Source organism: Vibrio sp. 10N.261.46.A3, from assembly GCF_041472995.1.
GTDB classification, from domain to species: Bacteria; Pseudomonadota; Gammaproteobacteria; order Enterobacterales; family Vibrionaceae; genus Vibrio; species Vibrio coralliirubri.
The window spans coordinates 115,344-173,014 of the sequence record NZ_JBFRRH010000046.1; the positions used below are offsets into that span (position 1 = coordinate 115,344).

40 protein-coding genes (2 of these 40 cut by a window edge) are annotated in these 57,671 nt (G+C 43.4%); 23 read left to right on the top strand and 17 right to left on the bottom strand.

The window, feature by feature from the left end:
• Positions 1-8,552 carry the 3' portion of a tandem-95 repeat protein gene (locus tag AB4484_RS12480; protein ID WP_372078464.1) on the top strand. Its footprint begins 5,194 nt before the window's first position, so only the last 8,552 of its 13,746 coding nucleotides appear in the window; its start codon lies beyond the left edge, outside the window; the stop codon is at positions 8,550-8,552.
• Positions 8,553-8,622: 70 nt separating this feature from the next.
• On the opposite strand, the gene AB4484_RS12485 is transcribed toward AB4484_RS12480, so the two are convergent.
• Positions 8,623-9,816, bottom strand: a complete 1,194-nt coding sequence (locus AB4484_RS12485; RefSeq protein WP_372078466.1) for a class I SAM-dependent methyltransferase — start codon at positions 9,814-9,816, stop codon at positions 8,623-8,625.
• 129 nt (positions 9,817-9,945) lie between these two features.
• On the bottom strand, positions 9,946-11,349 hold the full coding sequence (locus tag AB4484_RS12490; protein WP_017068925.1) for a methyl-accepting chemotaxis protein: 1,404 nt from the start codon (positions 11,347-11,349) through the stop codon (positions 9,946-9,948).
• Positions 11,350-11,437: 88 nt separating this feature from the next.
• On the opposite strand from AB4484_RS12490, the gene yccX reads away from it, so the two are divergent.
• Positions 11,438-11,725 carry an acylphosphatase gene (gene yccX, locus AB4484_RS12495; protein ID WP_050621295.1) on the top strand — a complete coding sequence of 96 codons (288 nt, stop codon included), beginning with the start codon at positions 11,438-11,440 and terminating at the stop codon, positions 11,723-11,725.
• 57 nt (positions 11,726-11,782) lie between these two features.
• On the opposite strand, the gene AB4484_RS12500 is transcribed toward yccX, so the two are convergent.
• The 6 genes from AB4484_RS12500 to AB4484_RS12525 form a co-directional block, all read right to left on the bottom strand.
• Positions 11,783-12,112 carry a TusE/DsrC/DsvC family sulfur relay protein gene (locus AB4484_RS12500; RefSeq protein WP_017057205.1) on the bottom strand — a complete coding sequence of 110 codons (330 nt, stop codon included), beginning with the start codon at positions 12,110-12,112 and terminating at the stop codon, positions 11,783-11,785.
• A 160-nt stretch (positions 12,113-12,272) separates the two neighbouring features.
• On the bottom strand, positions 12,273-12,938 hold the full coding sequence (locus AB4484_RS12505; protein WP_017057206.1) for a Bax inhibitor-1/YccA family protein: 666 nt from the start codon (positions 12,936-12,938) through the stop codon (positions 12,273-12,275).
• Positions 12,939-13,232: 294 nt separating this feature from the next.
• Positions 13,233-13,997, bottom strand: coding sequence for an amino acid ABC transporter ATP-binding protein (locus tag AB4484_RS12510; protein ID WP_017059704.1), 765 nt, complete (start codon positions 13,995-13,997; stop codon positions 13,233-13,235).
• A gap of 22 nt (positions 13,998-14,019) precedes the next feature.
• Positions 14,020-15,117: an amino acid ABC transporter permease gene (locus AB4484_RS12515; RefSeq protein ID WP_372078468.1), complete on the bottom strand. Its 1,098-nt coding sequence runs from the start codon at positions 15,115-15,117 to the stop codon at positions 14,020-14,022.
• 1 nt (position 15,118) lies between these two features.
• On the bottom strand, positions 15,119-16,324 hold the full coding sequence (locus tag AB4484_RS12520; RefSeq protein ID WP_061038970.1) for an amino acid ABC transporter permease: 1,206 nt from the start codon (positions 16,322-16,324) through the stop codon (positions 15,119-15,121).
• Between the two features lie 71 nt (positions 16,325-16,395).
• Entirely contained in the window at positions 16,396-17,424 is a 1,029-nt protein-coding gene (locus AB4484_RS12525; protein ID WP_004733634.1) for an amino acid ABC transporter substrate-binding protein, read from the bottom strand.
• A 480-nt stretch (positions 17,425-17,904) separates the two neighbouring features.
• On the opposite strand from AB4484_RS12525, the gene AB4484_RS12530 reads away from it, so the two are divergent.
• Positions 17,905-18,846 (top strand): bifunctional precorrin-2 dehydrogenase/sirohydrochlorin ferrochelatase, encoded by a 942-nt coding sequence (locus AB4484_RS12530; RefSeq protein ID WP_017059700.1) that lies wholly within the window; start codon positions 17,905-17,907, stop codon positions 18,844-18,846.
• 190 nt (positions 18,847-19,036) lie between these two features.
• Here the strand turns inward: AB4484_RS12530 and AB4484_RS12535 are convergent, their stop codons facing one another.
• Both AB4484_RS12535 and AB4484_RS12540 read right to left on the bottom strand, forming a co-directional pair.
• A complete protein-coding gene (locus AB4484_RS12535) occupies positions 19,037-19,519 on the bottom strand; it encodes a YajQ family cyclic di-GMP-binding protein (RefSeq protein WP_004733632.1) in 483 nt (160 codons plus the stop codon).
• A gap of 12 nt (positions 19,520-19,531) precedes the next feature.
• The gene (locus tag AB4484_RS12540) at positions 19,532-20,590 is read right to left on the bottom strand and encodes a 3-deoxy-7-phosphoheptulonate synthase (protein WP_048615990.1); all 1,059 of its coding nucleotides are present in this window, start codon (positions 20,588-20,590) and stop codon (positions 19,532-19,534) included.
• Between the two features lie 207 nt (positions 20,591-20,797).
• Between AB4484_RS12540 and AB4484_RS12545 the strand changes: the two genes are divergently transcribed.
• A complete protein-coding gene (locus AB4484_RS12545) occupies positions 20,798-21,685 on the top strand; it encodes a putative PEP-binding protein (protein WP_372078471.1) in 888 nt (295 codons plus the stop codon).
• Between the two features lie 176 nt (positions 21,686-21,861).
• Positions 21,862-22,347, top strand: coding sequence for a PaaI family thioesterase (locus AB4484_RS12550; protein ID WP_048612140.1), 486 nt, complete (start codon positions 21,862-21,864; stop codon positions 22,345-22,347).
• A 125-nt stretch (positions 22,348-22,472) separates the two neighbouring features.
• On the opposite strand, the gene AB4484_RS12555 is transcribed toward AB4484_RS12550, so the two are convergent.
• A complete protein-coding gene (locus AB4484_RS12555) occupies positions 22,473-23,828 on the bottom strand; it encodes a hypothetical protein (protein WP_048612139.1) in 1,356 nt (451 codons plus the stop codon).
• Positions 23,829-23,856: 28 nt separating this feature from the next.
• On the opposite strand from AB4484_RS12555, the gene AB4484_RS12560 reads away from it, so the two are divergent.
• Positions 23,857-24,765, top strand: a complete 909-nt coding sequence (locus tag AB4484_RS12560; protein WP_179947250.1) for a S1 RNA-binding domain-containing protein — start codon at positions 23,857-23,859, stop codon at positions 24,763-24,765.
• A 299-nt stretch (positions 24,766-25,064) separates the two neighbouring features.
• Here the strand turns inward: AB4484_RS12560 and rsmF are convergent, their stop codons facing one another.
• From rsmF to AB4484_RS12580, 4 genes are all read right to left on the bottom strand, one after another.
• The gene (gene rsmF / locus AB4484_RS12565; RefSeq protein ID WP_372078474.1) at positions 25,065-26,486 is read right to left on the bottom strand and encodes a 16S rRNA (cytosine(1407)-C(5))-methyltransferase RsmF; all 1,422 of its coding nucleotides are present in this window, start codon (positions 26,484-26,486) and stop codon (positions 25,065-25,067) included.
• Between the two features lie 149 nt (positions 26,487-26,635).
• Positions 26,636-29,293: an MlaD family protein gene (locus tag AB4484_RS12570; RefSeq protein ID WP_372078476.1), complete on the bottom strand. Its 2,658-nt coding sequence runs from the start codon at positions 29,291-29,293 to the stop codon at positions 26,636-26,638.
• The gene (locus AB4484_RS12575) at positions 29,280-30,563 is read right to left on the bottom strand and encodes a PqiA/YebS family transporter subunit (RefSeq protein ID WP_372078478.1); all 1,284 of its coding nucleotides are present in this window, start codon (positions 30,561-30,563) and stop codon (positions 29,280-29,282) included. The genes AB4484_RS12570 and AB4484_RS12575 overlap by 14 nt, the downstream gene beginning before the upstream one ends.
• Positions 30,564-30,617: 54 nt before the next feature.
• Positions 30,618-32,414, bottom strand: coding sequence for an ABC transporter ATP-binding protein (locus tag AB4484_RS12580; protein WP_372078480.1), 1,797 nt, complete (start codon positions 32,412-32,414; stop codon positions 30,618-30,620).
• Between the two features lie 89 nt (positions 32,415-32,503).
• Between AB4484_RS12580 and AB4484_RS12585 the strand changes: the two genes are divergently transcribed.
• The 14 genes from AB4484_RS12585 (at position 32,504) to rmf (ending at position 53,926) form a co-directional block, all read left to right on the top strand.
• Positions 32,504-32,995, top strand: a complete 492-nt coding sequence (locus tag AB4484_RS12585) for a GAF domain-containing protein (RefSeq protein WP_372078482.1) — start codon at positions 32,504-32,506, stop codon at positions 32,993-32,995.
• Between the two features lie 97 nt (positions 32,996-33,092).
• Entirely contained in the window at positions 33,093-33,716 is a 624-nt protein-coding gene (gene proQ / locus AB4484_RS12590) for an RNA chaperone ProQ (protein ID WP_017057223.1), read from the top strand.
• A 17-nt stretch (positions 33,717-33,733) separates the two neighbouring features.
• Positions 33,734-35,728 carry a carboxy terminal-processing peptidase gene (prc, locus tag AB4484_RS12595; RefSeq protein WP_372078484.1) on the top strand — a complete coding sequence of 665 codons (1,995 nt, stop codon included), beginning with the start codon at positions 33,734-33,736 and terminating at the stop codon, positions 35,726-35,728.
• Between the two features lie 274 nt (positions 35,729-36,002).
• Positions 36,003-36,686 carry a hypothetical protein gene (locus AB4484_RS12600; protein WP_019823244.1) on the top strand — a complete coding sequence of 228 codons (684 nt, stop codon included), beginning with the start codon at positions 36,003-36,005 and terminating at the stop codon, positions 36,684-36,686.
• Positions 36,687-36,903: 217 nt separating this feature from the next.
• Complete coding sequence (gene pepN, locus AB4484_RS12605; protein WP_372078486.1) at positions 36,904-39,510, top strand: aminopeptidase N; 2,607 nt, start codon at positions 36,904-36,906, stop codon at positions 39,508-39,510.
• A 190-nt stretch (positions 39,511-39,700) separates the two neighbouring features.
• On the top strand, positions 39,701-39,919 hold the full coding sequence (locus tag AB4484_RS12610; protein WP_004733645.1) for a DUF2835 domain-containing protein: 219 nt from the start codon (positions 39,701-39,703) through the stop codon (positions 39,917-39,919).
• A 228-nt stretch (positions 39,920-40,147) separates the two neighbouring features.
• On the top strand, positions 40,148-44,989 hold the full coding sequence (locus AB4484_RS12615; protein ID WP_372078488.1) for an NAD-glutamate dehydrogenase: 4,842 nt from the start codon (positions 40,148-40,150) through the stop codon (positions 44,987-44,989).
• A gap of 315 nt (positions 44,990-45,304) precedes the next feature.
• Positions 45,305-46,315, top strand: a complete 1,011-nt coding sequence (pyrD, locus tag AB4484_RS12620) for a quinone-dependent dihydroorotate dehydrogenase (protein WP_017063847.1) — start codon at positions 45,305-45,307, stop codon at positions 46,313-46,315.
• A 205-nt stretch (positions 46,316-46,520) separates the two neighbouring features.
• Positions 46,521-47,069: a cell division protein ZapC gene (locus AB4484_RS12625; RefSeq protein WP_017059680.1), complete on the top strand. Its 549-nt coding sequence runs from the start codon at positions 46,521-46,523 to the stop codon at positions 47,067-47,069.
• A gap of 508 nt (positions 47,070-47,577) precedes the next feature.
• Positions 47,578-49,698 carry a bifunctional 23S rRNA (guanine(2069)-N(7))-methyltransferase RlmK/23S rRNA (guanine(2445)-N(2))-methyltransferase RlmL gene (rlmKL, locus tag AB4484_RS12630; RefSeq protein ID WP_372078490.1) on the top strand — a complete coding sequence of 707 codons (2,121 nt, stop codon included), beginning with the start codon at positions 47,578-47,580 and terminating at the stop codon, positions 49,696-49,698.
• A gap of 25 nt (positions 49,699-49,723) precedes the next feature.
• Positions 49,724-49,984: a glutaredoxin family protein gene (locus AB4484_RS12635; RefSeq protein ID WP_082153978.1), complete on the top strand. Its 261-nt coding sequence runs from the start codon at positions 49,724-49,726 to the stop codon at positions 49,982-49,984.
• Positions 49,962-51,878 (top strand): ABC transporter ATP-binding protein, encoded by a 1,917-nt coding sequence (locus AB4484_RS12640; RefSeq protein ID WP_050653519.1) that lies wholly within the window; start codon positions 49,962-49,964, stop codon positions 51,876-51,878. The genes AB4484_RS12635 and AB4484_RS12640 overlap by 23 nt, the downstream gene beginning before the upstream one ends.
• A 9-nt stretch (positions 51,879-51,887) precedes the next feature.
• The gene (locus tag AB4484_RS12645) at positions 51,888-53,591 is read left to right on the top strand and encodes a DUF3466 family protein (protein WP_372078492.1); all 1,704 of its coding nucleotides are present in this window, start codon (positions 51,888-51,890) and stop codon (positions 53,589-53,591) included.
• Positions 53,592-53,752: 161 nt separating this feature from the next.
• The gene (gene rmf / locus AB4484_RS12650; protein WP_017059676.1) at positions 53,753-53,926 is read left to right on the top strand and encodes a ribosome modulation factor; all 174 of its coding nucleotides are present in this window, start codon (positions 53,753-53,755) and stop codon (positions 53,924-53,926) included.
• Positions 53,927-54,180: 254 nt separating this feature from the next.
• Here the strand turns inward: rmf and fabA are convergent, their stop codons facing one another.
• Both fabA and AB4484_RS12660 read right to left on the bottom strand, forming a co-directional pair.
• Positions 54,181-54,696, bottom strand: a complete 516-nt coding sequence (gene fabA, locus AB4484_RS12655; RefSeq protein ID WP_017059675.1) for a bifunctional 3-hydroxydecanoyl-ACP dehydratase/trans-2-decenoyl-ACP isomerase — start codon at positions 54,694-54,696, stop codon at positions 54,181-54,183.
• 70 nt (positions 54,697-54,766) lie between these two features.
• Positions 54,767-56,419 (bottom strand): AAA family ATPase, encoded by a 1,653-nt coding sequence (locus AB4484_RS12660; RefSeq protein WP_372078494.1) that lies wholly within the window; start codon positions 56,417-56,419, stop codon positions 54,767-54,769.
• Between the two features lie 189 nt (positions 56,420-56,608).
• Here AB4484_RS12660 and matP point away from each other — a divergent pair, with 189 nt between their 5' ends.
• The 3 genes from matP to AB4484_RS12675 all read left to right on the top strand — a co-directional run.
• Positions 56,609-57,064: a macrodomain Ter protein MatP gene (gene matP, locus AB4484_RS12665; RefSeq protein WP_017059673.1), complete on the top strand. Its 456-nt coding sequence runs from the start codon at positions 56,609-56,611 to the stop codon at positions 57,062-57,064.
• A gap of 23 nt (positions 57,065-57,087) precedes the next feature.
• Positions 57,088-57,396, top strand: a complete 309-nt coding sequence (locus AB4484_RS12670; RefSeq protein WP_372078496.1) for a DUF3634 family protein — start codon at positions 57,088-57,090, stop codon at positions 57,394-57,396.
• 105 nt (positions 57,397-57,501) lie between these two features.
• A protein-coding gene (locus tag AB4484_RS12675; protein WP_050634060.1) for a hypothetical protein crosses the window boundary here: on the top strand, positions 57,502-57,671 show its 5' portion. It continues 142 nt past the right edge of the window; the window shows 170 of its 312 coding nt (coding positions 1-170); it begins with the start codon at positions 57,502-57,504; its stop codon lies off the right edge, out of view.

The following is a 57,671-nucleotide window of genomic DNA, read 5'->3' on the forward strand; positions in this document are numbered from 1 at the left end:
ATGTAACCCTTACCCAACAAATTCAAGGTGTAGAAAGCGGTACCTTATACCAACTGTCTTTTGATACGGCAATGTACGAACGATTGCCGAGTGCTGAGCTTGAGGTCATTTGGAACGGCGAAGTTGTTGCTACGATCACCCCTGAAAGTAACATAATGCAAACCCAGTTATTGGAATTATTAGGTGGTAGTGGAGATGGTTCAAATACCCTTTCATTTAGAGAAGTTGGCACTGAAGGCGACAAGAGTGGGACTTATTTAGACAATATCAAATTTCAAGAAGTGATTAAAAACCTTCAGACACAAGAAGATGTAACTCTCGATATCCCTAGTAGCGAGTTACTTTCGAATGATTCTGACGTTGATGGTGATACGTTAATTATTTTAGATAGTTTAGTGATTGATCCAACATACGGTCAGGTTGAGCTAATTGAGCTACAAGATGGCTCTCAAACCGTTCGTTACACCCCATCGGATGAATTCAATGGTATCGCTACGTTTACTTACACAGTTTCTGACGGTAAAGGTGGTACTGATACCGCCGTGGTTACGATTAATGTCACTCCAGAAAATGATGCTCCAATATTTGTCAAAGATGGAGTGCCGATTGGCGATACTGATCAAATAAGTGTATCGACTAAAGAGGATAACTCTGTATCTGGTAAGGTTACTGCAACCGATATTGACGACACTGACCTTACTTACACGGTGAGCCAACCTACAAACGGTAGTGTTGAGATCGACCCTGAAACGGGCGAGTGGAAGTACACTCCGAACAACGAGTTTGATGGAGATGATTCATTTGTTGTTACCGTGTCGGACGGTAACGGTGGTACAGATACGGTTGTAGTGAATGTTGATGTATTACCTGTCGCTGAGCTAACTGTTAAGGCAGGCCAACCAGTTACAGAAGCAGAAGAAGCGTTCCTATCTTTTGAAATCAACCTAGATGAGCTTGTCTCTGAGAACGTTGGTCTTGCTCTTACACTAGGGGCGGCAGGGGATTCTGCAACTAAAGGTGTCGATTACGAAGACAAGATCTACGTTAAAGATGGACAAGATTATAAAGCGCTTTCAGAGCAGGAGCTTGCCGATCTAATTATTGCTAGCGGCTCGGGTAGCTTAGAAGTATTCGTCAAGGTTCTTGATGATAAATTGCTTGAGGGTGAAGAGGCTGTAACCCTAAAAGCTAGCTCAACTAGCGAGTTTGTTGAAAATGACAAACAGGACTCAGATACAGCTAAGATTGTCGATGAGATAGACACAAACGACAAAGATACCGTTACAGTTGGCCTGACTGGTCCCGATTCAGTTATTGAGGGTGATAAGACAAGTCCATTTACGATTACGCTAAGTGAACAAGTGCCTGAAGATAGTGTGGTTACTCTTCAGTACTCTTACACAAACGCGAGCAATGAAGATATTGTTGAAGTTATAACTGTAAACGTAGACGCAAATACAAATACAGCGACCTTTGAGATTCAAACTGAACAAGACAACGAATACGAAGTCGGACAAGAGTTTAACGTTAGTGTTGTATCCGTAACTCAAGATGGTACCGATGTATTTGAGAAGCTAGACACGTCTAGCGCTGATAAAAATGTAGCTATTGACGATAGCCATGATAACCCGCCAAAAGCTGAAGACTTCGCTATTTCTCTCAATGCAGATGGCTCTTCGCAAGTTATTTTCGATACCGGAATTGGGACTATCGAAGGTGATGGTACAGACCATATTTCTGATGATGAAGATGATAACGATAATGACGCAGGTACAAATCTCGGCGTGATCATCACAGAGCTGCCTGATTCAGGAACTCTTTACTATGTCGATGGTAATAACAAGGTTGAAGTGGTAGTTGGGCAGACGTATGCAGTTCCTAACAACATCGTTTATGAAGATGACCAAGAATCAACAGGCTTCTTCTTAGGTGTTGATGATACATCCACATTAGATAAAGGCCCTCATAGCACTGAAGAGTTCCATAACTGGGGTGATGAAGTAGATGCGTATACTCGCGAACTGAAGTTTGATAATGGTGATGTCGTCACCATTACCTCGGAAGGTCGAAATAACGTTGACGCTAAGCCTTTAGTACAAAACAACAGCCAGCAAGGCCATATGGGCTTCGGTATTGCATCGACTAATCGCGGTATTCACCAAGACGAGGCAATCAACATTGATTTCTCTTCTCGTCCAGCGGACTCAGTAACGGTTGGTCTAAGTGGTTTGGGTGGCTGGTTTGCCCCAAATGCTGATGATAGTGTTCAATCAAGAGCTGAGATTACAGTCACCTTTGATTATGGTAATGGTGTCACAGAAGAAAAAATCTTCCTTTATGATGACACCCACAATAATCAGAATGTCACGATTGTCGCTCCTGAAGGTGCTGAGATTGTTTCGGTGGAAGCAAGCACACAAGGGCCAGGTAACTGGGAGCTGACTTCTCTTGAGGCTAAGGCGTCAGATTCATTCGAATATAAAGCAGTAGACAGTGATGGTAACGAAAGTGAAGTTAAGACAGTTACTATCGATAAGTCTGGTGACCTGAATGCGAATAACGATCCGCAAGGCTTCGAAGTTAAACTGGGTGAGTTCAGTGAAGACAACGACTCTCCATGGTCAGCCGAAGGCGCTGAGCTAAATGCTAGCTTCAATGGCCAAGATAAAGACTTTGCACACAGCGGCATTAAGATTGGTGTTGCCGGCAAAGTAGGTGGATTGGGCGCACAGATTGAATATGATCGTGCAGAGCAGCAATCAGAGAAGTTTGAAATCAACTTAGATAGCCCTGCGACTCAGTTTACATTTTCAGTATCTAACTTGTTTAAAAACGAAGGTAATGACGGTGATTTCACTGATAACCATGAACAAGGCAGTTGGGTAGCGTACCTCAATGGCGTAGCGGTTGCAGGTGATACGTTTATTGCTGAAGACGGTAACAATAGAGGTACTTACGAAATAACACCGCTTGGTCCTGATGGTACTCCAATCGCGTTTGATACTGTGGTATTTGAAGCAACTGAGTATTCCAACCAAGCAACGCATGATAATGATGCGTCAGATTACTTCCTAACTGGTTTTAAAGCCTCTAGTGAAGGCACATATGCAGTGAATCAAGGCGGCATTCTTGAGATTCCAACATCGAAGCTTGCTGGCATTATCGGTTCTGAGCTTCTAAATAACGATATAGACTCAGATGGCGACAATCTACGTATTACCTATGTATACGGTGAAACGGAAGGTAATGCGTATATTAAAGACGGCATCGTATACTTTGATTTAACTGGCGATGATTTTGTCGGTGAAACAACGTTTAAATATCAGGTTACTGATGATAATGGCCAAATCGCGAGTGCTGAAGTTAATGTTATCGTCAACCCTCTACCGACTCCTTCTAGTGTTGCGTCTGTAGACCTGCTAGCAGACTCAGTAGTTGAAGGTGATGAACTTGGCTTTAAAGTCACTTTGGATTCAAGTGCACTTGTTGAATCTGCGTTGGACGTTACTTTTGGTAAGAACACGGATGCTGCGAATGATTCGGGTGACGAAAAAGATCTCGACCTGAGTCAGGTTCGTTTTACTAATGGCGTCACCTATGATCAGCAAAGCGGCAAACTGATTGTCCCAATTGGCGTTAAAGATTTTGCAGTTCTTATCCCTACTCTTATTGATGGTGTTCATGAGCTCGACGAAAACTACAGCTTAATAGTCGATGGTGTATCTGCTACTGGCATCATCGAAAACGTTGATACAATTGAGCTAATGGTTGAGAGTTTTGCCGATGTAGCTGAAGGCTCGAATGCAGTCTTCGCAGTAAGTTTAAATAATCCGTCCTCAGAGAATATCGACGTATCGCTAGCAATTACTCTTGATAGAGAGGCTACTTCAGCGGAAACGGCTGATTTCAAAGATATTGGTGAACTATACACTGCGTACTACTTGGAGCCAGAACAATCTGGGGAGCCTAAACGTGTTGAACTTGATGTAGTAATTAAGGATGGCAAACCTACCGTTACTTTCCCTAATGGTGAAACTGAGATCTTTGTTGAAGTAGCGACAAAAGATGACTCGGTATTTGAAGGTGGTGAAGACTTTAACCTAGTTGTTACTGACGAGTCCGGTTATGTGTCGAATGGTTCTGCTTCAGATGAAACCACTATTATGGATGATGGTACCGATCCAGACGGCCCAGATGGACCACAAGTTGGCAATGATGATCGTCCTGTTGTTGACAGCATCACTGACATTGAAATTGAAGAAGGCCAGTCAGGAACGTTTGTTGTTGAGCTTTCAAATCGCAGCGAATCCACAACCACAATTGAAATGTCTCTAAATGACGGCTCTGCCGTGAGTGTAGATGGACAACCAATTGAGGGCGACTTTAATGGATCTAGCGTAGTAGTTACTTTTGGTCAAGGTGTTGATAAGCAGATTCAAACCGTTGAAGTTATCAATGGCAAGTTTGTAGTTAGTGTTCCTGACGGGCATGAATCGTTTACAGTTGAAGTCGTAACTAACCAAGATACGCATGCAGATAATAATGAGAAGTTCTCTATTTCTGGCAATGCTCCTCACCAGCAAGACGCAGTTACTGGTGTTGCTACAATTGTCGACAACGAAGCGCCAATGGTGGATCTAAATGGTGCTCTATACGACATTGAGTTTGTAAGTGAAGGTGCTGGCTACAGCAATGTCTTTGGTTACTATATCAACGACGAATCAGGCGAGAAGCAGCTTCACGTTTTGGTTTCTAATAGCAATGATCCAAGTCTATCACCGAGTACCTTGTTAGATTCACCGTTGTCTTCGATCGATAACCTTGAGTTTTTCTTAATTCCAAATGGCTTCAATAAGATTGATAGCGATAAACGCTATGACCTTAAAGTGAATGACCAAGGTCAATTAGTTGTCGATGGTGTTGTTAAAGCTGGTATTCCTGTTTATACATCGACTGACGAAGACCATCAGATCTCAACCACGCTTGATAGTGACGGAAATCTAGTATTGAGCTTTGATGACCAAAAAGGCCAAGGCAACGATGATAATGACTTCAACGATTTTGTTGTTAAGGTCAGTAAGATTGATACAGATGGTATTGACTTTAACTCAGCATACGTTGAGGAAGGAGAAGCGGCTATCGCCGATATAGACGCAGATATCTTTGACGATAAAGATACAATCAAATCGATGAGCGTTACTCTAACCAATGCTAAAGATGGCGATAACTTAACCTGGGCTGAAAATAGTGGATTCAGTGTATCTAAAACAGTGATTGGCACTGCAATCGCACTAATAATTACCCATCCATCAGGCAGTGTTTCTGCCGATGAGTTTGAAACGTTCCTGAAATCTATTCGATTTGTAAACAGTAGCGACACGCCTGATGAAGAAACGCGCTTAGTTGAAGTCACTGTGTCTGACGGCGTTAATCAGTCTGAAACGGCTACAACATCAATCTCTGTGACTGGCACTGATGAATTATCCCTCATTAATGTGGCAGGTTTAGAAGACCAGTTTATTGACCTAAACATTAGTGTTGTTGACGCAGCAACATCGGTAAGCACGATAGAGCTGTCAGGTATTCCACAAGGTGCAACTGTATTAGTCGGTGGTGTTGAATCTGCAGTTGATAACAGTGGCACTGTCGTGGTTGATATCGATGATATTGATTCGGTTAAAGTGAAAGCACCAGAGCATAGTGATGTTAACTTTGATATATCAGTAACAGCTAAAGATTCTGATGAAGAGACTGTAGAATCTGGCAGTATTTACGTTGATGTTCATCCTGATGCGGACAGGCCTACACTAATCATCGGCGACTTTGAGAAAGTTGCTGCGATTGATTTTGAAGATGTACAGATAACATCAGGCTCTTGGGATAGTGATATTGAAATAAATAACGTCGAGGGTGTATCGACCATTGGCGAGTGGAGTACTTCTAATCCCGGTCAACATGTTGAAGTGGGTACTGAAGGCACATACCTGTCAGGCTCGTCAATGAACCAAGTTATGGAAATTGAAGGTGAAGTTGACGACAAAGTCCTCTATACCGACATGGATCTTGTCGCTGGCCGCTTCTACAATTTTAAATTCGATATTGCCGCGAGAGACGATGTTGATCCTTCGGACTCCGACATGGAGGTATCGCTCTTTAAGCTAGATGATGCTGGCAATCCAATTGAGAGCAGTAAGGTAACACTTTATGACTTTATTGCTGAGCGACAAGGTAGTGGTTGGCAAGAGGGAACGTTCACGTTGCCCGTTGAGCTTTCAGGTAAATATCGCCTTGTTCTTGAAGCAGACGAAGCCGACTCTACAGGCGCAATAATTGATAATATTCAATTTACTGCGGTCGACAACTATGGATACGAAGATTCATTTATCAAGCTCAGTGAGATTAGCGCTTCGCTGGTAGATGCGACAGATGGTTCTGAGACCTTAACTGTAGAGTTGGATGGTCTTCCTGTTGGTTCAGTGTTGATTGACGGTACAGGGCAGGATGCGAATATGCATATTGTCACTGAAGTGAATAAAAACGATAAAATTGATGTAACTGGTTGGGATCTAGCAGAACTTCAGATCAAGGTATTAGACTCTAGTACCTTTGACATTAAGGTCATCGCAACTGCGACAGAGGCGGACACCAACAAGGATGATGATGTTCACGGAGAGCACGGTGATCTTGGTGGTAAACTGGCTAATGCGTCTGAAGCAACAATTAATATTACAGTCCTTGAACGCCCTGTCGACACTAATGAACGTCCAATTGCTAATGACTTTACTATTTCTTCGGATACAAATGTTGCGAATGTTAACTTTGCGCCTAACGCGATTGATAAAGAAGATGATAGAGACAATAAGAATACGTCAGTACGAATTGAAGAGTTGCCAGAGTATGGCAAGCTTTATCTAATTGATGATGACGGAAAGATTGTTGAAGGCCCGCTTGAGGTTGGAAGTGAAGTTCTTGATAGTGGTAAAGTTGTCTATGTTGCTGACGGTACCAGCACTACGACGTTCAACAGCGACTTTACGGTTGGCAACTTTGCTGAAGAGCATGGTCTTAATCTCGAAAATAAAGATGATGGTGTAGATAAGCTAGAGCTTGATGGTGTAACCCTCTCCGGCGGCACATTTGAAAATGGTCAATTTGCGGGTGACGGAGCAACGATTAAGTACGATCACAACAATAACCAGAAAGGTCTATTTGTTAGTACTACTCATGACAGCGGCACTGGTAAAGAAACTCAGATTGGTGAGTATGTTTCTATCGCCTCAAACGAAGGGGACATTTCTTCAGCTAAAGTGTCTTTTGCTAGTCTTGATGGCTTGTTCAATAATGGACATGCTCAAATTGTCGCTTACCTTTTCCGGGATGGTAAGCAGGTAGATGTAATTGAACCGATTCAGATTGTCACTTCGAGTAAACATGACGGTTACTCGGTCATTAACTCTGACAATACCGTATTTGATGAGATTCGTTTAGTTGGCGTTAATACTTCGAACAAAGGCAAAGGAGCGGGTTTCAACGTTGCTGAAGTTGACGTTGATGTCGTCGGCGTTACTGATCTACAAGATGAGTTTACGTACTCTGCAAAAGATTCTGATAATCAGCTAAGTTTAGAACCTGGTACCGTTACCATTGAGGCTAAAAATACAATCCACTCCCCAACGAGCGGTATTGATAGTGTTACAGTCCAAGGTGGCAATACATTAAACTGGCCAAGCTCAGCTGCAGTAATAAATTCACTAATTACTTATCATCAATCAGAGTATGACGACGTCGGTGGAGCACAAATTGATGTAGGGATTGGGGCTGATTTTGTCAACCTTGGTTCGGGGTCAGATACTATCTTTATGGGAGATAGTATTTCGCCAACTCAAGACCTTAATGTGCTACCAAATGACTTCGATTCTAGAATAGAACAGTTTTCTAAGTTAGAAGTTTCAGAGTTCACCTATGGTGACGAAAACAATGGAATGAAGGGTTTTGAGGACACACCTCCAGGCCTTGATGTAGCAAATGGTGGTGGAGGTAACGACAGGATCTATGGTGAAGAAGGTCAAGACATTATCTTCGGTGGAACCGGCAATGACGTTCTACATGGTGGCACTGGTAACGACGCTGTCCGTGGCGGCTCTGGCAATGACACGATAATTGGTGGTCATGGTAACGATATCCTTGTTGGAGATGATGGTGCCGACCTGTTCCAATGGGTTGACCAACCGTTCCAAGACGATGTTGATACAATTACAGACTTTGATCTAGGTGAAGACCATCTTGATATCTCTCAATTATTGCCAATGGAAAACTCAATGTCTGATCTTCTTGAACATATCACTATTGAGAAGGTCGATAACGGCGGTGGTGATAAAGATTTGGTTATCACTATCTCTGAAGACGCAACTAATAGCGGTCAAACACAAACTATCATTCTTGATAACACGGGGAACCAGTTTGATTCAGTGAACGCTCAAGGTGATGGTCGTGTAATAAGTAGTGACCTGAGTAATTTGGTGAATCAGTTATTCGTCAACTTACCAGACTAAAAAAAGGGCCGAAAGGCCCTTTTTTAATGTGTCTGTTTTGTTATATAAAATATAGTCTAAAACTTTAGGCTTAAAGAACCTTGCAAGCAAAACCTTTCAGGTAAAAACCTTCTGGGTAGGCAGTATCTGTTAGGTGGTCGGCTGCTTGCTCGAAGCGTTCTACGAACTTAACAGTGCGGCCTGCATCTAATGCTGCATCAGCAATGATTTTTTGGAACAAATCAGTACCCATTAAGCCAGAGCAAGAGTAGGTGAGTAGAGTGCCACCTGGTTTCAGGATTTGCATCGCAAGCATGTTAACGTCTTTGTAGCCGTTAGCACCTGAAGTTAGGTTATTCTTGCTTGAAACAAACTTTGGTGGGTCCATGATCACTACGTCAAACTTAGTGCCTTGGTCTCGATATTCACGAAGCAGTTTGAAAACGTCAGCGTTTAGGAATACCGCGCGCTTTTTCGAGATATCAAACTCATTCAGTTCAGCGTTCAACTTCGCCGTATCAAGAGCAAGTTGAGATACGTCAGCGTTGATAACACGCTTCGCGTCGCCTTTAAGCGCGTAAAGGCCAAAACCACCTGTGTATGAGAAGCAGTTAAGGACATCTCTGCCTTTAACGTACTTCATAGATTCTTTGCGGCTATCACGTTGGTCCATGTAAAAGCCCGTTTTGTGGCCTTCCATAATGTTAACGCTGATCTTAACGCCGTTTTCTTCAATCACAATTGACTTAGGTGGCTCTTCACCGTGAAGAACGCCGACAACTTGTTCTAGGCCTTCTTTTTTACGAACCCCTACATCTGAACGCTCGTAGATGTTGCAATCAGGGAAGCATTCAATTAACGCTTCAACTAATACACTTTTGTTAAACTCAGCGCCAGCACTTAGCAGTTGGCAAACAAGGAAGTCTTGGTATTTGTCGATTGTGATACCTGGCAAGCCATCAGACTCTGCGGCCGTTAGGCGGTAGCCCGTTAGACCATCACGTTCGATAATGTCTTCTCGTAAAGACTGTGCGTCTTGAATTCGTTTTACGAAGAACGCCTTGTTGATCTCTTCTTTTTCAAATGTCCAAACACGATCTCGAATTTGAGATTCTGGTGAGTAAGCCGCTTTTGCAAGCCACTGACCATTTTGAGCATATACGTCTACAGTTTCACCTTGTTTTGGTTCGCCTTCGACCTTATCGATACCGCGTGAAAATACCCAAGGGTGTTTGCGGCGTAGTGATTTATCTCGGCCTTTAGCTAGATGAATTGAAGGAGTCATAATTTACTCTGTTTGTTGAATTTGAAGGAGGGGTATTGTCGGGGAAGTACAGGTGAAAAGCAAATAAGAAAGGGCTGCAGAAGCAGCCCTAGTAATGATTAATCAACACATTGTAGTTGGAGAGCAGTATTAAGCTTTAAGACCTGTCAGCAAACCTTCCATCGTATCGCTTTGTTTACGAAGTTGGTCAACATTGGAATTACTCTTACTGATCATCTCGCAGATGCTGTCTGATTGATGACGAATCTCTTCAACACTCTGTGCAATGTTGTCAGCGACTACGCCTTGTTCTTCAGCCGCGGTAGCAATTTGAGTGCTGCTATCAGAAATAGATTGGTTCTTTTCCGCTAATGAACCGATCTCAACGTTCACTTCTGACATCAGTGTTTGGCCTTCATTAGCATTGTTCACCGTGACTTCCATCAGCTTGGTCAGTGATTGACTATTACGTTGTAACGACTCAATCATACTTTGGATTTCAACCGTTGCTTGTTGAGTACGACCGGCAAGGGCACGAACTTCATCGGCAACAACAGCAAATCCACGACCTTGCTCGCCAGCACGTGCTGCTTCGATAGCGGCGTTCAACGCCAACAGGTTAGTCTGTTCAGAAATACCGTTGATGGTTGTGACTACTTCATCGATCTGCGCCGCGTTGGCATCCAGTTCTTCTACTGCTTGTGAAGCGGACTGGATCTCTTGAGATAGGCTAGAGATAGACTCCAGTGTATTTGAAACCTTGACTTGACCGCTCTGAGCAACGCCGCGAGCGTCCATCGTTTGTGAACTAGACTCATGAGCAAGGGTAGCGACTTCACGAATGGTAGCCGCCATTTGTTCCGTCGCACTTGCCAAACTATTCAGGTGTTCTTGTTGGTTACCTGAGATGTCTGAACTTTGTTGTGTTGACTGGTTCAAGTCCGAGCTGATCTGCTGCATGAGAGCGACAGACTCTTGGATTGATAGAACCATGTTTTGTTCACGTTCAGCGACTTTATCGATTGTAATCGCGATTTCACTGAACTCGTCACGAACCAAGAAGTAGTTCATGCGGCAAGTTAAGTCGCCATTCGCTAGGGTGTTCAGAGCTTTGTTCATAGAGAACATCGCGCCGCCGATGAAGGTCATAATGTAGTAAACACCTAGTGCGATAAGCGTTAGGGTTACAGCGATGATAGAAACCTGAGTTGTCGATAGAGCAGACCAAAGGTTTTGGTCATGGTTGGCAACTAGGCTGAACGCACCATTCATTACTGAAACAGAACCAGCACCGTAGCCTAAAGAGATGGTTTCAGAACTGCTGACAAGCTGAGCTACTTGATCTTTAGTGAGTTGACCAGCTTCGATAAGCCCTTTCATCAAGAGCATTTCTTCTTGATAAAGGTGAGCAAGCAAAGAGTCCGCGGCGCTATCTAAAACGAGAGTTAATATAACCAGGGCGAGAAGAGGTAATAAGAAGAGTAGATAGAACTTTTCTTGGATTTTTAGGTGAATGAGATATTTGTCAATCCAACGAAATGGGATTTCTTTCATAATCGTTATACTCGAAGTAAGTCCACCAATAAGCGGTGAATGAATAGAAGCTCGACTATATCATTCATATAATTTATGAGGCAACGTTATGGAAAGTTCACAATATATTTTTGTCGTGTCAGGCGTAGTTCAATGTGTTGGGTTTCGTTACCACACTAGCAGGCAGGCGCAAGCTATGGGGCTCTCAGGTTATGCGAAGAACTTAAATGATGGTCGAGTTGAAGTATTAGCTGTCGGAGAGAGTCAACAAATAGAGAAGTTACATGCTTGGCTCAATATTGGCCCTTCGAGCGCAACAGTAGAAAATGTTGTTATGCATCAAGTGAAAGAGAGTGAGCGCCAGGACGTACGCGTAGGGGCGTTTAAAATACTGTAGTATGGCACTACAGTATTTATATTGAACGTAACTTAATGACCTAAAGCGGGTTAGGTTTTACAAGCACTTTGCTGGTTTAGGTAAACCGGCGAGCTTGGTTGCTTGTTTTGCTGGGCCTTTTTTGAATAACTTGAAAAGGTACTTACTATTGCCTTTCTCTGGGCCGTGGGCTTTTTCCATTGCTTTAACGAGCATGCGAACCGCTGGTGAGGTGTTGAACTCTTCGTAAAAGCTCCTTACAAAATGTACGACTTCTAAGTGTGCATCTGTAAGTTCAATCGCCTCGTCTTGAGCAAGAATTTCAATCATGCCTTCTTCCCATTGCGTGTAATCCAATAGGTAGCCTTGAGCGTCGGTTTCGATTTGCTTGCCGTTATATTCAAACATGTTTAATCCAGAATCCAATTAACTATGCGGATAGGGTACATGACCAAGTTTGTCTTTCTCAACAGAAATTGTAGTTATCCAATGAAATATCGCACTTATAGATACAAAAAAGCCCAAGAGATAGGCTCTTGGGCTAGATATTCTTCAATTATGGGAACGATTAGTCGTCGCTGCCCATGATGCCTAGGATGCTTAGTAGGCTGATGAAGATGTTGTAGATCGATACGTACAAGCTGATCGTTGCAGAGATGTAGTTTGTTTCACCGCCACGAATGATGTTTTGCGTTGTAAGCAAGATAACACCAGTCGAGAACAGGATGAACATACCGCTCATTGCCAATGATAGTAGAGGCATTTGTAGGAAGATGTTTGCAACCATACCTACAAGTAGTACTACGAAACCAGCTAATAGCATGCCGTTAAGGAACGACAGATCACGCTTAGTTGTTAGTGCGTAAGCTGATGCGCCCATAAACGCCAGTGCTGTACCGCCAAGTGCAGTTAGGATGACATCACCCATACCCGCGCCAACGTACATGTTTAAGATTGGACCGATGGTGTAGCCTAAGAAACCCGTAAATAGGAATGTGAAGACTAGACCCATGCTGTTGTCACGGTTCTTTTCTGTTAGGAAAAGTAGGCCGTAGAAGCCAACTAGCATGATAATAAGACCCGGGCGAGGAAGGTTCATCGCCATGGATACGCCTGCTACAACAGCAGACCAAAGTAGTGTCATAGACAGTAATGCGTAGGTGTTACGCAACACTTTATTGGTTTGCAGAGCACTTTCTTGAGATGCTGTGCGTGAAAACATAGGGCTGTTCATAATCTTCCTCGTAAGGTGACTTCAATAGTTATTAGTACATTTATGGGGGTGAAAGTTCGAAAAATCAAGTCTCTCATTCCTCTTGTATACGTAAAATAATAATCAAAATAGTCGGTTAAGTGTTTCTGAAGGTGTAACAAAGTATTTCTTTAGACTGTAATTGAGTATAGCTAAGATACGATGGTCAACCTTTGGGCGTTCTATTCAGTTACTTAAAACTTTAAAAACTATCTATAAATTTGAAAAATAAAGAGGCGACCTAAGCCGCCTCTGTAGTTTATGCATCATAACACATTAGTGGTGTAAGATTTGGCTTAAGAAGTTCTGCGTTCTGTCTGATTGTGGGTTTTCAAAGAAATCGACAGGGTTGTTCTCTTCTATGATTTCACCAGCATCCATGAAGATAACGCGATCCGCGACCTCTTTAGCAAAGCCCATCTCGTGTGTTACACAAAGCATCGTCATGCCTTCTTCTGCAAGTTCAACCATTACGTCTAACACCTCACGAACCATTTCTGGATCGAGCGCCGACGTGGGTTCATCAAACAGCATCACTTGAGGGTTCATACACAAAGAGCGAGCGATAGCTACACGCTGTTGTTGACCACCTGAGAGCTGGCCTGGGAACTTGTCCGCTTGCTCAGGGATTTTTACGCGCTCTAGGTACTTCATTGCAATCGCTTCGGCTTCTTCTTTTGGCATCTTTTTGACCCAGATAGGGGCCAGAGTACAGTTCTCTAATACCGTCAGATGTGGAAACAGATTGAAGTGCTGGAAACACATGCCGACATCTCGGCGAACAGCTTCGATGTTCTTTAGATCTTCCGTTAATTCATTACCTGAAACGAAGATATGACCTTTTTGGTGCTCTTCTAATCGGTTGATGCAGCGGATCATCGTTGATTTACCAGAGCCTGAAGGGCCACAGATAACGATTTTCTCGCCTTTTTTAACTTCTAGATTGATGTTCTTAAGTACGTGGAATTCACCGTACCATTTGTTCATGTCTTTCAACTCGATCATAAGACCTTGAGAGTTGTTTTCTGTCTGCTGCGTCATAATACGTCCTTGATCTTGTTAATTATCGTTTGTGACCGGTGTGAAGTCTGTTTTCTAGCCATATCGAATATCTCGACATGCCAAAACAAAACACCCAGAACACTAACGCGACAAATACATAACTTTCTGTTGAATACCCAAGCCATTCAGGGTCGGTATTTGCGGCTTGGCCAATCCCTAGTACATCAAACATACCAATAATCAAAACGAGACTGGTATCTTTAAACAAACCAATGAAGGTGTTCACAATTGAAGGAATCGTGATCTTAAGAGCTTGAGGTAGAATGATAAGCCCAGTCTTTTTCCAGTAGCTTAACCCCAGAGCATCAGCCGCTTCGTATTGGCCTTTTGGTATTGCTTGTAAACCACCACGAATTACTTCGGCCATGTAGGCTGCACTGAATAGTACTACCCCAACAAGTGCTCGAATCAGCTTATCGGTTTCTGTCCCTTCTGATAAAAAGAGTGGCAGCATTACTGAAGCCATGAATAGAACTGTAATGAGCGGTACGCCACGCCAAATTTCGATGTATACGGTACACATACTGCGAATGATCGGCATCTCTGAGCGACGCCCAAGAGCAAGTGCAACACCAATAGGGAGTGACACTACAATACCAACAAGTGCGATGACCAGTGTAACCAATAGGCCGCCCCATTTATGGGTATCAACAACTTCTAACCCAAAGACGCCACCGTATAGCAAGCCGGCAATGATAAATGGGTAGATGTTGACGAAGAACAACCAAATCCACGCGCGTTTAGGTGTTTTTTCATAAGCCAGTAAGGCTACAAAAATGGCCAACGTTGCGTAGAAGAGGCGAGGTCGCCACAGTTCAGCTTCTGGGTAGAAGCCATACATGAATTGGTCCCAACGAACGCTGATAAAAACCCAACAAGCGCCTTCGCTAGTACAGGCATCGCGTGTGGTTCCTATCCAGTCGGCACTGATGAATGCCCAATCCGCTATTGCCCATAATAGGGTGAAAGCAAAGTAAGCAAGAATCACAGTGACGACGCTGTTAACAGGTCCATTAAATAGATTTTTTCTTAACCAACCGACTGGCCCAACGGTATTCGCTGGAGGCGGAAGATCAGGTTGAAATTGATGTGTACTCATCTTATCTCTCCACCAACGCTACTTTGCGGTTGTATATGTTCATTAGAGCAGACGTTAATAGGCTCAAGGTTAGGTAGACGCCCATTGTCATCGCGATTACTTCGATAGCTTGTCCAGTTTGATTCAGTGTTGTTCCTGCAAATACAGAGACAAGATCAGGGTAACCAATGGCCATCGCAAGTGATGAATTTTTAGTCAGGTTTAGATACTGACTGGTTAGTGGTGGGATAATAATTCTTAATGCTTGTGGAATAATAACAAGCTTTAAAGTTCTAGAACGTGGGATGCCTAGAGACATCGCAGCCTCAGTTTGCCCATGGTTTACCGCGTTAATACCTGAACGAACAATCTCAGCAATGAACGCTGCTGTGTAGATACTTAACGCGAGCATCAATGCAGCAAGCTCAGGGATTATGGTAACACCACCCTTGAAGTTAAACCCTTTCAACACAGGGTAATCTGCAGAGATAGGCATGCCCATAACAAAGTAAGTTACCAACGGTAAGCCTAAAATCAACGCAGCGGCAATTCGCAACATCGGCGTTTGTTGGCCGGTCAGTTTCTGTCTGTTCTTAGCCCAGATGTTGATAATAAACGTAGCGATAATACCGACAATCAATGATGCGATGACAATGCTACTGCCTTGCTCAAAGACTGGAGCAGGGAAGTACAATCCACGTACGTTCAAGAAAATTGCTTCACCTAGGCTCATACTTTGACGAGCAGAAGGCAAGGCTTGTAGAACGGCGAAGTACCAGAAAAAGATTTGTAATAGAAGAGGGATATTTCGGAATATCTCAATGTAGACAGCTGCAAATCGGCTAACTAGCCAGTTTGAAGATAGTCTAGCGATACCCATACTAAAGCCCAGCACTGTCGCTAGCATGATGCCGAGTACTGAAACTAAAGCGGTATTGAGAAGACCTATAAAGAATGTACGACCGTATGAGAAGGTCTCGTCGTATTCAATCAATGTTAAGCCGATACCAAAACCAGCTTCTTGCGAGAGAAAATCGAAACCAGTGGTGATACCACGGGAATCTAAGTTAGTGAGTGCGTTATTTACAATCGTGTAAAAGAAAGCACAAAGCGCCCCGACGGCGATAATTTGGAAAATGATGGAGCGAAAAGTGGGGTTGTAAAATAAGTTGGCACTTTTGGGCTGTGGCTTTGCCTGAGCTGGAGAAATAGTTTCATTAGGTTTCATACTACTATAACCTCAAATCCATTTAATAAATAGGGCGGAAAACTCCGCCCTAATTGATGCTTGAAAATTTATTAACGGATTGGTGGAGCGTACATAAAGCCGCCCGCATTCCATAATGCATTTACGCCACGAGAGATTTGAAGTGGAGAACCTGTACCAACAGTACGCTCAAAACTCTCACCGTAGTTACCAACTTGCTTAATTACTTGGTAACCCCAGTCGTCACGAATGCCAAGGCCTTTACCTTTAGGACCGTCTACACCAAGAATACGTTTGATGTTTGGATCTTTTGACTTAAGCATTTCGTCTGCATTTTTAGAAGAGATACCGTATTCTTCCGCGTTAATCATTGCTGAAAGTGTCCACTTAGCAACGTTAAACCATTTGTCATCATCTTGACGAACAACAGGACCTAGAGGTTCTTTAGAGATGATTTCAGGAAGTACTTGTGCAGATTTAGGGTCAGCGAGGTTTAGGCGAAGTGCGTATAGACCAGATTGGTCGGTCGTTAGCACGTCACAACGACCAGCGTCGAAACCTTTAGATGTTTGTGCTGCCGTATCGAATACCACTGGCTTGTAAGACATGCCACTGTTACGGAAGTAATCGGCTAGGTTAAGTTCAGTTGTTGTACCTGATTGAACACATACAGAAGCGCCATCAAGCTCTTGAGCACTTGTTAGGCCAAGTTCTTTCTTAACCATGAAGCCTTGACCATCGTAGTAGTTAACGCCTACGAAGTTCAGACCTAGAGCAGTGTCACGATGTAATGTCCATGTTGTGTTACGAGATAGTACGTCGATTTCGCCAGATTGAAGCGCAGTAAAACGCTCTTTTGCTGTTAGAGGTACATACTTAACTTTAGTCTTGTCACCGAGTACAGCCGCTGCAAGAGCTTGACAATACTCAACATCAATTCCTTCCCATTCACCTTTTGAGTTAGGGTTAGAGAACCCTGGAAGACCGGTACTTACACCACAAGTTAGAAAACCTTGAGATGTGACTTTGTCCAGAGTGCTTTCTGCCGCTGATGCCGATGTTGCCATCATCGCAGTTGATGCAGCTACTACTGAAGCAAGAAGTGTTAGTTTATTTGTCATTTGTATCCTTCCTTGTTAACCAGGTGACACCTGATACTCGTGCTCGTTTGAGTTTCTCTTATGTGTTGCGTTTTCTATGACCTTGTTGTTCAAATTAAGCGAGTTGCATTTTGCAAATGAAACTGTGTGCGATTTAAACAACTGTTTATAAGGTTAGGAAAGGATCCGTAGTTTCACAAATGTATAATTTAAAAAGAATTTTGAATGAAATCACAAATCCGAACACAATTAGAATGACCAAATGTTAAGTGAATGTAAATAGTGCAACGGTTCACACTGTTGGTGCAACGAGATTTAGATTTTTATATTGATAATCGACTAGATAAATATTCTGAATCAACATCACAATGATGAAATATTAAACTTAAGAAATGTTGAAATTTGGTCAATAAATATTTTTATTGCACTTCGATAGTTATGAATATGCTCCAAATTTGGTAGCATGGCTGAATAGTTATTGAAGTAGTCTCAAGGAAGAACATGCGTTATTTCCCAATGTTTTTGGATGTAGAAAATAAGCCAATCTTAGTGGTTGGTGGGGGTGAGGTTGCTTGCCGTAAAGTCGATAGCTTACTACGAGCGGGAGCGGATGTGACTTTGGTGTCTCCCAAGGTAGCGCCTTACTTAAAGCAGCTTGTCGACGAGAACAAACTTCACTGGGTTCAAAACTTTTATTCGTCACAGATCATATCGAAAAATTACTTGCAGGTTTGGGCCACAACAGACAATCCAAGCTTGAATCACCAAGTGTATAATGATGCGAAAAAACTAGGTATTTTAGTCAATGTGGTTGACGATCTTCCTTACTGCGATTTCATCACACCTTCGATGATAAATCGCGGCAGAATCCAAATTGCCATCTCTAGTGGCGGTGCATCACCTGTTTTAGTGAGAAATATCAGAGAAAAACTCGAAACGGTATTGCCACAAAACATAGGTTTGATAGCAGACTTCGGTGCATCAAAACGCAATTCAATCAAAGAGTCATTCCCAACCGTCGACGAGCGTCGTAAGTTTTGGGAGCGTTTCTTGTCATCCAGCTTTATCGAGCAGGTGAATGACAGAGAGCAGTTAGAGTCTTACTACCAGCAAGCGTTAACCGAAGGCATTGATAGCGAAGGGCAGGTCACTTGGATTGAATTCGAGCAAGACGTCGAGCTGCTGTCTATGAAGGCTTTACGTTTGATGCAGGAGGCAGAGCTCGTACTTTCACCGAGCGATTGTCCATTTGAATTTATCGATCTGTGCCGCCGAGATGCAGAAAGAGAGAGCTACGCCAACAGCGGAGAACTATCAACAAAGCTTGAGCAAGCAAGAGCAGAGAAATTACGAGTGTGTGTGTTTATTCCACCAGCAAGCGTAGAGTTTAACCTGTTGGTCGGCAAAGACCTAAAATTGTCAGCAGCCCAAGTACTCAGTTGAGGCAGTTGCTTCTAGTTGAAATGAGAGCTTTCTGGTTGTTTTAAATCGGCTAGAGGCTTGGAATAAAACTAAAACTGGACCAGATAAATAAAAAGCCACTTCCCTTAAAGAAGTGGCTTTTTGCTATTTCAAACACGACATTGTGCTGATGAATGAGTAACCCAAATAGGCGGTCGCTCAAACTCAATAATTAGTCGCGGAAGTTGTCAAACTGGAAAGGTTGACCAAGTTCACCGCTGCGAACTAGAGCCATAACAGCTTGTAGGTCATCACGCTTCTTACCTGTTACACGAACTTTGTCGCCTTGGATAGAAGCTTGAACTTTGACTTTGTTGTCTTTGATTAGCTTAACGATCTTCTTAGCGACATCAGTTTCAATGCCTTGCTTAAAGATAACCGTTTGGTGCCAAGTGCGACCTGTTTGGTCTGCCGCTTTCGCTTCCATCGCGTTAGGATCAACATTACGCTTCGTTAGGTTGCTGCGAAGGATATCGCGCATTTGCTTCAGTTGAAAATCGTCTTGAGCAGTCAATTTTACTGATTCATCTTTGTAATCAAAGCTTGCTTCAACGCCGCGGAAATCGAAACGAGTCGATAGTTCACGGTTTGCGTTGTCTACTGCGTTACGCAGTTCTACTGCTTCTACTTCAGAGATAATGTCAAATGATGGCATTGTGTTGTTTCCTTAAGCTAAGTTTCTATCTTTAATTGCTGTTGCAAGCATGTCTAGCATTGTTGCAGTATCTTCCCAGCTTAGGCATGGGTCAGTAATCGACTTGCCATATTCTAGGTTGTTGATGTCTGTCATTGGCTGGTTGCCTTCAATAATGAAGCTCTCTGCCATAATGCCTGCAATTTGGTTCTTGTTAGATTTAATTTGCTCACAAATGTCTTGTGCAACTTCTAACTGCTTACGGTGCTGTTTCTGACAGTTAGCGTGGCTAAAGTCTACAACCAAACGTTGAGGCAGGTCGAATTCAGCCAGTTGCTTACACGCAGCATCTACAGATTCAGCGTCGAAGTTAGGGCCTTTATCACCACCACGTAGAATAACGTGACCGTATGGGTTGCCAGAAGTACGGTAAACCGTCATGCGGCCGTTCTTATCTGGGGAGTAGAAGTAGTGTGAAGCATGTGCTGCACGAATTGCATCGATAGCAATCTTGATGTTGCCGTTGGTCGCGTTCTTGAAGCCAACTGGGCAAGACAGTGCAGAGGCCATTTCACGGTGAATCTGAGATTCAGTCGTACGAGCGCCAATCGCGCCCCAAGTGATAAGGTCCGCAATGTACTGACCTGTGATCATATCAAGGAATTCAGTTGCTGTTGCTAGGCCAAGCTTGTTGATGTCTAACAGAAGCTTACGAGCTTTGTTTAAGCCCGTTTCAAGTGCGTATGAACCATCAAGGTTTGGATCGGTAATCAAACCCTTCCAACCTACAACAGTACGAGGCTTCTCGAAGTAGGTTCTCATTACAACGAACAGTTCATCTTTGTACTGGTCTTGAATTTTGCTCAGGCGCTCAGCGTAATCAAGTGCCGCATCTGTATCGTGAACAGAGCAAGGGCCTACGATAACTAATAGGCGGTTATCACGACCAGTTAGGATATCTTCGATTTGGCGGCGAGAATTTTTAATGCGCTCAGCAACGTCGTCAGTAATAGGGTGTGCATTGCCTAGTTCGGCAGGAGTTGGCATAGGACCCAGAGCTTGGGTTCTCAACTCATCAGTTTTTAATGGCATGTGATAGCTTTTTTATTCTATTGCGAAGTGGTTAAGATAACGGAATTGAACAGAGGAATAAACTCTATTGAGTCAAAGTTATCTCAGTTATTGCTAATATTCTTATTTTTATCAGCAGGCCAGCGTCAAATAAGGGATTTTCACTTGTATTAACAGGCAGCTGTCGGTATTTTCGTTTGAACACAACATAAAAATGCTGGAGCAGCAATGACTCAAGAAAATCAAAGCACTTTGCACCCAGAACTTGTCTTAGGTGATGTGCTGCCTTCTTACAACGATAATAATAATTCCAACCACTTATACGTTTCATTATCAGAATTGGTGATGGATCGTGTCTTTTATCATCCAAGTATCGAGAGTCACTTAGATACTTTGACTGATATTGAAAAAACGTCTTTAGATGCGATCCTTGGCGATAAAACCGTCGATGAGCATTTTGTTTCGACCTTAGTGATTGCCATCCAAGCTGCCGTTCAGCCAAATCACACTTCTGTTCGTATCGCATTAAGCAGTGCTGATAGCTATGGCTTCCGCTCGCTGCTTGGCGGGAACTGTGAAGCTGAAGAGATTAACCCTGCACTAGGTGTTCGTGGCGTTGCTCGTTACGCGACACCAGAGTACAGCAAGGCTTTCGCTTTAGAGTGTCAGGTAATTAAAACGTTGCGAGAGCAGGGCATTAACGTTGAAGTGGTTGTGCCTTATGTACGAGCATTAAGCGATGCCGCTAAGATTATTGACCTGCTTGCCGAGCAAGGGCTACCACGTGGCCTTAATGGTTTGAAAGTACTGTTCTCGTGCGATGTGCCGTCTGCAGTGCTACTGAGCGAACGTTTACTGCATTACTTCGATGGTGTTGTTGTGAATGTAGATAGCTTAGCGTCTTTCACTTTAGGCGTAGACAAGCACAATGAAGCTCAGCAACACGCTTTTGATCCACAAAACGAAGCGGTTATTGCCTTGTTGGATATGATTGTTAAAGCAACCCTGAACGCGAAGAAGCCAGTGTTGCTAGTAACTCAAGGCTTAGTGGATTACCCACGTCTACAAGGTTACATAGCTGATTTTGAAGGCGTAGAAACGGTCGTGACTGCATAAATCGGTTTGTTGTCTTAATAAATCAACTGGTTGTATCCGTTTATTTGAAGCACTAAAGCTTTGAGAATGAAAGAGATATCATTATGCGATGATATCTCTTTTTTGTAACATTTTTTTGACATCCCTATCGCTAATCGATTAACTGGTCTGATGACTGATTTGACTAGGTAATCCGAATGTTGACCCCTCTACAAAAAGCAAATTTCTACTTGAGCATGTTTGGTTTTTTCAAAGTGCCTTTGATCTGGTTATGCAGACCAAAATTGCTCGCCCTGGATAACCAACATGTTGAGGTCAAAATCCCTCTTAAAAGACGAACGAAGAACCACCTTAATAGCATGTATTTTGGTGTTTTGGCTGTGGGTGCTGACGTGGCGGGTGGTTTTCTTGCGATGAGCAAATCTCAGCAGCAAGGTGAAAAGATTTCGTTGGCGTTTAAAGAGGTGACGGGCAACTTCTTAAAGCGTCCAGAAGGCGATGTACACTTCACTTGTAACGATGGTGAGTTGATCAACACCATGCTAGAAGAAACTATGTCTACTGGGGAGCGTGTAAACCAACCTGTAACCATTATCGCGACTTGCCCATCTTTGCATGGCGACGAGCCAATGGCCGAGTTCACGCTAACGCTTTCGATCAAGAAAGTCCCGTCTAGGAAATAGCTCGGAAGTAGATGGAAGCTTGAATAAGTGAATAAGTGAATAAGTGAATAAGTGAATAAGTGAATAAGTGGAAGAGCGGTATGCGAATTGAATATCCACATACCGTGTTGCACACCGTAGAAAAGTTAAGATTCTTGAGTGATTTGCTCGATATCGACGATCTTTGAACGGTTCATTACGATTTTCCAACGGTAATAGGTCGGTTCGTTATCGTGGTTGTTCTCTTTAATGATCAGGTTGAGCAAGTGGCGCTTTTCTACCGATTCACGGCTAACTTGCCCTTCATTCAAGCGATACACCTTATTTGAACCCTTATCCATCAATCGTGTCAGCGCTCTTAAGCTGATGGATAACGTTTCACGAGTCTCTTCATAACCACTCATGAACGTCGATGTCGACATCTCAGTATGCGAACGATAGTGCAGGATCTGCTCTTCACGTTGAACGACACGCTTCTTACGTATCGATTGAATACGGTCTGCTAGCTTAGAAAAGCTTGCGTAGTCCAACCACTCGAGTTTATGACCGACAGATTTATTGGTCGTCGGGTCGAAGTAACGGCGCTTCCATTTAGGTTTGCCTTTACGCAGCCAGCGCCAAAGGATGTCTCTCAAGTCATCTTTGAAGATTTCGCGTAATGCATAGATGAATGACATCGCCACGATGAAAGAAGCCGTAATCTCACCAAGAAAATCACGAGCCAAAATGACGGTTGTCGTCACCACCACCATCACCAAACCGGTCGCAATGCCTTTCACTGCACGCTTAACGTTCTTACCCATCGATGTCGTCTTTTCTTTAAGTACAATAGGGTGTTCTATTAAACGTCGCAGCAGTCGCATCTTGTTACTCAGACGGGTGACGTCTTCACGTACCCTAGCTGAGTTGTAGCGGTTGAGCTTGCGGTGAGCGGTTTCCTTATCACAAAGCGTTAAGAGTCGCTCCTTAATTGTGGAGTACTCGCTGCCACGTGGCATATGAGATACCAGCGATAAGAACTTTTGCTCTGTGTACCATGAAAGATAGTTATCAATGTTGGCGTAGTAGCGCTTAAGGTTTTCTTCATAGGGAATACTACGACGAAGCTTCTTGAGGATATCTAAAGCCAGTTCAATGACTTCATCTACTTCATCAGCCGTTACGTCGTCACTATCATTCTTATTCAGGCTACTTACCGCTTTATCTAACGCGATAACATATTGATAGGCGAACAAACTCAAACTGACACGATACTGCGTAATCGACAATCGTCCACGCTTAGCTAAGCGACTGTGCACCAAAGGTAAAAGTGTTTTGTCACTGTAGTAGGCACGTTTTTGAGTGATTGAGCTGTAGAAAAAGGCACTTTCAGAAAGCACTTCAGGAGTCAGTCCAAGTTCACCGGGAATGAATAGATAAACGTCCATGTCGAGCTTTTTTGTCTTAGCCATGGCATGGTTAATTTTAAGTGTTATCGCATCTTGTTTATCAACGGTGATCAACGATGTCTCCTAGAATGTAAAAATATGAATGAAACTAGCGAAAGCATATCAGAGATCACGTATAATCTCCGCCAAATTTAAAGTAGAGACAATCTTGATGATTAATATTGGTCAAATAAACAACTTAGAAGTAGTAAAACAAGCAGACTTCGGTGTATTCCTTGACGCGAGCGACTATGGAACCGTGTTGCTGCCTAAACGATTTACTCCTGAAGGTGTTGAAATTGGTCAAAAGCTAGATGTTTTCTTATACATTGATTCTGACAACCAGATCGCTGCAACGACTGAAAAACCGATCGCTCAAGTAGGCCAGTTTGGTTTGATGACAGTTGAAGGTGTTAACAGTACTGGTGCATTCATGAGCTGGGGCGTGAAAGGTAAAGACCTTCTTGTTCCTTTCAGCGAGCAGCGTGGCCGTTTAAACGAAGGCCAGTCAATCTTAGTATATGTATATATCGATAAAGCATCGAGCCGTATCGTTGGTACAACGAAGTTCAACAAATGGTTAGACAACACGCCTGCGACTTATAAGCAAAATGAGCAAGTCGATCTCATTATCGCTGAGCGCAGCCAATTAGGTTACAAAGCGATTGTGAACGGTGAACACTGGGGTATGATTTTCCCATCTGACATCATCGGTAAGCTGTTCATTGGTAAAACACTAAAAGGCTACATTAAAAACGTTCGTGAAGAAGACGGTAAGATTGATTTGTCTCTTCAGAAAATTGGTGTCGCTAAGATGGATGACCTAAGCACTAAGGTTCTTGACCTGCTTGAGAAGAAAGGCGGTTACCTGCCTTTGAATGATAAGTCTTCTCCTGATGCTATTTTCTCTGCATTCAGAACCAGCAAAGGTACGTTCAAGAAGACAATTGGTGGTTTGTACAAATCTGGCAAGATCACTATCGACAAAGAAGGTATCAGCTTAGTTAAATAAGCGATCCTCTCGGTCAAAAAAAAGCCCAAACCTTCCTGTTTGGGCTTAGGGGAAAGGGCTCCGAAGAGCCTACGCTAATCGTTTTAATCTTTTGACTGTTAGATTGAAGTCTAGTTTAGATTCTCTAAAGTGCGATTTTTCTTTTTGGAAATAGTGACTTGAATTGATATTTATATAATTAGTTGTTGATTTACAAGCGCTCGCACACTGACTTATATGGCCGATAGAATAGAAAAAGCCCAAACAATTAACGTTGCTTGGGCTTTTTGTTTATCTAGCTGTATACAGGGGGAAAGCTTTTAGAAAAGGTTCTTATCGCGCACGAGTTCGCGTGGTAAGCCGTTCTTCACTCGGTTGCCAACCCACTTACCAAGGTCGATGATTGCACCATTGTACTTCACTAGTACTTCACCTTTGCCAGACAGGCCTTCAGGGCGAACATCGCGTCCCATGAACCATTCACGAGCATCTTCAATGCTTAGCTCGACAACATTAGCTTCATTGCCAGTTGCAAGTGTTGTGGCCACTTGGTGCTGCCAGCGGTAACCTTTTTTATGGGTTTCGGCGATCTTGATTCCCATGCGAGAAAAACGGAACTCACCGATCATCGGCTCTAGCGCTTCTGGGAATAGCCAAACGTCTTTGTCACGAATCCAAACTTGAGTATCACTTGGTAGTTCGATATCGAGAGCATTTAGCAGTTGTTCAGAGACTTCTTGCTGAGTTTTCTTTGATGCTTTTTCAAATGGGAATTTACCCATACGCTTTTTAACTTCTGGTGGAGTAACAGACGCTAGTTTACGGATACGCGCAACAAAGAAACCTTCTGAGTCATAAACTTGAGGGAAGATGTGTAGAAAGCCTTCTTCTGTCGTGGTTGCTTTTGCATTGTCGAATAGAGATTCCAGAGATTCGAATTCAACCGCATCACCAAAGGTTTCTTTTAAGTGATGACACACTTGTTGGTTCTCTTCGGTGCTAAGCGTACACGTTGAGTAAACTAAAACACCATTAGGTTTGAGAGCATGGAATGCACTTTCAATCAGATCTTTTTGCGTGTCGGCAATATCGACCACAGATTGATACGTCCAGTTCTTCATCGCATCTGCGTCTTTACGAATGGTACCTTCGCCAGAGCAGGGCGCGTCTAGCAACACAGCATCAAACTGTTCTGGCAACCAACCACCGAAAACTCGACCGTCAAAGTTACTTAGAGCGGCATTACGAACGCCACAACGTTCGATGTTAGCGTGTAGGACTTTCACACGGCTTGCAGCGTACTCATTGGCAACCAATACACCGCGGTTATTCATTAGTGCAGCGATTTGCGTTGTTTTAGAGCCGGGTGCAGCCGCAGTGTCTAACACCGCTTGGTAATCAGCTTCACCTTGGAAAAGTGCCGAGGGTGGCATCATCGAGCTGGCTTCTTGGATGTAGAAAAGACCAGACATGTGTTCTGCCGTATTACCTAGTGGGGCTTCACTTTCATCAGCTGTAATCCAAAAGCCCGTTTCACACCAAGGTACAGGTTCCAGTTCCCAGCCTTTCTCTTTTGCTCGTACTAGGAAGTCTTCAACACTGATTTTCAATGTGTTGACTCGAATACTTTTACGAAGTGGTTTTTGGCATGACGCAACAAAAGAAGCCATATCTAGATGACTAGGCATGATTGCTTCGATGTGCGTTAGGAATTCTTCAGGGATATATACGTTAGCGTGCAAAAGAGTATCTCGATTTATTGCATTAATGCGGGGAGTTTAAAGCAAAATGAGGCCGCCCTAAACCATATTTATAGCAAACAACAAAAATGCAGCCGAATGGCTGCATTTTGATGAATAATTAATCTTCCAGAAACGTCAGGGAGTTCACTCTATGGACGAGGAATTGCGGTTCTCCATGATTTCCACTCATCTTCGGCTTGACGATAGAGGTAGAAAGACTGATCTTCGCTTGCTACTGGTTGAAGTTCATTCGTCGGCGGCGTTGAGAATGTAATCCCACCTCTTAATAAGCTGTCTACCGTTCCGGCTTTGATGTTTGCGCCAGACAGGCCGATAGAGACATCGACGCCCGACACGTTCCAGAACACAGTGTTTGCGCGGATTAGGTAAGCGTAATCAGGCTCTATTTGAATCGTAGAGATGATGCGGTCAGCAAACTCGCCCAGCTGAACATCAATAACACTGCCGATTTCTAGCTCACGGAATAGGATAGGTGTGCCTTCAGATACCGAGCCTCGCGTTTCGCTTTGTAGCTGGAATATCTTGCCTTCAGGCTGCACGGGTCCCTTGCTAAGCTCAAATTTCGTGTTTCTTTCACCTTTGCCCGGATCTACGTTGATGTGCTTAGAGAGCAGTGCAGAGACATTTTTGATGCCGTTAAGGCCAATCTCAGGCTCTGCCAACCAGAAGTGACTGTTCGCCACGGCAATCTTATCGACGTACTCAGGTAAAATACGCGCAGTAATTTCAATACCGCCCTTGTTGAAGTTCGGAATCACCAAAGTAACCTCACCAACAGTGACACCTTGATATTTGATCGCCATGCCCTTGCTGACTTCTTGATCGCCAGAAGAGGTGATAGTAATCGCGCGGCCAAATTTTCGAGCAGATTTTGAATCTTTGTAAAGCTTCCACACATCGCCAAGTTTGTTGTCGATTCCCGGCAGAGAGTCAAAAGCAATACCGCCTTGGATAAGGGTTTTAACTGGTGCCGCTTTAATGCTGATACCCGATAGTGATGCATCAACCTCAACGCCTGAACGGTTCCAGAAAACAGTTTGCTTGTTGAGTAAGTGTGTGTAACGATTTTCGATTGTGACTTTGATTCTTACGCCACCGTCGGCAAGCTGAAAATCAGAAATACTACCTACTTGTAGGTTGCGGTAGAGGAGTGGGCTGCCTTTAGAGATTGAAGGTAACTCACTGGCAAACAAAGAAAGTGTCTTTGAACCAGACTGATTAAACTTAGCAATTTCTGCTAACGACTTACTTTGGAAAAGTTGGTAGTCCGTTCGAGCTTCAGATTTGCCTTCACTTACAAAGCTAATCGAGCCAGTAAGAAGCTGTTTCGCTGGTGGGACCGTAACACTCAAGCCTGATTCGGTTAGCTCTGCAGTCGCACTACCTGTCACGAAGAAACGGTTGTGACTTTTAATAAGGTGCGCATACTCGTTGTCGATAAGCGCATCCATGAAGACTTCGTGTTTATCAGAGCCCGTACCAACACCATCAACTAATCCCACATGGATGATAGAGCCAACGGCAATGCCTTTGTAGAGCAGTTGTGTGCCGACATCTAACCCGAACGAATTGTTCGACGTTAAGCGAATCGCAACGGATTTCTCTTGTTCCTGACTGAATTCATTTTTGCGGATCGCAGTAAATCGACGTGCTTTTTCACCTTCGCCCGGTACCAAGGTTAAAAAGTTACCTGTCACTAAGTTGGCAATGTTTTTCATGCCAGTAAGAGACAGTTCAGCCTCTTCTAAAACGAATTTACTGCCACTATTTAAAAAGTCACTGAATGCCGGTTGAATAGCAGCGGATGCGACGACGTTTTCACGCCCTTCACTTAGCGATAAATCAGTGATTTGACCGATTTCGATGCCGCGATACATGATCGGAGCACCCGTAGCACTGATCTTGTTGTCATCTGGTACGGCAATCTTGATAGAGATACCTCGACCCGCTGTTTTCAGATCTGGGTAGAGTTTGAACTTGGTGTTCATCTCAACGGGTTGACCTTCTCCCGGAGAGTCGACCGCAATTGAACCGCCAAGCAATGCACTTAGGCTCTCTAGTCGAACATCAACACCAGAAAAGCCAATACTGGCACCTAAACCACTGACATTCCAAAAACGGCTTTGGTCGGTAATGATATGGCTGTATTCATCTTTAATTGACGCTTGAATCGTAACGGATTTCGCGTTGTCGTTTAACTGATAGTTGTAAACCTCACCAATTGGGATTTTACGGTAAACGATTTGAGAACCCACAGACACACCGCCTAGATCTTTGGTCGTCAGTGAAATATTCAAACCTTCAGAAGCCAGCAAGTCAGAAGGGGAGGATTCTAACGCTTGGAAAACAGTTTCCGGGTCTTCTTTGGCTTCGCTCGGGTGGATAGCAATATAGTTACCTGAAACAAGTGCGTCTAATCCTGAGATACCCGACAAACTTGCTGTTGGTTTTACTAGCCAGAAACGAGTGCCTTTTGAGAGTAGCTTCTTCGCTTCTGGATAGATGTCAGCATCGACATAGATACTCGATAGATCTTTGGATAAAGTGATGTCGCGCACCATACCCACCTCTAAGCCTTGGTAACGAATCGTTGTTCGACCTGCGACTAAACCTGCGGCATCTGAGAAGTATATTTGCACACGTTGCCCAGCATCGTGTATCGATTTCATGACCAACCAACCGGCTAAGGCGACGGTTAATATCGGCAGAATCCACAAAGGTGAGATGCCTTTGTTTTTCCTTACTTCTGGTGAATATGACGTTTGTGATTGGTTATCGTTGTTCATTCACTGACTCATCTTTAGAGGTGTAGTTATCCCAAATTAGCCTAGGATCTAAGCTTTCCGCTGCTAGCATCGTGAGAACAACTACGACGCCAAAAGCGACTGCACCATAACCTGGTGTAAAGTTTAAAATTTGTCCGCGGTCGACCAAGGTCATCATGATCGAAATAACGAACAGATCCATTACCGACCATTTTCCCACCCATTTCACGATGAAATAGATGGTCATACGTTGCCTGTGGTAAACGGCGCGCTTCATCTTGATACAGATTAAGATGTACGCGAGGCCCAGTATTTTCGCGACGGGCACGACGATACTGGCAATGAAAATGATCGCAGCGATGCCATACATATCGCTATTAATTAGCGAAGCGACACCGGAAATGATGGTGTCTTCCAGCCTTTGACCGTTGGTAATAAGGATAGAAATAGGAATAACGTTAGCGGGAACAATGGCCACAGATGCGGCAAACAGCAGAGCCCAAGTCTTCTGAATAGAGTAGGGCTTACGGTGATATAAGTCATGGTGACAACGCACACAAGTATGACCGTCAGGCTGAGATAGGTGACAGTTGTGACAGTGTACGTTCTTAGTTTCAGCAAAAGAGTATTCAGATTCTTTTGCCCAAGCTTCCCAGTAGCGACGCACACTGATGCGGCTTACCAGTAATACGCTGAAAAGCTGAAGAAGAATCAGGCCAATCAAACCAGGACCAACAAAAATATCCGAGTAATCTTGCAGTTTGAAACATGAGACCGCCAAACTTACCAGAAACACATCCAACATCATCCAATGTTTGAGAGTCTGAATAATGGCTAATGAATAACGAAAGGGGGTGAAGATCTTAAAACGCAGTGATGCATGAGTGATGAGTACCGACGTGCACACGAGCAACGGAGCGATCGAACTGCAGAACAGGATCAGCAAACCAAGTAGAGGAAAGCCTTCACCCATCAAGGTGAAAACACCCGATGGAAGCGTTGCGGGTATCATGACACCAATCAAGCGAATACTGATGAATTCGAAAAAGTGCGATGGGATAAATAGCAACAAACAAGTGACAGCTATTGCTAGGTTTCCAGACAGGCTAGGGGTGCCGCCTCTATAAAGCTGAGTGCCACATCTTGGGCAATAAGCGGACTTCCCTAAAGGGATGTCCATTTTATCTACGGGGAGTTCGCAGCCCTGACAAAGGCGCACTGAGCTACTATCGCATTGATGCTTAGTTGATAAAGGGTTGGTAACGGATGGGGAGGTCACGCGACCTCCCAAGTTGAAACGTTAGTTAGGCTCGATGCCTGACTTAAAGACTCAGAACCACAAACATCAGGCGTGCGATTGCACACTGCCATAGAGTGTTTGATAGAGTCCTTGTTGTTCAACCAATTCACCATGTGTTCCCGTCTGTGTGACTTGTCCATCTTCTAAAACATAGATTAGATCGGCTTGTTTCACCGCTGATAATCGATGAGCCACTATCAAAGTTGTGCGATCTTTCAAAAACTCGCTCAACGCTTTATGCAGCGCTGACTCTGTTGCTGTATCGAGTGCAGATGTCGCTTCATCAAGAATAACAAACTTAGGATTGCTCAGCACCATACGAGCGATTGCTAAGCGTTGTCGTTGACCACCAGACAGTCGAACGCCGTTCCTACCAATTTGTGTATCTAAGCCATTACTCAGTTGCTTGATGACATCTTGCATTTGAGCGACTTCAAGCGCACGCCACAACGACATTTCATCGTATTCAGCACCAAGGGTCAGATTATGCCTTAATGTATCGTTAAAGAGTATAGGTTGTTGTAAAACAACGGCAATTTGATTGCGTATTATATCAAAGCTGATGTCATCGGTTGTTTCACCGTTATAGCGAATACCCCCCGAGTCTGCTTGGTAAACCCCAATCAGCAACTGGATTAACGTAGATTTACCCCCGCCACTCGCACCGACCAAAGCGACTTTCTTACCTGCAGGGATGTGCAGCGATAGCCTATTTAAAACAGTGTTTTCCAATGTGTAAGAGAATGTAACGTCTTCGATGTCGACTGTCACTTCTTGATCTTCAGTAAATGGGTTCACTTTACTAATAGGGCGCTTCTCTTCTTCTAACTGAAGAAGATCGTTGATGCGTTGCAGTGCCGCTTTCGCGCTATACCAAGAGAATTGAATCCCTAGTAGCTCTTGAACTGGGCCTAACATGAACCACAAGTAGCCGAATACAGCGAAAATCTGACCAATGGTTAAGTCACTGAATAACACCATTAGCATAGCGACGGCACGGAAAAGCTCGAAACCCAATAAGAAGAGTAGAAACGAAACACGGCCAGCAGCTTCAGATTGCCAAGCGTATTTGTCTGCATCGATTCTTACTTGGTTTGCTTGAACCTTAAGCTCATCGAGAAAGATACGTTCTTTATTCGCCGCGCGCAGTTGGTAAATGCCGTCTAAGGTTTCCACCAAACGGTTTTGAAAGCGCTCGAAAGATTGGTTTTCGTACTTCTTAAGGTGTTTGACCCTGCTGCCTAGTTTACGGGAGAAATAAATTACAACAGGATTGACCAGTAAAATGAACAATCCTAAACGCCACTCTAACCACAACAGCACGATCGCTGTCCCGAACACGGTCAGGAAGCTGATGATAAATTTAGAAAGAGTCGAGCCAATGAACTTATCTATTGTCTCTATGTCTGTTATTAGGTGGGCGTTAATACCGCCACTGCCTTTGGTTTCGTATTGTCGAATACTGATGCGGCCAAGCTTATCTATCATCTTGCTGCGCATTTGATAGGTAATTGTTTTGGACACAAGCGTAAACTGACGCCCTTGCAGAATGTTCAGCGCTTGGCTAACGGAGCGCATGATAATCACTAACAACAAAGTTAGTGCTATATAGCCAGTCGGTGTTTGTAGTGAAGATGGAAGTAGGTGGTTCATCATCTCTAAGCCTGAAGCGGGCTTATCAAGTAATACTTCATCAACCATTAATGGCATGAGCAACGGGATAGGGACACTAATGAGAGTTGCAAATATGGCAATAATGTTAGCAAACAGTAATTTGGACTTGTGTTTTTTTACTTGAGTTATTAACCAAGAACGGCTAATAGTGTCTTCTGAATTGTTCATTGTAATGAGAATAAGTCCTATTTAGTTTGATGGCCGCATTCTACTGCGTTCTCTTGATAATGGAAGTCTCAATTTAATTGGAAGTTAATATGAAAATAGAACATTACCAACGCTTAACCAAACAAGCCGTTGCATTAATTGAATCAGAAACCGATCTAACTGCTAATCTTGCTAATATCAGTTCATTATTATTCATGGAATTGGATGACTTGAATTGGGCGGGTTTCTATTTAATGAAGCAGGACCAAGCTAAGGAAAAAGACGAACTTGTACTGGGTCCTTTCCAAGGTCAACCTGCTTGTGTGCGAATTCCAGTAGGGCGTGGTGTGTGTGGAACTGCGGTTGCGACGAATACAGTTCAGCGCATTCATGATGTTCATGAGTTCGAAGGTCACATCGCTTGTGACGCTGCAAGTAACTCAGAAATCGTTATTCCGTTCTCGATTGGCGAAAAAATAGCGGGCGTTCTTGATATCGATAGCCCAAATGTTGGCCGTTTTTCTCAAATTGACGAGGACGGATTAACATTTTTCATGGCAGAAGTGGAAAAGCTGCTTAATTCGCACGCGAACAAGGCATAAATTATTCTCTTACTGTGGTTTTTCCCAAGCATCTCTCTATAATACGTAAAAATATTTTCTTAATGCTCGCGGAAAACCGCAAAAACCAGGAACCCACATGGAAAACACTGAAAAGTTAAAAAACAGCAAAGAAGTTATCGCATATATTGCTGAATGTTTCCCTAAATGCTTTACTCTAGAAGGTGAAGCGAAGCCACTTAAAATTGGTATTTTTCAAGATCTTGCTGAACGTCTAAATGAAGACGAAAAAGTAAGTAAGACTCAGCTTCGTGCAGCGTTAAGACAGTACACATCATCATGGCGTTACCTGCACGGCGTAAAAGCTGGCGCAGAACGTGTTGACCTAGACGGCAACGCGTGTGGCACACTAGAAGAAGAGCACGTTGAGCACGCTAAAGCTACACTTGCAGAAAGCAAAGCGAAAGTTCAGGCTCGTCGTAAAGAACAAGCACAAAAAGCTCGTGAAGAAGGCAAAGCGAAACCTAAGGCGAAGAAAGCTCAACAGCCTCGTCGTCAAGCGCCTAAAGCACCAAAAGTAGAAAAGCCTGTAGAAACACGCGCTTTGAACGCTGACGAATTCATCGCTGGCAAAGAAGTAAATGTGAACATGGGTAAAGGAAACATGGCTGCGACCATTGTTGAAATCAATAAGGAAGATGTGCGTGTTCAGTTAGCAAACGGCCTACAAATGGTTGTTAAAGCGGAGCACTTGCGCGCTTAAAGGAGATACTCCTACGCATGAAATGCCGTTCAAAATTGACACTGATTGCTGCTAGCTTTTGGCTAGCAGCTTCAGCTCAGGCTCTTGAAGCCAAATTAGATCAGGACGATTTACCTCTACTCGCTCCTGAGGTCCAACACGAAACTGCTAGTAAACGTGTTACTTCTCGATTTACTCGTTCTCACTATAAACACTTCAATCTCAACGATGATTTCTCTCAAGCTATCTTTAATCGTTACTTAGAGATGCTGGATTATAATCGTAATATCTTCACTCAAGCTGATATTGACTCTTTCGCTGCGTCATCTACACAAATTGATGATCAACTGAAATCAGGCAATAACCAGATTGCATTCGATGTTTATAATTTGTCTATGCAGAAGCGTTTTGAACGTTTTCAATATGCATTGTCTTTGCTAGATACAGAGATTAAGTTTGATACTGATGAAAGTATTGAGCTCAATCGTAGTGAAGCTGAATGGCCAAAAGATATCGCTGAAGTGAATGAGCTTTGGAGAAAACGCGTTAAATACGATGCGTTGAATCTAAAACTTACTGGCAAAGAGTGGCCAGAGATTCAAGAAATTTTGGAAAAGCGTTACAACAATGCGATGAAGCGTATTACGCAATCGCACAACGAAGATGCTTTCCAAATCTACATGAACGCATTCGCGCGTGAAGTTGATCCGCACACCAGTTACCTTTCTCCAAGAAATGCAGAGCAATTCCAATCTGAGATGAATCTATCTCTAGAAGGCATTGGTGCTGTACTTCAGATGACAGACGACTACACCGTTATTCGATCTTTAGTTGCTGGTGGCCCTGCGTCAAATAGCAAACAATTGAGCGATGGCGACCGTATTGTTGGCGTTGGTCAAGATGGCGAAGAGATTGTTGATGTTATCGGCTGGCGTTTAGACGATGTAGTGCAATTAATTAAAGGACCGAAAGGGACTAAAGTTAAGCTACAGATCTTGCCAGATGGTAAAGATGCAAAAAGTCACGTTGTCACAATTGTCCGCGACAAGATTCGTCTAGAAGACCGTGCTGTTAAATCAGAAGTTATCGAGAAAGGTGGCAAGAAGATTGGCGTACTAGAAGTACCTAGTTTCTATGTTGGTCTTTCTAAAGATACCGATAAACTGATCACCGAGCTTAAAGAGAAAGGTGTTGAAGGTATTATTGTTGATTTGCGAAACAACGGTGGTGGTGCACTAACGGAAGCAACCGAACTCTCAGGTTTGTTTATCAAAGAGGGGCCTGTTGTTCAGGTTCGTGATAGTTACGGTCGTGTCAAAGTGAACAGTGATACTGATGGTGAAATCAGTTACCAAGGTCCGTTAACGGTATTGGTGAATCGCTACAGTGCTTCGGCATCTGAGATCTTTGCAGCAGCGATGCAGGATTATGGTCGTGCAATCATCCTAGGTGAAAACTCTTTCGGTAAAGGTACGGTACAACAACATCGTTCTTTGAATCATATTTATGATTTGTTCGACAAAGAGTTGGGCTACGTTCAATACACAATCCAGAAATTCTACCGAATCAATGGTGGCAGTACGCAAAACAAAGGTGTAGTGCCTGATATTGCTTACCCAACGCCAATTGACCCAGCAGATACTGGTGAAAGTGTTGAAGACAATGCTCTACCTTGGGACAGCATTGATAAAGCAAATTACTCAGTGTTACAGCGTAACGATGAGCAAATTGCTGCTTTAACAGCTCAACACCAAGCTCGTATTGCGACAGATATGGAATTTGGCTTTATCGCGCAAGATATTGAAAAATATAAGGCAGATAAAGACGATAACGACCTTTCTTTGAATGAAAAGGTACGTCAGCAAGAGAGCGATGATGCGGATGCGCTTCGTCTAGATCGTATCAATCAACGTCAAAAAGCCGCTAAGTTAGAGGCATTTAAGACGTTGGATGATATTCCTAAAGACTATGAAGCCCCGGATGCTTATCTTGATGAGTCTGTTGCTATCATGCTGGATATGATCAAGAAATAGAGCAAACGCCTGTTAAAAGGTGATTGTTTAAAGATACACAATTCAAAAGCGAGCCTAGGCTCGCTTTTTTTGTGTCTATGATTTGACAGGAATATCTGATTGTAACCGTTGAGGTTGTCGCAAAGAACACTCAATATTCAGGGTGATTTAGCTCCATTTTGCGTTGGATAATGACACTTAAGTTACTTCGCACTTAAAATTTAGTGACTTGGATCATATTTTTTCGCTTTCTAATCATTACGTGCCTAAGCTTAAAGAAAATGAGGGGGCGCGTATGAAATGGATTCTACTAATTTTATCTTGTTTAAGTTTTGTTGCTTTTGGGAGCGAGGTCGCTTCGAGCAGCCAACAATCAAAAAGTGATAGTAATCTATCTCATTTTGACCTTCCTCTGTTGCTTGGCGATTGGTATTTGATGAATCCAGATCCTGAGCAAGGTACTGAAAACTTTAGAGCAATCAAGCTTACTCTCGATTCAAATTACTCATTCACTATCGATATCCAAAAGAAAGACTACAGTGTGGATCATTGGGAAGGTTTGTATAACGCCAATGAAGACACCATTATTTTAGGTTTGAATACTTCTGAGCCTCAGGTTTACGCGTACAGCAGTAACCATAATATGCTGAATCTTAACGGTGTTATGTTCACCAAAGCCTTGCCAAACGCCCTAGCTGGAATTTGGTCAAGCGCTGAATTGTCTGGAAGCGATTTGCGTGCGAGTAACATTCAAAAAATGGATTTGGTGCTTCAACCTGATTTTATCTTCATGTTCCGAGTGTCCGATGAAGAAGGGGGGGAAGTCATTCGTCGTGGTGTGTATTACACCGAGGGCGACCAATTAGTACTACTTTATGAGAACGGCGAACACGGTACTCGTTACACATTGAACAGTGATGTTTTGACGCTTCAAGGTGAAGAGGGAGACATGTTCGCGGTGCTTAATCGAATACGATAAGTACGAGATTTAGCCATAAAATCGGTTCGTTGAAAATATGGCACACAGTTCATTTCTTAGCCGTTCCTTTCTGATTTGATTGATAAAATAGCAAAACATGGAGGCATTTTCCTACAATGCCTCCTTTTTTTAATATTCCCCTTGTGTTCTTGGCGCTCAACCTTTAGATATATACAGTTAACAAATAATTACGTATAACGATCAAAAGGAACCCGTCATGGCACATACACCTCAAGCCAAGTATCGTAAAGATTATCAATCACCATCTCACACTATTTCTGAAATCGATCTTACCTTCGATTTGTACGATTCAACATCCATCATTACGGCGGTGTCTAGTGTTAAGCAAGAGAAAGATAGCTCGACCTTAGTACTTGATGGTGAAGGCTTGAAGCTGGTTTCTGTTTTGGTAGAAGGTAAAGAGTGGACTCAATATGAACAGTCTGAAACTCAACTGACACTGAATGATTTACCACAAGAATTCACATTAACGATCGTAACTGAAGTTGATCCTGAAGGGAACAGTGCACTTGAAGGCCTGTACAAATCAGGTGGTGCTTTCTGTACGCAATGTGAAGCGGAAGGTTTCCGTCGTATCACTTACTACATGGATCGCCCAGACGTCTTGGCAAAATTCACCACAACGGTTATCGCGGACAAAGCAGAAAATCCATTCTTATTAAGTAATGGTAACCGTGTTGATGAAGGTGAAGCTGAAAATGGTCGTCACTGGGTGAAGTGGCAAGACCCACATCCAAAACCAGCATACCTATTTGCTTTGGTTGCGGGTGACTTTGACGTACTTCGTGATGCTTACACCACGCAATCGGGTCGCAAAGTTGACCTAGAAATCTTTGTCGACAAAGGTAACCTAGACAGAGCTAACCACGCGATGGTTTCTTTGATTAACTCAATGAAGTGGGATGAAGAGCGTTTCAATTTAGAGTACGACTTAGACATCTACATGATCGTAGCCGTTGATTTTTTTAACATGGGTGCGATGGAAAACAAAGGCCTGAACGTATTCAACTCTAAGTTTGTTCTCGCGAACGACCAAACAGCTACGGATACAGATTACCTAGGTATCGAAGCGGTAATCGGTCACGAATATTTCCATAACTGGACCGGTAACCGAGTGACTTGTCGTGATTGGTTCCAGCTTAGCTTGAAAGAAGGCTTAACTGTATTCCGCGACCAAGAGTTCTCATCTGATCTTGGCTCTCGCGCAGTAAACCGCATCAACAATGTTCGTATTATTCGCGGGCCGCAATTCGCTGAAGACGCAAGTCCGATGTCTCACCCAATTCGTCCAGAAAAAGTGATAGAAATGAATAACTTCTACACATTGACTGTGTACGAAAAGGGCAGTGAAGTGATCCGAATGATCCACACATTGTTGGGCGAAGACGGTTTCCAAAAAGGCATGAAGCTTTACTTTGAACGTCATGATGGCACGGCTGCAACATGTGAAGACTTCGTCGCGGCAATGGAAGATGCGTCGGGCGTTGATCTGTCTCAGTTCCGCTTATGGTACAGCCAGTCTGGTACGCCGACGCTGTCTGTTGAAAGTAAGTACGACGCAGAGAAGAAGCAGTACACGTTAACAACTCGCCAAGTAACGGCTCCAACTCATGAGCAAACGGAAAAGCAGGCTCTGCATATTCCTCTTGATATCGAGTTATACACGGCTGCGGGTGATGTGGTTGAGTTACAGTGTAATGGGCAGCAAGTTCATAACGTATTAAATGTGAAAGAAGCAGAGCAAACGTTCGTGTTTGAAAACGTTTCTGAGCAACCGATCCCTTCATTACTTCGTGAATTTTCTGCGCCAGTGAAATTGGAATACGACTATTCAGATGAAGAACTGATCTTCTTGATGGTAAATGCCCGCAATGAATTCTCTCGTTGGGATGCGGGTCAAATGCTATTGGCAAAGTACATCCGCAGTAACGTGGAGAAGGTTCAACAGGGTCAAGCGTTTGAGCTTTCTGGTTCTGTTGTTGATGCATTCCGTGGCGTACTGCTGAGTGATTCACTAGAGCCAGCGTTTATTGCAGAAATGCTCTCTCTACCAAGCCACAATGAAGTATCAGGTTGGTATGAGCGTGTTGATATTGATGCGGTCGCATCGGTTCTTAACTCAATGAAAGTAACACTAGCTGCGGAACTTGAAGACGAGTTAGCGGCGGTTTATCACAGCCACGCGCTAGCGGAATACACGATCGATCACGATTCGATTGGTAAGCGTACTCTACGTAAAGTTTGCCTAAGTTACTTAGCTCATACTGAGCAGGGTAATGACTTGGTTGTTGCAATGTACCAGCAAGCAAACAACATGACAGATACCATGGCAGCAATGGGCGCGGCAAACAGTGCGCAACTCGCATGTCGTGAAACCTTGATGGCGGATTACAGTGACAAGTGGAAACACGATGGTCTTGTTATGGATAAGTGGTTTGCATTGCAAGGTACAAACCCAAGTTCAAACGCCCTTGAAGTGATCAAAGCGTCGATGTCGCACCAAGCGTTCAGTTTGAAGAACCCGAACCGTACACGTAACTTGGTCGGTTCATTCTTAAACATGAACCCGGTTCAATTCCACGACAAGTCTGGTCAAGGCTATGCATTTGCTGGCGAGATCTTACGTGAACTGAACAGCAGCAACCCGCAAGTGGCTTCACGTCTGATTGATCCACTACTTAAATTCCGTAAGTACGACGATGCTCGCCAAGCTCTTATCAAACAGGAACTTGAGACATTGAAGAACATGGACAACCTAGCAAAAGACTTGTTTGAGAAAGTGACGAAAGCACTAGAGGCTTAAGTTCGCGCTCATTCAGCTAACTGTTTGCTATAACGAAAATTCATCAGTGGTAGAGAATATCTGCCACTGATTTTTTGTTTCTGGTTCATCGAATTTTCGATAAGCTAGAGACGTTTTCAAGCTCAGTTTCACCGTCAGACATCGTAAAGTGCCAAAAAACACCGGCACTGTATATTTATACAGGTATCGTATGAATCGCTATATTTTCCAACTTAACATCTCATATCAGCAGTTTTTGGCCAGCTATTCTGGTGCGGCAAGTAAAGTTCAAGTGATAACAACAACAGGTTTACGCTTACAGTTACCTGCAACTCGGTTCAGACCATTTCTTACACAAATAGGGGTTAGAGGGCAGTTTAGGCTGACAACTGACCAAAAAAATAAGTTTATTAAGTTAGAAGCTCTGTAAACCTTGGCGTGCCTAGTGAGTTAAAAGGAATCTTAATCACATAATCAAACATTTCACCTCTTACCACCTCTAAAACAATTAACTATTTTTCAATAATGCTTTTACAATAAATGAATGCATTACCTTTGCTTAACTCGTTAGTAGAAAAGCGCTCTACGGCACGTTTCAAACACCAGATTAAGTGATCCCCCTAATAATAAAATATAATTCTAATTGTGGAGTGTGACTATGACCGCACGTGAAACTGTGGTTCCAGTTTTACTTGAAAAAGTTTACAAGCTGATTCAAGACAAACTTGACCTTGCTCATCGACCTCTCGTAACTCAACTTGCTCAACACTTGTTTAGTAACGTTTCTCACGACGATCTGACTCAGAGAAACGAATCCGATTTATATGGTGCTGTAGTTAGCCTATGGCATCACATCAATGAAAAGAAAGCCGACGAAATCTCTGTACGCGTTTTCAACCCGACGGTAAGTCGTCAAGGTTGGCAGTCTACTCACACTATCGTTGAGATAGTCGTTCCAGACAGCCCATTCCTTGTTGATTCTGTAAAAATGGCACTGACTCGCCTAGACCTTTCTTCTCACCTTATGCTTCATAACCCAACACAAATCTCTCGCTCAGATAAGGGCAGTGTTGTCGGTGTTAGTAATAACGAAGGTGCATTCCAATCGCTTTTCCATATAGAAGTTGACCGTCTTAGCAGCAAAGCTGAAATGACAGCGCTTAAAACGGAACTGCTGGATATTTTTACCGACACTAGCTTAGTCGTGAACGATTGGTTGAATATGGTTGAAAAACTTAAAGAAGTGACCAATCAAGTTGAACAGCAAAAAGAGACCATTCCAGTAGACGGCCAACGCTTTGATGAAACGTTGGCGTTTCTTCGTTGGTTAGGTGAACACAACTTCACATTCATGGGTTATAAGGAATATGACCTAGTTTCAGTTAACGGCGATACTGAGCTGCAACCGACCAAGGAGCAAGGTCTTGGTTTGTTTGCGAATTCAGATCGTGTACGTAACGTTAAGCTATCTGAGTTTTCTGATTCGGCACGTCTTGAAGCGAAAAAGCCTTATGTGCTTATCGTAACCAAGGGCAACACGGCTTCACGCATTCACCGCCCAGCTTACAACGATTACATTGGTATTAAGAAGTTCGATAAGAACGGTAAGGTCATTGGTGAGCACCGCTTTACTGGTCTTTACACATCTGCCGTTTATAACCAAACCGTAGAAACGATTCCTCTTGTTCGTGAGAAAGTAGAGCGAATCTTAGATGCGAGTGGTTACCGTGAAGGTTCATACTCTTACAAAGCTCTGCACAACATTCTTGAAAACTACCCACGAGATGAACTGCTTCAAGCTCGAGAAGAAGAGCTACTAGAAGTCGGTACGGGCGTAGTGCAAATGCAAGATCGCGATCTTCTGCGTTTGTTTGTTCGCAAAGACCCGTTTGGTCGTTTCTTTAGCTGCATGGTTTACGTAACAAAAGATCGTTACAACACTGAGCTTCGTCGCCAAACACAGCGCATCTTGAAACAGTACTTTGGTTGTGAAGAAGAGGTTGAATTTACAACGTATTTCTCTGAAAGCCCGCTAGCGAGAACGCACTATATTGTTCGTGTTGATAACAACAACATGGATGTGGACGTGAAAACAATTGAGCAAAATTTAATGGAAGTATCGTCTACGTGGGATGACCGTCTGTCTGAGTCAATCATTGCAAACTTCGGTGAAAGCAAAGGTCTTCCATTATCGAAAGAGTACATGCGTGCATTCCCACGTTCGTACAAAGAAGACATGATGCCAGGTTCAGCTGTTGCTGACATCGAACGTTTAGAAGCATTAAGTGAAGACAACAAACTGGGTATGCTTTTCTACCGTCCTCAAGAAGAAGCGGCAGATTCAAAAGCAGTTCGTTTGAAGTTGTTCTACCACAGCGATGAGCCAATTCACCTTTCTGATGTTATGCCAATGCTTGAAAACTTTGGCCTACGCGTTATCGGTGAATCTCCATATGAAGTGCGTAAAACCAATGGTGTGACATATTGGATCCTTGATTTCTCTATGCTGCACAAGAGCGATAAGACTATTGATCTTCGTGAAGCTCGCGATCTTTTCCAACAAGCCTTTGCGGCAATCTGGGCAGGTGAGTTAGACAGCGATGGTTTCAACCGCTTAGTACTTGGTGCTGGTCTTTCTGGCCGTGAAATCTCAATCTTACGTGCTTATGCTCGTTATATGCGTCAAGTCGGTTTCCCATTCAGCCAACAATATATTGAAGACACATTGTCTCATTACCCAGAGTTAGCGAAAGGGTTAGTGAGCCTATTCGGCAAGCGTTTTGACCCGAAACTGAAGGGCAGCGCAAAAGGCCAACAAGATCTTATTAAGAAGATCACTGAACAGTTGGATCATGTAGAAAGCTTGGATGATGATCGTATCATTCGTCGCTACATGGAAATGATCACTGCAACACTTCGTACTAACTACTACCAAGTAGACGAGAACAAGCAGTCTAAACCTTGGTTAGCTCTGAAAATGAGACCAAGCGAGATTCCAGATATCCCAGCGCCGGTTCCTGCGTTTGAGATCTTCGTTTACGCACCAGACATTGAAGGTGTGCATCTACGTGGCGGTAAAGTAGCACGTGGTGGTTTACGTTGGTCAGACCGCCAAGAGGACTTCCGTACTGAGATTCTAGGCCTAGTTAAAGCGCAACAAGTTAAGAACACGGTTATCGTACCGGTTGGTGCTAAAGGCGGTTTCGTTTGTAAGCGTCAACACATGATGTCAGGCCGAGACGAGATCTTCGCTGAAGGTCAACGTTGTTACAAGCGCTTCATCCGTGCACTACTGGACGTATCAGACAACATCATTGAAGGTGAGGTTATTCCACCTAAGAGCGTTGTTCGTCACGATGAAGATGACCCTTATTTGGTTGTTGCTGCCGATAAAGGCACCGCGACATTCTCAGATCTAGCGAACTCAGTAGCGGAAGAGTACAACTTCTGGTTAGGTGATGCGTTTGCATCGGGTGGCTCTAACGGTTACGACCACAAAGCCATGGGTATCACGGCGAAAGGTGGCTGGGAATCTGTTAAACGTCACTTCCGCGAAATGGGTATCAACTGTCAAAGCACAGACTTCACTGCAATTGGTGTGGGTGATATGGCGGGTGACGTATTTGGTAACGGTATGCTGCTATCTAAGCACATTCGCTTACAAGCTGCGTTTAACCACATGCACATCTTCATTGACCCGAATCCAGAGTCGGCATCAAGCTGGGTAGAGCGTGACCGTCTGTTTAATCTGCCTCGTTCAAGCTGGGAAGATTACAATAAAGAGCTGATTTCTCAAGGTGGTGGCATCTTCTCTCGCCGCGCGAAGTCTATCTCTCTAACACCTGAAATTCAGAAAATGCTGGGCACCAAGAAAGCATCAATGGCACCAAACGACTTGATCAAAGCGATCTTGTCTATGAAAGTTGATCTGCTTTGGAACGGCGGTATTGGTACTTACGTTAAGTCTTCTAGTGAGACTCATACCGATGTGGGTGACCGTGCCAATGACGTGCTACGTATCGACGGCCGTGATCTGAAAGCTAAGGTTGTTGGTGAGGGCGGTAACTTGGGTATGACTCAATTGGGTCGTATTGAATACGCTCTAACGGGCGGTCGAGTTAATACTGACTTTGTCGATAACGTTGGTGGTGTAGATTGCTCGGATAACGAAGTTAACATTAAGATCTTCTTGAATGGCTTGGTGTCTAATGGTGATCTAACCGTTAAACAACGTAACCAAGTTCTTGAATCTATGGAAGATGAAGTAGGTGAGATCGTACTAGACGACGCTTACTGCCAAGCTGAGTCTATTTCTGTTACTGAGCACCAAGGTGTTGGCTTAGTGAAAGAGCAAATCCGCTTTATCCACACTATGGAAAAAGCAGGGTATTTAGACCGTGGTTTGGAATACATCCCAGATGACGAAACGCTGCTAGAGCGTGAGAAGCAAGGCCAAGCACTAACAAGACCAGAGCTATCAGTATTGATCGCTTACGGTAAAATGGTTTTAAAAGAAGATCTTGTGAGTGATGATATTGCGAATGATGAGTTCCATGCTCAACAACTGATGCAATACTTCCCAACAGAGTTACGCCGTAACTACTCTCAGCACATGGATAACCATCCACTTCGTGCAGAGATCATTGCGACTGCGCTTGCTAACCAAATGGTTAACGAGATGGGCTGTAACTTTGTGACTCGCTTGCAAGAAGAAACGGGCGCAAACATTGTTGATATTGCGAATGCTTACGCGGCATCACGTGAAATCTACGGTTTGGGTAAGGTATTGAAGAACATCCGTGAACTGGACAACATCTCAAGTTCTGAAGCTCAATACGAATTGCTTTACCATGTGCGTCGTACACTTCGTCGTCTAGCACGCTGGTTGCTAAGAAACCGTACCGGTAAACAGTCAGTGAATGCATTGATTGAGCTTTACCAAGGTGATGTCGTTGCGATTACTGAGAAGCTGGATGAAAACCTAGTGGCTTCAGAAGTAGAAGAGCATCAAGCAATGGCTCAACTTTGGATTGACCAAGGTGTAAACGCTGAGCTGGCTAATTCAGTGGCTCGTTTGTCTAGCCTGTACTCAGCACTGGATATATCCACAGTAGCCCGTGAAACAGGTAAAACAGTACAACAAGCGTCTAAGCTTTACTTCAACCTTGGCGACCGTTTGTCACTGCACTGGTTCTTGAAGCAAATCAATGGCCAAGCTGTAGACAACAACTGGCAAGCACTGGCGCGTGCGGCATTCAGAGAAGATCTGGATTGGCAGCAACGTCAGTTAACTGGCCAAGTACTTAACTGTGGCTGTGCTTCAGACATCGATGTGATTAAAGCGCTTGATGACTGGATGGAAAGTAACTCTGTTTCTCTACATCGTTGGGAAAGCATCCTGAACGAATTCAAAGTGGGTTCTGTTCATGAGTTTGCTAAGTTCTCAGTAGCACTGCGTGAATTGATGCTGTTGAATCTAAACTGCATGTCGAAAGACTAATCGTTAGATTAAAATGAAAAACTATAAGGGCAGGCCATCGGGTCTGCCTTTTTCGTTTGGCTAAACAGCTTTTCGTAGATTAACTATTCATACAAATCTCACTGCATTAGCGAGCTGGTGGCTGAGCTGATGTATTAAGGAACATTACAAATGGATAATCTGAGCTTGAAACGATAACGTTTGCTTAATAATGAACCTCATTCGTTAGTAAACTCGATTATCTTACCCTTACAGACAGTAATAGATTGAATAGTTGGGTAAATAAGTAAATAATATCGCCCCGTTTACACGGGGCTTTTTTCTATCGGAGGCACAATGCTTTACCGTCTAGCCAGAACTGGCTTTTTCCAACTTGATGCCGAAAAGGCACATGATCTTGCAATTCAAAATTTCAAGCGCTTCACAGGCACACCTATTGATCTTTTGTATCGCCAACAATTACCTCACCGACCTGTAGAGTGCATGGGTCTTACTTTTAAAAACCCAGTTGGCTTAGCTGCCGGCCTAGATAAAAACGGCGAATGTATCGATGCATTTGGCGCAATGGGTTTTGGTTTCGTAGAAGTAGGAACAGTGACTCCACGTCCGCAAGCGGGTAACGACAAACCTCGTTTATTCCGTCTTGTTGAAGCTGAAGGTATCATCAACCGAATGGGTTTTAACAACCTAGGCGTCGACAACCTTGTTGAGAATGTTAAGAAGTCGAACTACGATGGCATCTTAGGCATTAACATCGGTAAGAATAAAGACACACCAATTGAAAAGGGTGCTGAAGATTACTTGATCTGTATGGAGAAGGTATATCAATACGCTGGTTATATTGCAGTGAACATCTCTTCGCCAAATACTCCAGGACTTCGTTCTCTACAATACGGCGAAGCTCTAGACGATCTATTGTCTGAACTTAAAACCAAACAATCTGAACTGGAAGAGAAGCATGGTAAATATGTGCCTCTTGCTCTTAAGATTGCTCCGGATCTAAGCGACGACGAAATTCGCCAAATTTGTGAATCATTGATCAAAAATAAGATCGATGGTGTGATCGCAACAAACACAACATTGGATCGTTCAATCGTTGAAGGTATGAAACATTGCGATGAAGCGGGTGGCCTAAGTGGACGTCCAGTTCAATCTCGTAGTACTGAGGTAGTTCGTAAACTTCATGAAGAGCTTGGTGACAAACTGCCGATCATTGGAGTAGGTGGTGTTGACTCGTATGTTGCTGCAAAAGAGAAAATGATGGCGGGCGCTAAGCTTGTACAAGTTTACTCTGGTTTCATCTACAAAGGCCCAGGCCTAGTTGGCGACATCGTTAAAAATCTATAAGCTGAGATTGCTTTTATTTTTGAAAAGCGACAATCTGGCATCGTCTTACTAAAAGAGACACTGTAACTCACTGAGTTGTAGAGAAAAGCGATAAGAAAGAGGAATTCATTTCCTCTTTTTTTTTGCCTATTGCTCAGTAAAATTACTGTAATTGAAGGTAATTTTGCGTTTTACCTAATGGAATGGTTCAACAGTGTGAGACGAAATGATGCTTAAACCTAGCGATACATGGAGTTGGTATTACGATGAGCAGCAATGTTCATTAATGCTAAACCTCGGAGAGGATATGATTTTCAAAACGAATCTGGTCCGCAATAAGCTGGTGGACTGCGCGTTTAGAGATAATGAATTCACCGTTGATGACGCATCTTCATACCAAACCTTCAAAGAACAAATTTCTGGCTTAGAACTGTCTGAGCCTCGTCAAGCTGAACTCGCGCTTTATTGCGTGGCAGCAAAGCGCTTCCACAAGCCTGTACAGCCTAAGAGTTGGTTCTTCGACTCACAGGGCGCTGGCCACGAATATCCTCAAGAAGGGGATATCGTACAAATGAATAACGAGCATAGCTTAGGGTATTTCATTGTATTAGAAGTGGGAGAGTGTGCGAGCCTATGTGCATTTGTCGACCTAGAAGAGTTTCTGCTTACACCTTCAAAAGGGTTACGCTTTGGCGACTCGATTAAGGTCATGCACGATAGAATGATAGACGCGAACGCTATTCTTCATCAAACGCACATCGCGATGGTCGGTTAGCCTTCAATCTAGCCCGTCATTTCTCACACACATCGCAGCGCATCAACCTGTCAAATCTTCCCCAAAATCGGCTCATTAGCCGATTTTTTTGTGCCTAAAAAACCTCAACCTGATAAATGCATCACTGCTTATCCATTTAAATAGTGAACTTACGACTATTTTTTCACCTTAATTTCTGCCTGTTTTTATCGCCAGAACTGCAATTTGCCCATCTTTATTCCCTGTTTTTGTCCTTTTGTAGCTAGCTTTCACCCTCAAATTTCATTTGGTATATACCAATTTTGGGGTGAATATAAATTCACATTGTCGCTTTGGCGGGGATTTGCTCATGAATCGTGTTGGTTTGATAAGTCTTATGTTCTAAGGGGATGTGGGTAAGCGATCGCTTCAACACTGTGCGTTTGCTAGCCAGTTAGAAGAAAGATTCAATGAAAAGACGAGTTTAGTGTGATGCTCTAGTAACAAATTCAGGTATAATCGAGCTCATTTTTATCAATAAAAGAACACTATGAATCAATATCTAGCGGTTACCTCAAATGGCCTTGAGAATTTATTAGTTGAAGAACTAACCCAACTAGGGATTACAAACGCAAAACCTGTTCAAGCAGGTGTTAAATTCAAAGCCACCAATGAGCAAATTTATCGTTGTTGTTTGTGGAGCCGTTTGGCTTCTCGATTTGTACGTGTCCTTTCTGAATTCACTTGTATGGACGACATGGATTTGTACCTATCAACCACTGCGGTTAACTGGGTAAATCAATTCCATAGCTCTAAGCGTTTTGTTGTTGACTTCAATGGTACGAACAACGAAATCCGCAATAGCCAATACGGTGCGATGAAAGTAAAAGATGCCGTTGTTGATTGCTTCGAGAAGAAGTCTTTACCTCGTCCTTCTATCAGCAAAGAGAACCCAGACATTCGTATTCACGTTCGTCTACACCGTGATAAAGCGATTCTTGGTGTTGATATGGTGGGCAGCGGTCTTCACCAACGTGGTTACCGTCCAGAATCAGGTCGTGCACCTCTGCGTGAAACGCTTGCTGCAGCGATTCTTCTCCGTAGTGGTTGGGATGCGACTAAGCCTTTCCTAGACCCTATGTGTGGTTCAGGTACGTTAGTGATTGAAGCGGCAATGATGGCTGCAAACATAGCTCCAGGTGTTAAACGCCAGAAGTGGTGTTTCGAATCATTAGAAGATTTCGAACCAGAGCTTTGGGCTGAAGTGAAAGCTGAAGCAAACGTTCAAGGCCGTCGTGGTGTTAAGAAAGTAGAATGTAAGTTCTATGGCTATGACAATGACGAACGCATGATCAAAACAGCGCGTGACAATGCTCGTCGTGCTGGTGTTGAAGAGTTGATTGAATTCGAAGTAGGTGATGCTGCAAAACTTAAGCGTCCTACCGAGTTTACTGATGGTGTGATTGTTTCTAACCCACCTTATGGTGAGCGTCTTGGTACAGAGCCGGGTCTTATTGCTCTTTACACAGCATTTGGCGCGCAGCTTAAAGCTGAATTTGGCGGTTGTAATGCGTCTATCTTCTCTAGTTCAGATGAACTACTGAGCTGCTTACGCATGCGTGCAGACAAACAGTTCAAATTGAACAACGGTGCGTTACCGTGTCACCAAAAGAACTACTCAATTTCAGATCGTCCGATGTCAGAACGTCCAACGGGCGAACAAGAACAACTGATTGCGCCAGACTTTGCAAACCGTCTTAAAAAGAACATCGGTAAAATCGGTAAGTGGGCTAAGAAAGAGCAACTAGATTGTTACCGTATCTACGATGCGGACTTACCAGAATACAATGTAGCGATTGACGTATACCCAGGTCACCTTGTGATTCAAGAATACGCAGCGCCTAAAGATGTACCGGAAGAGAAGGCTAAACGTCGCTTAACCGATATTATCCGTGCTTCTATTCAAGTTACGGGCGTTGAAGCAAACAACGTGGTTCTTAAGGTTCGTCAGAAACAGAAAGGCCGTTCTCAATACCAGAAGATGGCTCAAGACTCATCTAACCTAGAAGTGAACGAATACGGCGTTAAGCTGATTGTTAATCTTCATGATTACCTAGATACAGGCTTGTTCCTAGATCATAAGATCACTCGTCGTCGTATTGGTGAGATGGCTGCTGGCAAAGATTTCCTAAACCTGTTCGCTTACACGGGCAGTGCATCTGTTCATGCTGCAGTGGGTGGCGCACGCTCTACAACAACGGTTGATATGTCGAATACCTATCTTGACTGGGCAAAGCAGAACATGGAGCTTAATGGCCGTGTTGGTCGTCAACATCAATTTGTGCAAGCTGACTGCTTACAGTGGTTGGTTAAAGAGCAGGGTTCTTACGACCTGATCTTTATTGATCCACCTACGTTCTCAAACTCTAAGCGTATGGATCAATCGTTCGATGTTCAACGTGATCACATTCAGTTGATGGAAAACCTTAAGCGTCTTCTTCGTGAAGAAGGCACGATTGTGTTCTCTAACAATAAGCGTCACTTCAAAATGGATCTAGAAGGTCTAGAAGCGTTAGGTCTTAAAGCTCAGAATATCTCAGCTAAGACGCTTCCATTGGACTTCTCTCGCAATAAGCACATTCATAACTGCTGGTTGATTACACATAAGTAATTAAGAGATTGTATAAGGATATATAGTGCTGACTCTCTACAGTACAGAAGGGTGCCATCTATGTGAGATGGCATTCAAACTCACGGAACAGTTAAACATTAGCCATCACGTCAACGTTGTCGACATTGCATTTGATGATGAGCTCTTTTCCCGTTACGGGGTCACTATTCCGGTGCTCAAATTTGAAAGCTCTGATCTTTCTCAAAGCTCAGAGCTTAACTGGCCATTTGGCTTGTTAGAACTTAATGATTGGTTAAAGAAGAATGGCATTACTTACAATTCATAACGGGCAATTAGCGTTTGGCGATCACCCGTTATTAGATCGTGCGGACTTTGCACTGCAAGAAAACGAACGTGTGTGTTTAGTAGGGCGCAATGGCGCTGGTAAGTCTACATTGATGAAAATCCTGTCTGGGAACATCATCATGGACGACGGCAAGATGCAAATCACACAAGATGTGGTTGTATCTCGCCTTGAGCAAGATCCACCGCGTAATGAAGAAGGCACCGTTTATGATTACGTTGCTGGTGGCCTAGCGGAAATCGGTGAACAGTTGAAGATCTACCATGATCTTCTGGATCTCATTGGTACTGACCCTAGCGAAAAGAACTTAAATCGCCTTACTCGTGTTCAAGAGCAACTGGATCATGCGAACGCATGGCGCTTTGAAGATCGCGTAAGTAACGTAATGGCTGCGCTTAAACTTACTGCTGAAACAAAACTGACTGATTTATCTGGTGGTTGGCAACGTAAAGCGGCACTTGCTCGTGCGCTTGTATGTGACCCAGACGTGCTTCTACTCGATGAACCGACTAACCACTTGGATGTTGCAACTATTGAATGGTTAGAAGGCTTCCTGAAAGACTTCCGTGGTTCAATCATCTTTATCTCGCATGACCGTGCTTTCATCAAATCGATGGCAACACGCATTGTTGATCTTGATCGTGGTAAGTTGAGCTCGTTCCCTGGCGATTACGAAAATTACCTATTAGATAAAGAAGAAGCGTTACGTGTCGAAGAGATGCAAAACGCTGAATTCGATAAGAAGCTTGCTCAAGAAGAAGTATGGATTCGTCAGGGCATTAAAGCTCGTAGAACTCGTAACGAAGGCCGCGTACGTGCGCTTAAGAAGCTACGTGAAGAACGTTTGAATCGTCGTGAAGTGCAGGGCAAAGCGATTATCCAAATCGACGATGGCCAGCGTTCAGGCAAGATTGTATTTGAAGCTGAGAACATTAACTTTGGCTTTGAAGGCAAAGAGATTGTTAAAGACTTCAGCTTCAACATCATGCGTGGTGATCGTATTGCTCTGATTGGTCCTAACGGTTGTGGTAAGAGTACGGTACTTAAGCTGCTTCTTGACCAGCTTAAGCCAGATTCAGGTCGTCTGCATTGTGGTACTAAGCTTGAAGTGGCTTACTTCGACCAATACCGTGAAATCCTAGACCCTGAGAAGTCTGTAATTGATAACCTAGCGGATGGTAAGCAAGAAGTGACAGTAGGCGGCCGTGAGCGTCATGCACTAAGCTACTTACAAGATTTCTTATTCTCTCCAAAACGTGCTCGTACTCCTGTTAAAGCGCTGTCTGGTGGTGAGAAAAACCGTCTGTTATTAGCTCGTATCTTCCTTAAGTCGAACAACTTATTGATTCTCGATGAGCCAACCAACGATCTAGATATCGAAACTTTGGAACTTTTAGAAGATTTGCTTGCCAACTATCAGGGTACGCTTCTTTTAGTGAGCCACGATCGTCAGTTTGTAGATAACACGGTTATGACAAGTTGGATCTTCGAAGGTAACGGTGTGATTGAAGAATTTGTTGGTGGCTATCACGATGCTCAGCAGCAAAGAAAGCAAGCATTAGAGTACCGACAGGTTGAAAAGCCATCAAAGCCTGAAAAAGTAGTTGAGGAAACTCCCAAAACTGCGCCAGTTAAGGCTAAACCTAAGAAGTTATCGTATAAGCTACAACGAGAACTAGAAGCGCTACCAATGCGTTTAGAAGAATTGGAAACTCAAATTGAAACTCTTCAGGAAGAAGTCAACGATCCAAGCTTCTTTTCAAAATCTGTAGAGCAGACACAACCAGTATTAGATAAGCTATCTGCAGCAGAGCAGGAGCTTGAAGTTGCTTTTGAGCGCTGGGAAGAGCTCGAGGCACTACAACAGGAAAGTTAAGAAGTAATAATGACTTGTACTAAATTTAAATTAACTACAGTTGCAGCACTAGTTTTTGCTGCAACTAATGCCAACGCAGCGCTGTATAACGTAGTGGAAGTAACGCCTTCGATTAAAGATGCTTCCGAAATCTTTGGTGTTGCGATTCAGCCTGGTGCTGCTACCGATGGAACGAACGACCTTGCATTAGGGTGTTTTGATTCCGCCGCGACCAACTGTGCGGACAGCACATTTAAACTTGCTGGTGAAACTCGTGATACTGTTGAAGCGGTAAGTTATCGTGAAGAAGTACCATTCGCGATGGACGCAGCGTTTCAATATATTCAAGATCGTGACGATTTTGAAGACTATTGTCGTCGAGAATTGAGATATTCGACTTGTGAAAGTTGGGCAGACAATCGATGGGCTACTTGGAGCAAAGAAAGTGACCTAAGCTATGTGAATGCGAAAGCCTTTGTTGGCAAAGATGGTAGTTCTATTAGTTCTTTTAACGTATCGATTACTGCACTAGATGATTCTGGTGCACCTTTAGGTATTGAGTCAAACGGTAATGATATTCGCTATAATGCGGTTACAACTGTTCCTCTTACAGCCTCATCTGAATCTCGAGCTTGGGGTGCTTTAACCGTTAACGATGGTACTACCGACATAGTCTATAACTTTGGTAGCATTTCTGTAAAAGGGCCAGCGACAGGTACTTCCAACACAACATTTAGTTCTAAAGCTGCTATATGGAAGGATGGTGAAATACACGAGTTTGATTGGACTCGTGGTGGTAATGCTCAAGAAGGCGATTATTTTGCACAGGGTAGTATGCGTGGCCTTGCGGTAAATTCTGGAAAGCTATATGGGGTTGGCTTTGATACTGTGGATGGTAACGGTGATCTTCAAGACATGAATGCAAGTGTCTTTGTGAGTGATTCATTAGATATTTCCAGCGCTAACTGGACAACAAAAGTCATCAGTGGCGCAGAAGTTAATTCAGGCTCAAATAACGATGATGCTAGATACAGTAACTCTGTAGCTACTGATATTAACGATAACTTGTTCGCTGTTGGTTATGCCAAGCGTAATGGCTATGTGCCAGAGAACGGCAGTGCAGGTAACAAGATTTTTGTTGTTACTGATGCGACAAATCCTACAGCAACATATTTATCTGATGGTATTTTCTTCGACGGTTCGAGCGGTGAAGCTAAAGCAGTTAACAACTTTAACGAGTTTGTTGGCCAAATAGATGCAGAAACCACTCGTGAGGTTGATGGTAGCGAGCGTAGACACCGTGGTTTTATTTACCCGTATCAAGCGACCGGCACTGATGCATCAAGAATTGCGCTGTTTGAGAGTAAAGCTTGGTGGTTAGATGATCTAACAAATGACGGCAACGCGTCTGGAGAGAACAACAAGTTCCGAATCATCGATGCTACTGACATTAACGATGCTGGTGTAATTTCTGCTACTGCTATCAAATGTACCGTTGGTGGCACGACTCAACCATACGATACTACATCTCACAACTCATACTGTGGTGGCGCTGCGTCTAACGCGGTAGAAGAGGTTGTAGCCGTTAAACTGGTTCCAATTGCTGGTGCTAGTAAAGATGATATTCAAACTCGTAGCGCCGATACTGAGAAAGTCGATCGCCAAGGTGGTAGCCTAGGTTGGTTTGCTTTGACTGTACTTGGTCTGTTAGGGTTCCGCAGAAAATTTAAATAATTTTATCTCTTGAGCCCGAGTTCACAATTCTGAACTCGGGCTTTTTTTCGCCTTGAGAAAAGTGAAAATTTGATCGATTCTTAAAGTTGGAGTCACAAAAACTCCGCAAAGTTGTAATCATTGTATGTTAGTAAATGGAACACCCGTATGAGGACTGCACTATGAAGAGACAAAAGCGTGATCGACTAGAACGAGCACAATCTCAAGGTTACAAGGCTGGTTTAAATGGACGGTCGCAAGAAGCTTGCCCATATAGCCAAATGGATTCTCGGTCTTATTGGTTAGGTGGATGGCGTGACGCCAAAGATGACAAGCAATCAGGTCTCTATAAGTAGAATAGGGCGCAAAGAATTAAAGGTCAGGGCTCCATTGTCTGTTGATTCCAACGGCTGGAGCCGTGTTAGTTTCAGAAGAGTGCCAAGATCCCCAGAGATAAAAGTATTATAATTTCGCTATCATAAGAGCGCCTTGCTGGTGGATTTAACCTATTTCACACTTGGGATTGGATACCTTGGCGCACTATAACTAAATTTATTGAAATGAAAATAAAGCAGCCATGGGCTGCTTTATTAAAAATCTAACTATTAGATTAGAATGCTGACGTATCTTGGAAAAGGCCAACTTTCAGATCTTTAGCAACATAGATCTCTTTACCATCAACAAGTACGCGACCATCCGCTAGGCCCATAACTAGGCGACGGTTAACAACGCGCTTCATGTGGATCTCGTAAGTTACTTTTTTCGCAGTAGGTAGAATTTGACCAGTGAATTTCACTTCACCAACACCTAGAGCACGACCTTTACCTTCGCCGCCAACCCAACCAAGGTAGAAGCCAACTAGCTGCCACATTGCGTCAAGGCCTAAACAACCAGGCATTACTGGGTCACCCGGGAAGTGACAATCGAAGAACCATAGGTCAGGAGTAATATCCAGCTCAGCAAGAACTAAACCTTTACCGTAATCACCTTCAGTTTCAGACATCTTAGTGATGCGATCCATCATTAGCATGTTCGGTGCTGGTAGTTGAGGGCCTTGTGGCCATAGTTCGCCTTGGCTTGATGCTAGAAGCTCTTCGCGAGTGTAAGAATCACGTTTGTTTTGCATTATCAATTACTCCGATTTTTGATAGGTGCATATTAGTGAACAGGTGTACGCTAAACAAGTCCGATCAGTACTAGACAAACCAGTTTTTAATGCGTCCAACGATTCCAATAGGGTGCTCATGTCTTTCAAAGTTTTCAATACGTTCCGCGATTTTACTCAGAACGCTTTCTTGTTCATCATCTCTAAATGGTTTGTTCATAATGAGTGGAATTGCTTCGTCTACATTAGACACAGACCAAATATGGAATTCTTCATTCTTAATGCTTTCAATAAGGTCAGGCTTTAGTGCAAGATGCCTTAAGTTCGATCTTGGAAGGATCACACCTTGTTCGCCTGTTAAGCCGTTGTGTTTACAAACATGGTAGAAGCCTTCGATTTTCTCGTTTAGCCCGCCAACAGCTTGTACACGACCAAATTGGTCTACTGCACCAGTAACCGCAATTTGTTGATTGATAGGGTATTCAGACAAAGCACTCACCAGAGAGCACAGTTCCGCTAGAGAAGCACTATCGCCGTCTACTTCGCAGTACGATTGTTCAAACACAACAGAAGCAGCGTATGGCAACGGATCTTCAAGGTTTAGAGCGCTGCTCACAAATGCTTGCATGATCATCATACCTTTAGCATGAAGATTACCACCCAGCTCGGCTTTGCGCTCAACGTCGGCAATGTCACCATCACCAAAGTGAATAACGCAGGAAATTCGTGCAGGTTCACCATAAGAGATCGGGTGTCCTGGAACATCGATAACCGTCAGACCATTAACTTGACCAACTTGTTCACCCTCGGTTTCGATAATGACTTGGCCATCTCGAATATCATCAAGAGCTCGTTCTGGTAGATACGATTCACGGTTGTATTTGTGCTGTTGAGCTTGTTGGATATGCTGAATATCAATTTCACCATTGTCGGATTCAATCAAAGCTTCGTTCAATAACGCATTGTGCCAAATAGGGCATAATGGAATATAACTTTGATCTTCAGTCTCTCTTGCGCCGGCAGTAAGAATGCCCGTCAACGCTTGTTGCGTGATGGTTGGCAATTCATAGCGTTGTTGAAGCCACTTAAGGTAACCAAGATATTGAGTCAAAGTTTCTTCAGAGAGCTTGATGTCTTGTTCAATTTCGCTAAATAGGCAAAAACCGGTTTGAATATCGCTGTCTAGATAATCAAGGTCACCTAGTTGAGCTCTATCTCCAACCACAATCAACTTAATGTTGTATGTCAGAGGCAAAGTTGGAGATTGGTTCAAGTGCTCTGGGTTGCTGCTGATTGGCTCTACGGCTTCACCAAGCAATGCTGATTTAAGCAGTAACCAGCTTCCTGGGTTGGCCAAGATCAAGTTTGCTGAAACGATCAGATAGCCGTTGTTTGCTCTAGCCAATAGGCCAGGTTTTGTTGCAACAACCTTACCGTCTTTCGATTGAACTTGGTCAAACAGAGAAACAGCATTTAAAGACTCAGTTTTTATAACCGGTAGAGTGTGATCATCTAAAGCAGAGATTAGAGATTCAACAATCATTTGACGATAGATCGAGTTGTCTGGAGCGTTTACAAGTAAAACACGCGAAAGGTTAGACAAACGGACAAAGCGGGTTAGCGCATCTTTGAATCTATGTTGAATATCTGAAAACGGGAAAGGCGAGATGTCAGGGAATTGCTCTAATTGAGCGCTATATTCGTCGTACTGAGGCGTAACATGTCGCCAATCTACTTGAGTCATTTAAGTTTCTGATTATGATAATGAGGTAGGGAGTATATAGAAAAACCGATCTCGCTTGTAGCTCTATGTTGTAGTTACTAATCACTAAGCTAATATAACTATGATCTTGGTCTATTCTTTCAAGACAATAATTGTTAAATAGCCTATTTTGGGTTACGCTGTCACTAGGATTAACTCTCGAGATTAGACATGAAATATCAGCAACTTGAAAACTTGGAATGTGGTTGGAAATGGAACTATCTGGTCAAAAAATGGAAAGAAGGCGAGTCGATCACCTGCCACATTGATTCAAGTGAAGCTGACGTTGCTGTTAAAGCCTTATTGAAGCTTGAACACCAACCTACAGGTGTCCTTGAATGGATATCTAACAACATGTCTCCTGAGCTCGATAACAAGCTTAAACAAGCGATCAGAGCTAAGCGAAAACGCCACTTCAATGCTGAACAAGTTCATACAAAGAAAAAATCAATCGACCTTGATTACCGCGTATGGGAAAAGCTATCTCAACGCGCGAACGAGCTAGGCTGTACGCTCTCAGATGCTATCGAGTATTTGGTTAGCGAAGCGTCCCGTAGTGAACAGGCGAGCAAAACAGTAACCAGTCTCAAAGAAGACTTAAGCAAGCTTCTTTCTGACGATAAATAATCATCAACAGTAGTGGTGACATTATGATGTACGTGATCTTAATCGGTGCGGCGTTGGTCTTTTGGTTAGTTGCTGTTGATCGACCGGTATTAAAAATCAAATTTAGCGATGGGGCGATCGAACAAGTTAAAGGTCATCTTCCACCGAGCTTTAAGCACAACCTTCAAGAAATTGGTCACAACAACGCCTTTAAAGGTGAGTTAAAAGTGTATGCTAAGCGCTCTGGCTACAATCTCGAGTTCACTAAAGATGTGCCTAAAAACGTACAACAACGTATTCGTAACGTCTTCCCGCATAATGGTTTTAAGTCTAAAGGCTCAAAGAAAGCGTAATTGTTTAGAGTTACGCGTGAGCTGGTCAATCCTCATACTAAGTTAATCCTTCATTTTCTTTAAATCTCCGCATACTGTTCTCACCTTCAACAAAGAGAGAGCAGTATGAGATATTTAGTATTCCTATTGTGTTTTTTATCCCCAGTTGCTTTTGCCGACGACGCATTGGTTAATCCCGTCGCTAAAAAAATCAAAGTCACTGTCATGAAAGGGTTCAACAAGAGCAATGTTGATTTCGATGGTTATTGCGATCTTATGATTGAGATGAAGCACTC

Coding starts and splice junctions, on each gene's coding strand:
- AB4484_RS12615 (WP_372078488.1), top strand. CDS start 40,148: ATGACCGCACGTGAAACTGTGGTTCCAGTTTTACTTGAAAAAGTTTAC.
- AB4484_RS12530 (WP_017059700.1), top strand. CDS start 17,905: ATGCGTTATTTCCCAATGTTTTTGGATGTAGAAAATAAGCCAATCTTA.
- AB4484_RS12545 (WP_372078471.1), top strand. CDS start 20,798: ATGACTCAAGAAAATCAAAGCACTTTGCACCCAGAACTTGTCTTAGGT.
- AB4484_RS12485 (WP_372078466.1), bottom strand. CDS start 9,816: ATGACTCCTTCAATTCATCTAGCTAAAGGCCGAGATAAATCACTACGC.
- yccX (WP_050621295.1), top strand. CDS start 11,438: ATGGAAAGTTCACAATATATTTTTGTCGTGTCAGGCGTAGTTCAATGT.
- AB4484_RS12610 (WP_004733645.1), top strand. CDS start 39,701: ATGAATCGCTATATTTTCCAACTTAACATCTCATATCAGCAGTTTTTG.
- AB4484_RS12560 (WP_179947250.1), top strand. CDS start 23,857: ATGAAACTAGCGAAAGCATATCAGAGATCACGTATAATCTCCGCCAAA.
- AB4484_RS12670 (WP_372078496.1), top strand. CDS start 57,088: ATGATGTACGTGATCTTAATCGGTGCGGCGTTGGTCTTTTGGTTAGTT.
- AB4484_RS12660 (WP_372078494.1), bottom strand. CDS start 56,419: ATGACTCAAGTAGATTGGCGACATGTTACGCCTCAGTACGACGAATAT.
- rmf (WP_017059676.1), top strand. CDS start 53,753: ATGAAGAGACAAAAGCGTGATCGACTAGAACGAGCACAATCTCAAGGT.
- AB4484_RS12625 (WP_017059680.1), top strand. CDS start 46,521: ATGATGCTTAAACCTAGCGATACATGGAGTTGGTATTACGATGAGCAG.
- AB4484_RS12640 (WP_050653519.1), top strand. CDS start 49,962: ATGGCATTACTTACAATTCATAACGGGCAATTAGCGTTTGGCGATCAC.
- AB4484_RS12570 (WP_372078476.1), bottom strand. CDS start 29,293: ATGAACAACGATAACCAATCACAAACGTCATATTCACCAGAAGTAAGG.
- pyrD (WP_017063847.1), top strand. CDS start 45,305: ATGCTTTACCGTCTAGCCAGAACTGGCTTTTTCCAACTTGATGCCGAA.
- AB4484_RS12490 (WP_017068925.1), bottom strand. CDS start 11,349: ATGAAAGAAATCCCATTTCGTTGGATTGACAAATATCTCATTCACCTA.
- prc (WP_372078484.1), top strand. CDS start 33,734: ATGAAATGCCGTTCAAAATTGACACTGATTGCTGCTAGCTTTTGGCTA.
- AB4484_RS12500 (WP_017057205.1), bottom strand. CDS start 12,112: ATGTTTGAATATAACGGCAAGCAAATCGAAACCGACGCTCAAGGCTAC.
- AB4484_RS12550 (WP_048612140.1), top strand. CDS start 21,862: ATGTTGACCCCTCTACAAAAAGCAAATTTCTACTTGAGCATGTTTGGT.
- AB4484_RS12585 (WP_372078482.1), top strand. CDS start 32,504: ATGAAAATAGAACATTACCAACGCTTAACCAAACAAGCCGTTGCATTA.
- AB4484_RS12520 (WP_061038970.1), bottom strand. CDS start 16,324: ATGAAACCTAATGAAACTATTTCTCCAGCTCAGGCAAAGCCACAGCCC.
- rlmKL (WP_372078490.1), top strand. CDS start 47,578: ATGAATCAATATCTAGCGGTTACCTCAAATGGCCTTGAGAATTTATTA.
- AB4484_RS12580 (WP_372078480.1), bottom strand. CDS start 32,414: ATGAACAATTCAGAAGACACTATTAGCCGTTCTTGGTTAATAACTCAA.
- AB4484_RS12505 (WP_017057206.1), bottom strand. CDS start 12,938: ATGAACAGCCCTATGTTTTCACGCACAGCATCTCAAGAAAGTGCTCTG.
- matP (WP_017059673.1), top strand. CDS start 56,609: ATGAAATATCAGCAACTTGAAAACTTGGAATGTGGTTGGAAATGGAAC.
- AB4484_RS12510 (WP_017059704.1), bottom strand. CDS start 13,997: ATGACGCAGCAGACAGAAAACAACTCTCAAGGTCTTATGATCGAGTTG.
- AB4484_RS12515 (WP_372078468.1), bottom strand. CDS start 15,117: ATGAGTACACATCAATTTCAACCTGATCTTCCGCCTCCAGCGAATACC.
- AB4484_RS12535 (WP_004733632.1), bottom strand. CDS start 19,519: ATGCCATCATTTGACATTATCTCTGAAGTAGAAGCAGTAGAACTGCGT.
- AB4484_RS12600 (WP_019823244.1), top strand. CDS start 36,003: ATGAAATGGATTCTACTAATTTTATCTTGTTTAAGTTTTGTTGCTTTT.
- pepN (WP_372078486.1), top strand. CDS start 36,904: ATGGCACATACACCTCAAGCCAAGTATCGTAAAGATTATCAATCACCA.
- proQ (WP_017057223.1), top strand. CDS start 33,093: ATGGAAAACACTGAAAAGTTAAAAAACAGCAAAGAAGTTATCGCATAT.
- AB4484_RS12645 (WP_372078492.1), top strand. CDS start 51,888: ATGACTTGTACTAAATTTAAATTAACTACAGTTGCAGCACTAGTTTTT.
- AB4484_RS12540 (WP_048615990.1), bottom strand. CDS start 20,590: ATGCCATTAAAAACTGATGAGTTGAGAACCCAAGCTCTGGGTCCTATG.
- AB4484_RS12525 (WP_004733634.1), bottom strand. CDS start 17,424: ATGACAAATAAACTAACACTTCTTGCTTCAGTAGTAGCTGCATCAACT.
- fabA (WP_017059675.1), bottom strand. CDS start 54,696: ATGCAAAACAAACGTGATTCTTACACTCGCGAAGAGCTTCTAGCATCA.